This window comes from Tamlana sedimenti (assembly GCF_038148895.1).
Taxonomy (GTDB): domain Bacteria; phylum Bacteroidota; class Bacteroidia; order Flavobacteriales; family Flavobacteriaceae; genus Tamlana.
Genome location: NZ_JBBVGQ010000005.1, coordinates 173,015 through 229,499 on the forward strand (window position 1 = coordinate 173,015; position 56,485 = coordinate 229,499).

Sequence of the window (56,485 nt, forward strand, 5' to 3'; positions counted from 1 at the left end):
ATAAACAAAACATCGATTAAATACAAATAATATCGATGAAATACATTAATTTTTATCAGCCTCTGGAATATTCTTCAAAATCTCCAAAACAAATTTCCAATATTTTTGAACCGATGAAATTTGAGCACGTTCGTCTGGGGAATGCGCTCCTTTAATGTTTGGGCCAAAACTAATCATATCCATATCGGGATAATTTTGCCCCAAAATACCACATTCCAAACCGGCATGGCAGGCTGCAACGTGTGGTTTTTTACCATTTAAATCGAGGTATATTTTTTCCATGACCTTTAAAATGGCTGAATTCATATTGGGCTCCCAGCCTGGATAATCTCCAGAGAATTCTATATCGCAACCTATCAATTCAAAAGTAGCCAATATTGAATTTGATAAATCTATTTTAGAGCTTTCAATGGACGAACGTGTAAGGCACTCAACCCTAAGATTTCCCTCTTTAACAAGTACCTTGGCAATGTTGTTTGATGTTTCAACCAAATCTGGTATATCGGCGCTCATTCGGTACACACCATTGTGCGCAGCGTACATCGCTCGTGTAAATGCTTCCTGAACATCTAAATCCATAACCAATTTTGGTCTTCTGGTTTTAGAAAGTAAGATTTCTAAATTAGGCTCGGTAGTTTTCAACTCAGATTTAATGGTTTGTATATGCAAGCTCATTTCCAACAAAAAGGTTTCTTCTTGAGCCGCATCAATGGCCACAATGGCATTGCTCTCTCTTGGTATGGCATTGCGCAAACCACCACCTTCAATTTCAGAAATTCGTAAACCAAAAAACTCGTAACTATCAAATAATAAGCGGTTCATTATTTTATTGGCATTACCCAATCCTTCATGAATCTGCATACCAGAATGCCCACCTTGCAGCCCTTTTACAGTTATTTTAAAACCTATTTTACCTTCTGGTATTTCCTCTTGGTTATAATCTCGTGTCGCCAAAACATCAATGCCTCCAGCACAGCCTACACCAATTTCATCGTCTTCCTCAGTATCTAAATTCAAAAGTATTTTACCTGTAAGCAAACCTGCTTCCAAGCCCATGGCCCCTGTCATACCAGTTTCCTCATCAACAGTAAACAAGGCTTCAATTGCTGGGTGCGGAATATCTGTGCTTTCCAGAATGGCCATAATCGTAGCCACGCCCAACCCATTGTCTGCGCCCAAGGTGGTGCCTTTGGCCCTAACCCAATCACCATCAACATACATTTCAATGCCTTGGGAATCAAAATCAAACTTGGTATCACTATTCTTTTGGTGCACCATATCGAGATGTGATTGCAAAACAATGGTAGCTCTACTTTCCATGCCAGCAGTCGCCGGCTTTTTTATGATGACATTTCCCACTTCATCTACAATGGTCACCAATCCTAAGTTTTCAGCAAAGTTTTCCATAAATTCGATAACGCGCTCTTCCTTTTTTGAAGGTCGTGGTACGGCGTTTAAATCGGCAAATTTATTCCAGAGTTGCTGGGGTTCAAGTTGTCTTATTTCTGAGCTCATAGTGTTTAAAATTGTGTTTCACAAAGGTACAAACCGAGACTAAAAATACTCAATTTATTATGATTTCTTTAATAGAAATGGATTTGAATCAAACGTGGAATAACAGGTTTTTTACTTATTTTTGAACATGCTGAAAAAGAAAAAAACCATACTTGCCCTGTCGTTAATCCCACAGTTCTTATTTATAAAATTACTGCAGAATTCCCCAGATTTTGTGGAGCGTTTTTACAGCAACGGCTTATACATTTTTATATCGAAAGTTTCTAGATACATTTTGGGCTGGTTGCCATTTTCGTTTGGTGATTTGGTTTATACCTTTGGTTCTATTTACATGATACGATGGTTTTATAAAAACCGAAAACGATTACTGACAGACACTAAAAATTGGCTAGCAGATGTGGGAGCTGCTGTGGCTGTGATTTACTTTGCCTTTCATTTATTTTGGGGCTATAATTACTACCGCCCACCCTTGCACAAAAACTTGAATTTGAATGCAGACTACACCACCGAACAGCTTATTTACATTACCGAAAAATTAATCGATAAATCGAATGAGTTTCATTCAGAAATCATGAACAACGACACGCTTAAAGTTGATATTCCTTATAGCAAAACGGACATTTTAAATATGGCCAGCTCAGGTAATGATAACCTAAAAACCATTTTTCCAGATTTGGAATACCACCCAAAAAGCATAAAAAAATCTATTTATAGTTACCCATTGACCTACATGGGCTTTAGTGGTTATTTAAACCCTTTGACGAATGAAGCACAAGTTGATGGCATTATTCCTGTATTTAAATTCCCAACCACGGCATCCCACGAAATTGCCCATCAATTAGGCTATGCCGCAGAAAACGAAGCTAATTTTATTGGGTGTTTGGCATCCATAAAACATGATGATGTTTACTTTAAATACGCCGGATATACTTTTGCACTTCGCTTTTGTTTGAATGAAATATACAACCGCGATGAATGTCTTTTTGAAGACCTAAAAGCCGATGTTAACCAAGGTATTTTAAAAAATTACCAAGAAACCCGCGAATTTTGGGAGGCGCATGAAAATCCTTTAGAGCCTTTTTTTAAGCTATTTTACAACAACTTTTTAAAGGCCAACAACCAAAGCAAAGGCATGGAAAGCTATAGTTATGTTGTGGCACTTTTGGTCAATTATTTTGGAAAAAACGCATTGTAAATAAAGTATATTTGCAAATCATGATAAAACAAATTTCCAGCGCACAAAACCCCTTTATCAAAGAACTTGTTCAATTAAAGGACAAATCGCGTGAACGTAAAAAATCGGGCACATTTTTAATTGAGGGTGTTCGTGAAATTGAACTTGCCATAAAAGGTGGTTTTCAATTGGAAACTGTTTTATTTTGCCCTGAATTATTTACTGAAGAACAACTAAACAACTTAACGACGCAGCAACTAAACACCATTGAAGTTTCAAAAGAGGTTTACGAAAAACTGGCTTATCGCACCACAACCGAAGGTGTTTTAGCCATTGCAAAAAGCAAAAGCCATTTGGTTGAAGATTTGGTATTTAAAACCAAAAACCCCTTAATTTTAGTTGCCGAGGCCCCTGAAAAACCGGGTAACATCGGCGCACTTTTACGCACTGCGGATGCAGCCCATGTTGATGCCGTAATTATCGCCAACCCTAAAACCGATTTATACAACCCAAACATTATTCGCTCAAGTGTGGGTTGCCTTTTTACCAATCAAATTGCCACGGGAACGACAGAAGAAATCATCACTTTTTTAAAGTCTAAGAACATAAACATTTATTGTGCCGCTTTGCAGGCTTCCGTACAGTATCACACACAAGATTTCACAAAACCCACCGCCATTGTTGTAGGTACAGAAGCTACAGGTTTAAGTGATGTTTGGTTAGAAAATACAACCCAAAACATCATTATTCCCATGCAGGGTGAAATTGATTCCATGAATGTTTCGGTTGCAGCAGGAATTCTTATTTTTGAGGCGAAAAGACAACGAAATTTTGAATAACTCGTCATTACGAAGAAGGAACGACTAAAGTAATCTTTCAAATTAAAAACAAAATGAAACAGATTGCCACGCCGTCCAGATAGTAATCGGGACTCCTCGCAATGACAACACCAAACCAATATGACCGCCACTACTCTATTTTACATCATCATCGCCATAATCGTTTTAAACTTCATTATCGATAAAATTTTGGATGCCTTGAATGCCAAACATTTTAATGATGAACTCTCAAAAGAGCTTAAAGATGTTTACGACCATGAAGAATACAAAAAATCACAAGAATACAAAGCAACCAAATATAGATTCGGTCTTTTAACCTCATCGTTTTCAATAGTATTGACCCTTGCATTTCTCATCTTTGATGGATTTGAATTCGTTGATAATATCGCTAGAAGTTATAGCAATAACCCAATAATTGTGGCTTTACTATTTTTCGGAATCATCATGATTGCGAGTGATATTCTAACGACTCCTTTTTCATATTACAGCACTTTTGTTATTGAAGACAAATTTGGTTTTAACAAAACCACTTTAAAAACTTTTATACTCGACAAAATAAAAGGTTGGTTGATGATGGCCATAATTGGCGGTGGTATTTTGGCCCTCATCATTTGGTTTAATCAAGAAACTGGCACTAGTTTTTGGGTTTATGCATGGGGGTTAGTTGCCTTATTCACGTTGTTTATGAACATGTTTTATTCAAAACTCATTGTGCCTTTGTTCAATAAACAAATGCCTTTGGAAGAAGGCACATTGCGCGATAAAATTTCGGCATATGCCAAAACAGTTGGATTTAAACTCGATAAAATTTTTGTGATTGATGGCTCTAAAAGAAGCACCAAGGCCAATGCTTATTTTTCTGGATTTGGCAGTGAAAAAAGGGTAACACTTTACGATACATTAATCAATGATTTAGAAGATGAAGAAATTGTTGCGGTATTGGCGCATGAAGTTGGGCATTATAAAAAGAAACATATAATTTTCAATCTGATAGCCTCAATTTTAATGACGGGGTTTATGCTTTTTGTATTATCACTTTTTATTTCAAACCCCTTATTGTCGCATGCTTTGGGCGTTGAAATAGCAAGTTTCCATATCGGCTTAATTGCGTTTGCATTACTTTACACGCCAATTTCTGAAATTACGGGATTGATTATGAATCTATTTTCCAGAAAGTTTGAATACCAAGCAGACGATTATGCCAAAAACACTTTTAAAGGCGAGCCTCTTATCTCCTCATTAAAAAAGCTATCAAAAAACAGTTTGAGCAATTTAACGCCACATCCTGCTTATGTTTTTATGCATTATTCGCACCCTACTTTATTGCAACGAATTAAGAATTTACGGAAGTAATTCTTTTAAAACCAACATCATCTATTCCAAATAGTGAAGGAATAACTACTCGTTATTTAATTGATCCTTATAGGTTTCAATATTAGCCTTTGTTTCGTCATCCAATTCAGGCTCTTTTATATCAGCATAGGCCATTAAGGCATCGTGCATTATTTTCGCCACCAAGTAACGGGCTGTTGGCTTATCGTCAGCCGGAATGACGTACCACGGTGCATGTGGTTTGGACGTTCTATTAATGGCATCTTCATAGCAGTCTTGATATTTGTCCCAAAGCTTGCGTTCCTTTAAATCGCCCGCCGAAAACTTCCAGTTCTTTTCCTGTTTTCTTAAACGACGCAATAATCGGTTTTTTTGCTCTTCTTTTGAAAGGTTTAAAAAGAACTTAAAGATAACGGTGCCATTTTCGGCCAAATGCTTTTCGAAGTTATTGATTTGCTCAAAACGTTTATCCCAAAAGGCGTCATCAATATCCTCCACTGAATTGACCGTAGGAATACCTTCACCCAAAATGTAATTAGGATGAACACGTGTTACCAACACATTTTCATAATGCGTTCGGTTGAACACCCCAAATTTGCCCCGTTCGGGCAGGGCAAGGTAATGTCTCCATAAATAATCATGCCCAAGTTCTTTATCGGTTGGCACTTTAAAACTATGCACCTGAACACCGCGCACGTTAAAATCCTTAAAAACTTCACGCACTAAACTATCCTTGCCTGAGGTATCCATACCTTGTAAACACACCAAAACCGAATATTTATCGTGGGCATACATGGTGTTTTGCCAATCGCCCAATTTTTTTCTAACGGATTTCAATTCCTTTTTGGCATCATCTATAACTACCTTGGTTTCAGTATTTTTTAACTGTATTGGAGAGGTGACTTTATACGTGTTCATTTCTTAAAGTTTTATGTAGACTTAAATATAAAAAATGTGATTGATTATAAAATGAAATTAATGGTTTTCATCGATAAACGACACCACCTTTACCTGATTTCGATGAATGGCACGCTGTTTCAGCTAGTTTTTTCTACATTCGTCCTACCTATTTATGTAACTAACCCCAAAACCATGAAAAATTTTAGCCTAATTTTATGCTTAATTACGTCTTCATTTATTAATGCACAAAACAGTTGCGACCAAGCCAGCGCCTATTTGGTGAATGCTTATTCGCACGTTAAAGATGCCTACGATTCAAACAACATTAGCCACTTGCAATATTATGCAAACCGCTCAATGGAGTCTTTTAAACTCTCCAAAGAAAACCTTGTGAACTGTGGCTGCCTGAAGTCATTAGCCTTAGCTAATAAAGGCATAGATTTGTTGGCAAAAGTTGAACATGTTGAAATTTATGAGGATGGGCGTTTTTACGTAAAGCGTGCCAAAGAAATTGCAAAAGAAAGTATTGTTGAACTCGATAAATTCACAGCTTCTTCATATAAAAATGAACCGCTTACTTCATTGGAACTTGAACAAGAGCAGTTAAGGCAACAACAAGTGGCTTTGAAACAAAAAGAAGAAGAAATAAAGCGAAAACTTGCAGACCAAGAATTAAAATCTGCTCAGTTAAAAAGAGAAAAACTTATTAATGATTATAAAACGGCTTTAGTTTCTAACATTAAGTCGTATAACGACGCTTTAGATATTTGCAACTGCAACCACAATCAATTAAGCTATAATGAAGGTGAAAATGAAATATCCTCCAAAAGCATTGAGGAAATTAAAACCCATTATATAGCGAATATAAGGGAAATTACTGCGACTTATTTAAGCACTTTAAGTTCATGCACAAGCAATTAAAAGGTTAAGATTTAATTCGGATAACTGAAAAAGAATAAGCTGGCATTTGATAATCAAAAGTTTCAGAAACCTTTACTTTTGAAACAGATGGCTTTTGGTTTTCGTCATTGGGTTCTCCCTTAAGAACACTCAAAATGGCATCCTGATTATCAACAGCCAAATCTTTTAAATTGATGGTTGAGTTCACGTCAACAGGAAGCACGTTCACCAATTTAATAATCAAATCCCCGCTAGCTGAATCTTTTACAACCGAAGATGCTACACGCTGCTTTACCTTTTTATCATTATTTGACAGCTTCACATGACTTGGAATGTAGGTTTCTCCAGAGTTATTTCCGTAAAGCTGTTGCACATAATAATCAACCGTAAGATTTACATCGGTGTTAGTAAAATAAATCAAATCAGGAGTCCATTGTGTATGCCCCTTTTTCGCTAATAGCGGTGCAAAAGATGTCATGGCAACCACATCGGCATTTCGTTCAATAGATGTTAAATACAAGGCTTCACAAAGTGCTGTTTGTATGTTCATTCTTCTATTAGGAACATGAGTAGCGTATTCCCCTAAATACACTTTGGATTTGCTTCTATCATACGAATCATAAAAATCCTGATTATTGATAAACCAACCCGGTGTTTGGTAATAATGTTCATCAACCATTGGAATTTGCAATCTTTCAGCCAAATCCCAACCTTCCTCATAATCGGTTCCCATGTAAAAAGGGCCAACGGTTCCTATTACTGTTATTTCTGGATGCTTTTCTTTTACTGCATTAAAAATCATCGTGAAACGTTCTTCAAAAACATCAGTAATCAAATCTTCATTACCAATGCCCACATATTCTAAATTGAAGGGTTCTGGGTGCCCAGCTTTAGCACGAACTTTTCCCCATTTGGTGTTTTTATCGCCATTTGCCCATTCAATTAAATCCAAAACATCTTGCACATAATCGTCCATCTCTTCCATGGGAATACCACATTGCTGACCATGGCCGCCCGTTGAAGAATTTTGACAAGGCACACCCGCTGCCAGAACTGGAACGGGTTCTGCATTGATGTCTTCACAAAACTGAAAATACTCGAAATACCCCAAACCAGCCGTTTGATGGTAACGCCAAATATTGGGCTGAGGAACTCGCTCTTCTAAATCGCCAATAGTATTTTTCCATTTGTAAATATTATCAATCCCGTCTCCATGGGCCACACAACCACCCGGAAAACGGACAAATTTTGGGTTTAAATCCGCAATGGTTTGGGCCAAATCGGCACGCAAACCATTTTTCCTGTTTTTGAATGTATTTTGAGGAAAGAGTGAAACCATATCCAAAGCCAGTTTTCCTGTTGTACTTGGAATAACTTCCAATACAGCATTGGCGACTGTAGTTTTAACTTTGATAACGGATTGGTGTTTTTTCCAATTTTTGCCAATATTTTTAATTGAAGTTTCGCTGATAACTTTTCCGCTTACATCTTTTATTTTAATCAACAAATTTTGTTTTGAATCGCCTAAGTTTTTGGCAAATAAAGAAACATCATATTTTTCACCTTGTTTAACAGGAATACCATCATAACCTTCATTCACCAAACCAGTTCCTGATTTTTTAATATCCAAAACAGCATAATGTGGATTGTTTTTATGAATTGGCGATGTTGTTTCAATGGATAATTCTATAGCTTCCGGATTTACCGACCATGCTTTGGTGCTCGTCCAAGTTGTATCTCTAAATTTTGTATCGGAAACCTGATATTCAAAATCACGATTTTGGATTAATTCGGCATACAACCCTCCATCTGCAGCATAATTAATATCTTCAAAAAAAACACCAATTAATAAATCACTTATTTTTTTTCCTTTTTCTGGTTGCAAGGTTATATTGGCATCCAAAGGCTTTAAATCCATAAAGCGTTCAGGGTCGTCGTTTAAATTTTCGTTTCTTTCAATATTATGAAATTGCACCCACTCTTCATGTTTTATCAGTTGGTCAACCAAATCCCAGGTTACTTTATAAACAAGACCCCTTTCCGCTTTTCCGTTTAAAACAATGTCAACCCGCTCATTCATTCTATCAGATGAAGCAATTTTTTTGATTTCTGAATAATTCTTGAAATCGGTAGTTGTGATTTGATATGCTTCTAGATTTGAGTCTTCACCTGAACTGCTCAACCATGAAATCACATAATTTTCTCCAGAAGCATCGAAACAAACCTCAGGCTCCTGAAAATTTCCAACATCCTTAACTTGCGGATAAGATTGTCGTTTCCACTCATACAAATTTTTGGATTTAGCATGTGCAAAAACATTAACCTCATCATTTAAGCTCCAAATGCAGTGCCACACACCTTCATTGTCCTGAAACAAATATGGGTTGTACATCCGTTTTTGTGAGCCCCAACTTCCAAAATCTGAAAACAAAAATGTATGGTTTGGGCCAATTTCGTGCCAGTTTTCCTTATCTACGCTCCATGCTAGATTTAACCCACTTCTACCATCATTGGTTGAATAGGCAAAAAGATATACTTCGCCTGGGTCTTCATTTAAATTATTGGCTGAAACGAAGGTTGCCTGAATCAGAAAAAGCAATAGGTGAATTTGGCTTTTAATTTTCATAATATTATTAGTTACGGAATATAAGGTTTGATAACAACCAGTTTGTCGCCAGACAAATCTACTTCAAAGAAATGCGGAATTCTAATGGTTCTGCCATCAACTTTTTTATGGCTATGCACACCCATCAACTGTTTACCATCAAAGGCTTTAAACAACATACCATGACCAAAATTTGGTGGTGTTATGGGTTCATTTTCTTGAATCCACGGACCATCCAAAGTACCACTTTCAGAATATGCTACACCCTGGGTGTAAATATCATATACCCAACTTGTCCATAACATCCCCAATCTCCCTGTACCCGTTTTAAACAAAAATGGCCCATCAGTAACTTTATTAGGTTTAACATTTCCATCTGCATCCTTTTCTTTACTCCAAGGCGAGTCACTGGCTTTAAAAAGTAGCTCCCCTTCACCAATGGAGCCACTTAAATCGAGTTTCAACTCAATTTTTTCAATAGTACCATTTCCATTTTGCAACCACTCATAACAGTAAACCATATAAGGTTTTCCGTCAGAATCGACCCAAAATGTACCATCAAGCGTTGGCATATCAGCAGGCAAATAAGTTTCATCTTTCATGGGCACATAAGGTCCATCTGGGTTATCGGAAACCAAGACGTGGCTTGCCCGTCTCTCAATAATATTCCCTGCAACAGTATCAATTTTTACCTTTCGGTTTGTGAATGTGGCGAAATAGTAGTATTTGTTTTTGAACTGATGAAGTTCTGCCGCCCAAATCATAGGCTTTGGTCCCATCCAAGAATTTGGGTCGGTTTCGGCAATCATGTAAGGTCCTCCCCAAAGTTTTAAATCTTTGCTTTTCCAAAGTTTTCCGCCCGTACCCGTCATATAGTATGTTTGTGTTGCCTCATCAGCTAAAACATAAGGATCGCTAAGGCGAACGGAATTTAGAGGAATCTCTTTTTTAACCCGGCTCTTAACTTGGGATTTACAAGACACAAAACAAAACACAGAAACAAGTATGAATAAGGTTCTCATAACTTTTGGTTTAATTTGATAGAAGAAAGGGATTTCCTCTATTTATTCCTATTTAGTTAGTTTATTGATATTTTTAATACTTAAAACCTTCACATCTGAAGATTCATTTTCTGCCAAACCTTCTCCATCAATTTGGGTAACCTTTTGAAGAAAAATGTTTAATTCCTTTTTGGAATTCCATAGCGAAACATCATAATTTGGTTCCCATTGGCCAACAGAATCGTAAGTTAAATCTACCACTTTCCACAACTTATTCTTTAATGGTGCATACGCTAAAGACAACCTGTTTTGGCGCTCTTCATCTCTAAACATGATTGAAACTATTCTATCATTGTTCTCGTCTTCAACCAAAACGGAAGGGCGTGAAATAGGGATTCTTTTAGTACCACCACCACCCAAAACAAAAGGTGTTTTTCTGAAACCCGTGTTTAATTTTTTCCAAACGCCTTGCTCCAAATAAACTATTTGAAATTGTGGAATCTTGTTTTCATCATTCCAATAATTCACAATATAAGGATTTCCAAAATCATCGGTAGTCATTGAGGTTTGATTGATGAGATTGGAGTTTTGCGGAATTTTCCATGCATATTCTGCCGAAGCTAAATTAATGGGCAGATTGTATTTTTCACCTGTTGATTTTTCCCAAGTTACACCACCATCTTTAGACCGTGCATAGGCCAAATCATGGTTTGTTTCCACACCCCAAGTTTCTCGCCAAACCCACGACAAATGGATTACACCCGTTTTATCTACACAAACCTGCCAATAGGCGCTTCGTTTATCTTCACCATCAATTAAATTATTTTGAAGCTGTGTCCACTTTTTTGATGAAACATCATACGAATTAATGACCAAATTACCCCTGCCCGATTCACCAGAGCGATAAAAAAACAACAGATTGCCATTGGGTAAATTATAAAACTCTGGATAGGTTACTCTATCTTCTTGTTCACCTGTCATGGCCAATTCATCACCCAGCTCCAAACTTAAAGGCTTCTTGCTTTTGGTATAACGTAATTTGGTGTTGTGATGGTCCCAACTTAAATGTAAAAATCCATCACCATCAATGGCTATGCTGATACTATTGTGTGCATCTTTAGTATTACCCTTGTATTGTGTTTTATGGGTTTCCCAGTTGCTTGAATGAAGCTTTCTCTTTGCTAAAATCACATAACTATCGGCATCATAATATGCAATAAATTGATGGTTTTTAAAAGTGGTAATGGCATTTTTCCGAAACTTAACCGTATTTACCGAATTACTGCTCCAACCCCCACCAACTTCTGAAATAGTTACATTGCTTTTACAAGAGCTCAGGCTCATGCAAACAAAAACAAACATTAAAGCGTTTTTGAGAAAGCTTATTAATTGAAGTTTTGAATGGGTTTTTAATTTCACAGAGAACTTTAGATTTACCTTATTTTGAAGCAAAAAGTTTTACATCTTGCTCACTTACTTCTGCACCACCCAAAATAATTAAGCGTTCAACCACGTTTCGGAGTTCTCTAATATTTCCCGTCCAGTCATACTCCTGAAGCAATTTTATGGCCTTCTCAGAAAATGCTTTTTTTGAATTTCCTTGTTCTGAAGCTATTTTTTCAGCAAAATGGTCGACCAACAACGGAATATCATCACGTCTTTCATTCAATGAAGGTACCTGCACCAAAATAACCGCAAGCCTGTGGTATAAATCTTCACGGAACTTACCGTCTTCTATTTCCTTTTTTAAATTTTTGTTGGTGGCAGCAATTACCCGAACATCAACCTTAATATCTTTATCGCTACCAACACGCTGAATTTTGTTTTCCTGCAACGCACGGAGTACTTTGGCTTGGGCTGAAAGACTCATATCTCCAATTTCATCGAGAAAAATAGTACCACCGTTGGCCGCTTCAAATTTTCCTGCTCTATCTTTTGCCGCACTGGTAAACGCCCCTTTTACGTGACCAAACAATTCACTTTCAATCAATTCTGATGGAATGGCTGCACAATTTACCTCAATTAAATTGGCTTTGGCACGCTCGCTCTTTTCATGCAACCAATGCGCTACCAATTCTTTTCCTGTTCCGTTTGGGCCTGTAATTAAAACTCGAGCATCGGTTGGGGCTACCTTGTCAATGATATCCTTGATTTGTGAAATGGCATCACTTTCGCCAATCATTTCATATTTCTTACTGACCTTCTTTTTAAGAATTTTATTTTCAACAACCAATTCCTTTCTATCCAAAGCATTGCGAACCGTGTTTAAAAGTCGGTTTAAATCTGGGGGTTTTGAAATGTAGTCAAAAGCCCCTAAACGCATGGTATTAACTGCAGTATCTAAATCGCCATGACCAGAAATCATAACAATTGGGATTTCGGGTTTCAGTTTTTTAACGGCTTCCAATACCTCAACACCATCCATTTTTGGCATTTTTATATCGCAAAGCACCAAGTCGTAGTCTTCATTTTTTATTTTTTCTAAACCCTGCAAGCCATCTTCAGCTTCTTCAACTTGGTAGGCATCATTTTCTTCTGAAAGGATTTTCACAAGTACTCTTCTAATGGCTGCCTCGTCTTCTATTACTAGTATTTTTGACATAGTTATATTTTAAATTTAAGTCCCGTTCTTAAATAAAACGCATTCACGTCGTCTAATTTAAAAATTTCATTACGATCTTTATTTCTTAAAACGTTGTTTAGCCTAAACGTATAACCAGAATATAAATAGGCTACTAAATGTTTGGTAAAGCAATATTCATACCCAAATCCTGCGACCGCTACAGAAAGTGAAATATGGTCTACATTTTGACCATTTATTATTATAGGTTCTTGCAGATGGGCCAAATAACCATCTAACGCTATAAAGGTCTGAACATTATTTTTTTCATTAAAGGTATATTTTAAATTCGATTTTGGTACACCGGCATTAAAACTCCAGTTTTCATTTATCTTTCTAAAATAGCTCACAAAAGGCAATGGGAACGGCACGCCCGTTGTGGCATTATATGTTAGACCCAATACTAAACGGTGTGGCTTATTCACATGTTCATCTTCAGTTCTGTCTGTAATAAAGAACATTCCGCCATTCATAAAATAATCATCTGAATTTAACTGAGACGTGAGTGTGGATGCTATTCTTGGATTAAATTTTACACCAAATCTCCATTTTTCATTCCATTTAAACGTATAACCCAAGCTTAAATCTATAACATGAATCTTATCCAAACTAGAAGTATCAAAAGGATATTGATCTTCTAAATTCAGCAAAATACGGTTGTACTCGCCACCAACAACAAGGTAAGCATCCTTTTTAACCTTAATGGGATAATTTAAAATGGCACGAAGTCGTGTGTATTGGTCTTCAGAGTTGCTTTTTGGAATAAAGGAATACTCCAATCGGGCCAAATCGGTGAGTTGCGCTTGAGCAAATTGGCACATGAAAACAATGCATACCCATAGGCCAAAAAACCTCTTTTTCTTTATGACACAACGTTCTTTGATAAGCTTTTTAAAGTTTATTTTTGAATAATATGAATATCTCTCTGTGGGAATGGAATGGTTACATTGTTCTCCCTAAATAACCTGTCAATTTCAAACCTAATATCGCTTTTAGGAAATTGAGCTTTAAAACTGTCATTTAAAGTAAAGGCAATTTTAAAATTTAGTGAACTATCACCAAAATCCATAAAAACCACGGTTGGTTCCGGCTCACTTAGTACATTGGGGTGTGTGCTCGCCGCTTGAATCAATAACCTTTTAACCAATTGAACGTCGCTTCCGTAGGCAACACCAACCTCAACGCTTTCTCGAGTTGTTGTGCCGTTTTGAGTCCAGTTGTACAAACTATTTTCCAAGTATAAATGATTTGGTATAACAAGCACTTTATTATCAATAGTCACCGCCCTTGTGGTTCTCAACTTAATTTCCTCAACGCGTCCAACTTTACCATCTATTTCAATAATATCGCCCACGTGAACTGTTTGGTCTATCAATATAAAAATACCGGATATTATATCTTGAAATAAGGTTTGAAGTGCCAAACCAATACCAATCAATAAGGCCGCTGATGCTGCAAAAATAGCCGTAACATTAAACCCAATGGCATCGAGAACAATGAGCATAACGACTAAGTAAATGATCCACCGCGCAAAAGAAAAAACAGTATTGAATTTTACCTTATCGTCTTTGGGCATATTTTTGGTAATCAGCTTCTTTATCCAGCGCAAAAGATAGGTAGTGACAATCATCACCAGAGCGACCAGTAAAATATATTTTACCTTGAGCACAATATGGTGTGCATCATCACTTGTTCCGTATGTAAAGTCAATAATTTTGAATTCTAAAAACTCACCCAATTTTTCCCAAATGGAACTTTCTTTGATGGTATCTTCTATTTTTTCCAAATCCTGAATCATATTAATACTTTATCCATTTAATAATTTCTTTGTAGCTCGGCTTTTTTCCATACATTAAAATACCAACTCTATAAATTTTTGCAGCAAACCAAACCGTGAACATGAACGAAGCAATCAAAATCAACAACGATAACAATTGCTGCCACAACGGCACGCCAAAAGGAATGCGCATTAGCATAACTACTGGCGATGTTAATGGTATAAACGAAAAAATGGTTGATATCGTACCATGGGGATCTTCAATAACTGTAAAGATACCGATATAAACAGCTAAAATTAACGGCATTATTATGGGCATCATAAATTGTTGCGTATCGGTTTCGCTATCTACTGCAGCTCCAATGGCCACATATAGTGAACTATATAGAAGATAACCACTAATAAAAAACAATATAAACGCAAAAATAATATTCATCAGCGGTAAATTGGTAAGTGCCTTTTTAAACGATTCGAAATAAAAAGTAAAATCTGGATTTTGAGCAGCCATTTCCATAATCTCTTGCTGTGGCATTGGGGATTCGGCAAAACTTATTCCTAAAACCAGGGATACTATGGTCATCAACAGACCACCAAAAACCAACCAAATGGCAAATTGGGTAATACCCGCCAAAGAGGTGCCAATAATTTTGCCAAGCATTAATTGCACAGGCTTTACAGACGAAATTATAACTTCTATGATACGACTGGTTTTTTCCTCAATAACGCTACGCATAATCATATTGCCATAAATTATAATGAACATGAAAAGCAAATAACCAATCGCTATACCAAAAATGAGCTTGACCAAACTATCTGTCTTTGATGTTTTTTCCCCCTCAAAACTCTCCTGAAAAACTTCTACGTGTGCTCTAGAGGCTTCAATCATATCGACATTAACCCCATTGTTTTGCATATTTAAATGGGTAAGTTCATTTTCTATTTTACGCTCTATATCTGATATTACGGTTAATGAAGGCACATCTTCTGAATAGAACATGATATGTTTTGAAACGTCTTCAACCGAATCAAAACCTTCAACATACAATAAGCCATATGCTTCTGACTCTTTTGATAAGGTCTTGGCGTCTTGTAAATCCATACTTGGCAGTATATTATAGGTTGTATGGTCCGTGCTTTTAAAAATTTCGCCGACCAACCCAGATTCATCCAATATATTGATTGTACGAACTTTTTCGTTATTCAATTGCGACAAATAAGCAACAATAGAGATTAGGGCTATCATTATAATCGGACTCAAAATAGTCATGACTATAAACGATTTGTTTCTAACCTTTGTTAAATATTCCCGTTTTATGATAAGTGGTAAGTGGTTCATAAAAATTAATTATTCTTAACTGTTTGAATAAAAATATCGTTTACACTTGGGATAAGTTCAATAAAATGGGAAACCTCTCCTTTTGAAGTTAGGTAGCTCAACAAATCGTTTGGCGTTTCATTTTGTTGAAGTTTGATATTCAACTTTAATTCATCCTCCAAAGTTTTGAATTTTGCCTCTGAAACCGTGAATTTTTGTTCCAATTCCTTTTTTAATGAAACTTTGTCATTAGCCCTGATACCCACCTCAAAGGTGTTTATTTTGTATTGCCTTTTTACATCGGCTAATTTACCATCCAATATTTTATTCGATTTATTGATTAGGGCGATATCATCACATAATTCTTCAACCGATTCCATTCTATGTGTTGAAAAAATAACTGTGGCACCTTCATCCCGTAATCGTAAAATTTCATCTTTAATTAGGTTGGCATTTATGGGGTCAAACCCTGAAAAAGGCTCGTCAAAAATCAATAATTTGGGTTGGTGCAGCACGGTAACCACAAATTGTATTTTTTGCGCCATTCCTTTTGATAGCTCTTGGATTTTCTTGTTCCACCAATCGCCAATCTCCAATCGTTCAAACCAATATTTGAGCCTTGTTTTGGCTTCAGCTTTACTCAATCCTTTTAATTGTGCCAAATATAAAGCCTGCTCCCCAACCTTCATGGATTTGTATAAGCCGCGTTCTTCTGGTAAGTAACCAATATCTTTAATATGGTGTTCCTTTAATGGTTCACCATCTAAATGCACATATCCAGAATCTGGAATTGTAATTTGGTTAATAATACGTATCAGCGTTGTTTTTCCCGCCCCATTAGGTCCCAATAAACCAAAAATACTTCCTTTAGGAACCGAAATTGAAACGTTGTTTAGTGCTGTAAAATCTCCAAATTTCTTTGAAACTTTATTAACTTCCAGTAAGTTACTCATTTATACTTTTTTATTGACAAGTGGCTGGTAAAGATATTAAATGTAAGATGAGAAGTTCAAAGGAATTTAGCTAAATAACCCTTAAAATTTAAAAATGGACTTCCCTAAAAACAAAACCCACCCTTAATAAAATTAAGGATGGGAAAAAAATTGCTATGAAAAAGAAAAATTACCACTAAAGTTAATTAGTGATAGTCAAATATAGTTTTTTTTTCAATACCAAGAGCAAAACTATCGGATATCTTGCAATTTTAAACAAAAAAAATCCGCTATTATAGCAGATTTTTCTTGTTAATTAACATATGTTATGAAAACATATCTTTCACCTTTTCGAAGAAAGATTTGTCAGTACTTTCAGGTTTTGGCGAAAAATGGTCATCTTCTTGCATTGCCTCAAAAAACTCTTTTTGTTGCTTACTCAATGTTTTTGGTGTCCATACATTTACGTGCACCAAAAGATCTCCTTTTCCGTAGCCATTAATACTTGGAATTCCTTTTCCGCGCAAGCGTAAAATTTTTCCTGATTGCACGCCAGCTTCAACTTTTATGCGCACTTTGCCAGAAACGGTATCTATTTCCTTTGAGGTTCCTAAAACAGCTTCCGGAAAACTTACATACAAATCATAATGTAAGTTATCGCCTTCTCGCTGTAATTTTTCGTGTTGCTCTTCTTCAATAAGCACGATTAAATCACCCGAAATACCATTACCTGGCGCTTCATTTCCTTTGCCGGAAACTTTTAGCTGCATACCATCAACAACCCCAGCAGGTATTTTTATGGAAACCGTTTCTTCAGAAACTTTAAGTCCTTGGGCATCTGCACCGCTACCAACCTTATTTATAACTTCTCCTGCCCCACCGCATACATTACATGGTGCTGAAGTTTGCATTCTTCCTAAAATGGTGTTAGCAATTCGGGTAACCTGACCCGTACCATTACATGTAGAACAGGTTTTATAGGTTGTACCTGGTGCTTGAACTTTGCGCTTTACTTTTATTTTTTTCTCAACGCCATTGGCTATTTCCTCTAAGGTGAGTTTTACACGGATTCGTAAATTACTTCCTTTAACACGGCGTTGGCCTCCGCCACCACCAAAACCAGAGAAACCTCCACCGCCAAAAGCACCACCAAAAATATCACCGAACTGGCTGAATATATCATCCATATTCATACCACCGCCGCCAAAGCCTCCGCCATTTTCAAAGGCTTGGTGACCAAACTGATCATAACGGGCTTTTTTATCTGCATTGCTGAGTACCTCGTAGGCCTCGGCTGCTTCCTTAAATTTTGTTTCGGCTTCTTTATCGTCAGGATTCTTATCAGGATGAAACTCTATAGCCTTCTTGCGGTATGCTTTTTTAATTTCTGCAGCGCTCGCACCTTTGCTAATACCCAATACTTCGTAATAATCTCTTTTAGCCATATTCCTATTTTAGCTTCTTTTCTTGTTAAAGAATTCTTTCTTTATTCCTATTGTCCGATGACCACTTTTGGAAAACGAATTATTTTTTCCCCCAAAGTATATCCCTTTTCAACAATGTCAATAATCTTACCTTTTAAATCATTGCTAGGTGCAGGTATTTGCGTTATGGCCTCGTGGTTATCGGCATTAAAAGCATCGCCCTTTTTAACCTTCATAGCTTTTAGGCCTTTTTGCTCTAGGGTATTCACCAATTTTTGATAAATTAAAAGCACACCTTTGCGTAATTCTTCGGCTTCTTTATCTTCCTCGATGTGCGTTAATGCACGTTCAAAATCATCCAAAACCGGCAATAAGGTTTTCATCACATCTTCACTCGCGGTTGAAAACAATTCAATACGCTCTTTTGCCGTACGTCTTTTATAGTTTTCAAATTCGGCAAACAAACGTAAAAACTTATCTTTTTCTTGTTTTAATTCAACTTGAAGTTTTTCTTCAACAGCTTGTTCCTCAACAACTTGTTCTTCTACGCCAACAGCTTCGCTTTGTACATCGGCATTAGGTTGGCTATTTTCTATATCGTTAGCTTTATCTTTTTTGCTCATTGCTTATCTTATTTTAAACAAATACTAAAATGAGTTGGCAAAAGTACTGCCATTATTGTAAAAATGCCATAATGTCACTAAAATAATTTTAGTTTTTTCTTAACATTTGTTTATGTAGTTTTATGAAAATAACATAAAAACCATTTACTATGAAAACGAAATTTGCAACACTATTATTTATTACCGTCTTTGCAACGTTATTTATTAGCTGCAAGGACAAGGCTAAGGAGGCCAAAACTACCGCCGCTGAAACACCCGAAATCACAGAAGAAATTACCGAAAGCTATAAAGCTAATTTAGAGGCTTCAACTATTGACTGGAAAGGCTTTAAACCAACTGGAGAACATTTTGGGACCATTGATTTGGAGCGTGGTTCATTTGAAGTAGCCGATGGAAAAATTGTTGGCGGCTCTTTTGTTATCGACATGCATTCCATTACTGTGAAGGATTTGCCAGCAGATGACAACAAAAACGCGAAGCTTGCCGGACACTTAAAAAGTCCAGACTTTTTTGATGTAGACACCCACCCGAACGCTGCTTTTACTATTACCGGATTAGAAGAAGTTGATGGCAAGACGATGCTTTCTGGAAATTTATCATTAAAAGATACTAAAAACAACGTAACATTCCCTGTTTCAATTTCACATGAAGGTGAACAATTGGTACTTGAAAGTGAAACTTTTACGATTGATCGCTCTAAATGGAATGTAAAATATGGCTCTAAATCGTTTTTTGATAATCTTGGCGATAAATTTATAAATGATGATATTGAGTTGAAAATTATGGTTAAAGCTGCGAAGTCTTAATCGATGAACTTCAAAAATCTAAAACTCACCTTGATTATTTAGGGTGAGTTTTTTATTTCTTATTGTTACGATGAATTCCATTTGCAATTGAAAAAGTTCACTTAACCCAAAAATTATTTCAACATTAAAAAACAATGCTACCTTTGTCTTGACAACAACTAAAAAGACGATAAAAAAAATAAGTTTAGTGATTTTCGTGTCACTACTTAACGTTAACCTCTTTGGACAAAAACTAAAGAATGATTCTCTTCCTGCTACGAAAATCAACAAGTTTAATTATAAAGCTCTAATCATTCCATCTGCATTAATTACCTATGGATTAATTGGAATAGAAAGTGACGGCTTAAAATTATTGAACGCTGAAATCAAAGAAGAAATTAATGAGCACATTGATGAAAAATTCACCATAGATGATATTTCTCAATACACTCCATTTTTGTCTGTTTATGCCCTAAATGCATTCGGTGTTAAAGGCAAACACAATTTTAAAGACCGAACCATTATTTTAGGAACAGCCTATTTAATTATGGCAACCTCAGTTCATTTTGCAAAGAGCTCAGGTAACGTGCTTAGGCCAGATGCATCTACCAATAATTCATTCCCCTCTGGCCACACGGCTACAGCATTTATGGGCGCTGAATTTTTACTACAGGAATATAAAGACACCTCAGTTTGGTACGGCATTTCTGGGTATTTGGTTGCCTCAGGAACTGGCTTTTTTAGAATGTATAATAACAGGCATTGGCTTACCGATATTGCAGCAGGTGCGGGCATTGGAATATTGAGCACCAAAATTGCTTATTGGACATATCCGTTTTTGAAGCGAACTATTTTTAAAGACAGAAAAAACACAAACGGAATAGTTATGCCGTTTTATGATGGAAAAGACTATGGTCTGGGTATATCTATGAGCTTTTAAAAAATATTTTCTTTAGTCAATTTCTACTCAGTTTTGTCTCTGAAAATTATACTTCAAAAGCATTTAACTCTAATGCCTATAGACCTTCGTAAATCTTAAATTTAACAAATCCCTTAAAGCTGGTTCCAAATAATTAAACTTAAAGTCAAAACCTTTGTCCTGTATTTTTTTGGAGCTTACTCGTTGACTTTCAAACAACAAAATATGCATCTCTCCCAAAATAAGCTTCATAAATAACTTAGGGATGTTGGGCAAAACCAATGGTTTTTTTAAAACTCCCGCAACTGTTTTGGTCAACTCTGTATTGCTCACTGGGTTTGGTGCCACACCATTATAAACACCGGTTAATTGATGCTGTAAAACATACAAAAAGATATTGGCCAAATCAGTTATGTGTATCCATGATTGCCACTGTTTGCCACTACCAAAAGCCGCCCCAAGACCATATTTAATTGGTTTTACCAACTCCACCAAAGCACCTCCTTTATTTGAAAGCACCAAACCAATTCTAATTTTGGCAACACTAACGCCAACTTCGGCAAACCCGTCAACAACGGCTTCCCATACCTTAACAACCTGTCCCAAAAAAGAATCACTAATTTGGTTGAACGATTGGTCGTAATAATTGGTCAAGGAATCAGGATAAATACCAATGGCACTAGCTGAAACAACCTGTTTTATCTGGTGATTTTCCCCTTTTAAATTGTCAATTAAAAGTTGTGTGGATTCTGTTCTACTGTTTAAAATTTCCTTTTTATATGATGGCGTCCATCGTTTTGAAACGGAAGCTCCCGCCAAATGAATTATGGCATCTACGCCTTTAAAACAGGCCGTGTCAATTTCCTTTTTACCAGGATTCCAGTAAAACCCTTGGTAGTTTTCGGTGTTTTCAATTTTGGATTTGCTTGTGGTGAGATAGTTTACCTTAATCTCATTTTCGTGGCAAAGCTTTACAATTTCCTTTCCAATCAATCCCGTAGCCCCTGTAATTAAAACGCGCATGCTCTTTTTTTATAAAGTTACAAAACACAAAGGCTCGCTTTTAAGATTTATGCTAGGTTTAACAATTCTGTCTCACGTAACATTTAACTCATTACTTTCGTTGAATGCTTTGTTGCCCTCAGCATTTCCCTTTTTCCAGGAGGGCCAGGTAGTTTTTCAACTAAAAAGCCAACGCTTTGCATGGCACGTCGCACACTGCCTTTAGCCGAATAGGTTACCAAAATGCCATTTGGTTTTAATGCCTTAAACATTATTTGAAAAATATCCTCCGTCCATAATTCGGGTTGAACACGAGCGCCAAAAGCATCAAAATAGATTAAATTAAAAGCTTGCTCGTCTTTTATTTTAGAAAAAAGCTGCTTCCGCTTTGTCAACTTAAAATTATCAGTAATGGCATAGCTTTCTTCCCAACTTACATTATGAAGTTTTTTAAAAATTGAATTCCTGTTAGCCTCATCCAATGCCATAGCATAATTCAATTGTTTAATTTCTTCTAGAGAGACCGGGTACGCTTCAACGCCAACATAATTGACTTTTTGATTTATTTTTTCAGCTTCCAAAAGGGTGATAAAAGCATTTAAACCTGTGCCAAAACCTATTTCTAGAATTGATATTTTTGAGCCATCTGTGTTTCGAATGTCTTCAACATGACACGAATGATGCAAACCATGCTTTATGAACACATGGTAAGCCTCTTGAATGGCACCATGTTTTGAATGGTATTGCTCGTTCCATTCTGGTATGTGAATTGTGGCCGAACCATCGGCGGTAATTATGATTTCTCTTTTCAATTCAATTTATCCTGTTAATATTTGAATTTTAAACGATTTAATGTAAATATACCGCTTTTTTAAAAACGTTTTTCTTTAAATTTGTTGCTTAAAATATCCGGACTATGAATACGATAATCAATGATATAGAAGTTATAAAAACAAAAGCTTCTAAAATCAAGGAGGTAGATTTTGACAATTTAAAATTTGGAAGCGTTTTTTCCGATCACATGCTGGTATGTGATTATAAAGATGGCAAATGGCAGGCACCAAAAGTTGAGCCTTATCAACCCATTACGCTAGACCCATCGGCCAAGATTTTCCACTACGGACAATCTGTTTTTGAAGGAATGAAAGCTTATAAGGATGCTGATGAAAACGTCTGGTTATTTCGTCCGTTGGAAAACTTTAAACGTTTGAATATTTCATCAAAACGATTGGCTATTCCGGAATTGCCCGAAAGCTATTTTATGGATGGGCTGAAAACCCTTTTGGAAGTTGATAAAGATTGGATTCCTAAAAAAGAAGGCAGCTCTTTATATATTCGTCCGTTTGTTTTTGCCTCTGGAAAAGGATTTCATGCCTCACCAGCTGATGAATATAAATTCATTATTTGTACGGCGCCGTCTGGAGCTTATTTTGCGGGTGAAGTTCGCGTTTTAATTGAAGAAAAATATTCCCGTTCTGCCAATGGTGGCGTAGGTTTCGCTAAAGCTGGAGGTAATTACGCTGGGCAGTTTTACCCAACGCAATTGGCAGTTGAAAAAGGTTACCAACAAGTTATTTGGACGGATGACACCAATCATGAATTTATTGAAGAAGCAGGTGCCATGAACATTTTTGTTCGTATTAACGACACGTTAATTACAGCGCCAACCAGTGATAGAATCCTTGATGGTATTACTAGAAAAAGTATTATTGAACTGGCCACAACAGAGAACATTCCTGTTGAGGTTAGAAAGATTTCTGTTAGTGAGGTTGTTGAAGCTGCTGAAAATGGTACACTTAAAGAAATGTTTGGAGCAGGCACTGCTGCAGTTATTTCACCAATTTCTGGTTTTGGCTACAAAGACAAAGATTACGAGTTACCAAAACTTAACGACACCTATGCTAGTTATTTAAAAAAGCGCATAACAGACATACAAACTAATAAAGTTCAAGATCCATTTGGTTGGCGAATGGAAGTGAAATAGAAATCCCATCCTAACCTTCCCAAAGGGAAGGAAAATGAACATACAGAAAAAGCAACCTAGCTTAGGTTGCTTTTTAATTTTTTAAGCTTTAAAATATCACACAGGGTAGAGCTGGAATGCAGGCCAGTTATTAGTACCAAATAAGATGCTATGCTGAAGGAAGTTCCGACTAACGTCATTACGAGGAAAGAATGACCAAAGCAATCTCATGATTAAAGCTAAAATTAAACAGATTGCCACGTCATTCGTACCTCATTCCTAGCAATGACAACTTCTTATTTTTCCAAAACAGATTGGATATTGGGTTTAAAATAGTTTGGGCCCTTCAGCACTTTGCCATCTTCGCGGTAAATGGGCTGGCCATTCTCACCTAATTTGCTCATGTTGCTCCGTTGAATTTCTTCAAACACTTCTTCAATTTTGTGCTGCAAACCATGTTCAATGATTGTACCACACAATATGTAAAGCATATCGCCAAGCGCATCGGCCACTTCAACCAAATCGTTGTTATTGGCCGCTTCAAGATACTCTTCATTTTCCTCGCGCATAAGTTTATAACGCAATAAATTTTTGGCCAAACCAAGATCAGCTTGTGGTGTTTCCTTATGCCCTAATTTAAATGCTTTATGAAATGCCTTAACGGCCTCTATTTTATTTTGCATAAATAATCTATATTTGTTTGCGCATAAAATTAACCATATGTTCAGTAAAGGTCAAATCATTTTTGGGGTTTTATTTTTTATAGTGTTCGCTATTATTATTGCTTATACGTACCGCAAAGATTTAAAACTTCACAAACGATTTTATGCCGGAAGCATATGGATACTTATAGCCTTTATAGCCTTTATTTTGTTTATTTCGGCTATTAAATATTTCTTTAAGTAAGCTAATTGCTTTCCAAAAGATTAAAACTTATCGGTAATTATTTTCTAATTTCATGGTTTAGGTATTTTGTCGATACCCATTAACAGTTAGGCGAAAGACAGAATAAAAACTCAGGTAAATATTTTTTTACAAACTTCTTTGTTGTATGTTTAAAAAAACTATTAACAAACAATTCAAAACCAATTTTATGAAGATTTTAAAAATCACTTTATCTCTTGCCTTAATCTCTTTTTTAACCTTTTCGTGCAGCAAAAGTGACAACGACAATGGAGGCCCGGAACCAGATGACCAATTGGCCCAGGAGCAAAATGCCACCGAAGATAGGAATATACCAATCGCCGAACTTAGTGCGGGTGTTTCAATTTCTGGAGCCACTGTAAAGGCAGGGTTGCCACCAGCACCAAACGGAAATGTAAATTTACAAATTAGCACTAAAAACCAAGAGGCTTTCCAAGACGCTGGTTTTACAGCAAATTTTTCATCTACAGATGTTATAGCTGGTGCTTATGTTGTATTTAAAGATGTTGATGGCGTAAAAGCCGATAGTTATTTTGACGTACCAGTTTCTGAACTATACGCTGCGAAACCATCAAAACAAAGCTCAAAAAAAGGATCCCAAGCAATTAGCTCAAATAAATCTGCCAAGGCTTTAACTGGTGATGAATACGAACTGGATGTTGACCTTAGCAATATAGAACCCGGCAACTTCTGCTACGAAATTTGTCTTTATGATGCCAATAGCAACATAAGTGTCATCCAAACCATTTGTGTAACTATTGAGGCATGGGGCGGAAATGCATCAATTGTTGGTGAATGGGTTTTTGATAGAGCCGTGCCAGCAGATTTTGATGACTACCAAGAAACTATCCAGTGCACAAATGGGCAAAGTATTACGGTGGATTATGATAATAACATTAGTGAAGACTGGGTATTTGTTTTAAGTGCTGATGGCAGCTATTATGAAATATACAATGAAGAATATCAATACTTAGATTATACTGCCACGGTAGAAACATGTTCTGCAGTTTACGGAGATACCGAAATAAGCAATGATAAGTATAGCGGAAAATGGGCATATAATGAAGATGATGAAACCTTAACTGTTATTGATTTTAAATATGAAGACCTTTTAGACCCAACAATCGTTGAAGTATATGAAGATGGTGAATTGTATTTTGAAGGTGTTAGTGCTGAGGTCGTTTCAAATGAATTGGTTTTATCTGAGACTTATTCAGAAAACGGTCAACAGTTTTCAATAACAATTTATTTCAAAAGGAAATAAATACTATTCAACTAAGCACAAAAAACCTCCCTTGCAGGAGGTTTTTTGTGTTTTTATTCATCGACTTTATCTATAGAGGCTTAAAATTTCCTTCCCTAAAAGTCCAAGTCTGATAAAAAAAGAAAGCCATTGTTTAATAATTTAAAATTAGTATTTTGCTCTCGAAAAAATTGCTTTTAGATACTAAAAAAATAAATTCTATTTTTTTACGCAACCTTTTAAAAAAGTTTGCATCTATTTAGTACTAAACCAAACTAAAGATGAAAATACTATTAATTCTCAGCGTTCTTATTGTTATTAATATTATACTTTTAGTTTTTAGTGTAAACAAAAAAACAGAACCTTAATCAAGATTCTGTCTTCTTAAATTTCATTTATTTAAATTATCAATTCACATCGGGCAAAAAGTTATATTGCTCACTGTAATTCAGCATCTGTCCTGCAAACGTTTTTGGCTGTGTTACTTTAATTGAAACAATCTCGCCAGAATCGTCTTTCTCAGCCACTAAAACAGGGTTAACATAACCTGTATAAGGTGCCGATTTATATTGCTTGTTGCGCTCCAGAACCTCAGCATGAATAGTCTGATCTACTTTAACACCATAACCTTCAACCAAAGCTTCAACAGCCGCATAATCGCCTTCAGATTTTATACGTTGGGCTTCGCGTAAAAGCTGTCCAAATAAATCTCTTAACTTGGCGTAGTCATTAATATTATAATAGGTTTTACCATCTTTGGTCACTTTTTCGATTACATTGTCCTTTTGTCCTTTTTCAAATACCCAAGCCGAAATCCATTGTCTGTTGCGCATATGTGCTTCTTCAACATCATCACCTAAATTGAGACGAACCAATTGAACCAATAGCCCGTTACGGATATAAGCATCATACGAAGCTCGCCCAACGGCCTCCCAATCATCAACCAAACCTAATTCTTGTAACTTAGGATGGTACATATAATAAAGCGCCACCAAATCCGCACGGCCTTCTTCTAAAGTTGAAGCATAGTTTTTAAGTGTTTCTTTGGTTTCTGGTACACCAGGATTTAATTGACCCGAAGCATGCCCAATGACCTCGTGCAAGGCTGTTTCCAATTTATCAGCCAACTCACCGTACTGTTTATGGTTTTTCAATTCTTCCTCATCGTGAACAAATTCTTTTGTGCGTCCAGCACTACTGGCTTTGTTTGAAGCATTAATAATGTTTCCAAGCGACACAGATTTGCTACCCACAGCAGCACGAATCCAACTGGAATTTGGCAAGTTCACCCCAATAGGTGTACTTGGTGAGGCATCTCCAACTTCACCTGCTACATTTACCACTTTATAGGTAACTCCAACTACATTAGCTTTTTTATGTGCCTCCATTAGGGTAGAATTATCTTCAAACCATTGAGCGTTATCTGATAGCACCTTCATTTTTTGCGACATATCAAAATCGTTGATTTGCACAATCATTTCATAAGACCCTGTATAACCAAGAGGGTCATTGTACACCTCAACAAATCCATTTATATAATCCACATTTCCTTCAGTGGCATTTGTCCAAGCCACGTTGTAATCATCCCAAGTTTGCAAATCGCCAGTTTTGTAATAATCAATCAATAAACCTAATGCATTGGCTTGCGCTTCATTTTCAGCAACACCTTTCGCCAGTTCCAACCACTTTATAATCTCATCAATAGCCTCTCCGTAAAGGCCACCAGATTTATAAACACGCTCTTTAACTTCGCCATTTTCCTTAACCAATTGAGAGTTTATTCCGAAGGCCAGTGGTTTTTCTGGGTTAGGCGATATTTTGGTTTTATAATAATTTGCCACATCTTCATTGGTAACATCAGGACCATAAAAATTCACGGCAGAAAGTGATGCGTTGTCAATCCCTTTACCTTGATTTACCTTTTTGGCATCAACCTCATTGAAAAGGATTTCAAAAATATCTGAATCCAAATCCGTATTGGTTTCGGTGAGCAACATTTTTAAATAATCGGCAGAAAACTCAGGTTTTAACTTATCATTGGAGTAATGATGATGAATACCATTGCTAAACCATACACGTTTCAAATAGATTTCAAAAGCCTTCCAATCTTCTGAAGATTTATCGCCAGAATAATTAACATACACATGCTCAAGCTCCTTTCTTATTTTGAGATTGTGCTTGTAGTTTTGGTCCCACATAATGTCCCTTCCGGCCAGACCTGCTTGAATTAAATAATACACCAATTTTTGCTCTTTTAAAGTCAGCATGTCCCACCCCGGAACTTCGTACCTTAGCACTTTAACATCAGCAAACTGTTCTACAAAAAAATCAAATTCTGCTGTTTCATTGTCGGCCATGACGTCCTCACTTTTTTTGGAATTTTCATTGCCACATGAAAACAAAATAGTGAAAACCAGTACTAAATTTAAGATTGATTTAAGGTTCATTTTTTGAAATTTTTTATTTTAATATTGTTAAAAAAGTCAACTGAATTTCCATTTTAATTATTGATAAATTTAAAAATCATCCTTTTGACTAAAAAATATTTATTTTTAAGACAACAAATGTAATAATTTATTAAACAAAAATTAAAATTGTCTATCTTTGATTTGTCTAATTTTTCAAAACTTTAACAATGAAGACACTCAAATACATTCTTTTCCTATTACTCATTGTTATTATCGGTTTTTCCATTTATGTGGCCGTTCAACCAAACGAATTTAATTTTTCAAGAAGCAAGGTCATTCAAGCGCCAGCTTCGGTAGTGTTCAGCAAAGTAAATGACTTTAAAAATTGGCCTAGTTTTTCACCTTGGATGGAGCAAGAGCCAAATGCTACTTTAACCTATGGCGAGAAAACCGCAGGGGTTGACGGCACTTATGCTTGGAGCGGGGAAGTTTTGGGCGAAGGCAGTATGAAAACTTTAGATGTGAAAGAAAATGAATTGATTGCCCAGCACATTAACTTTATAAAACCTTTTGAATCGGAATCGGATATCAATTGGATGTTCGAACCAACAGATGAAGGCACAAGGGTAACCTGGCAAATGAAGGGCAAGCAAGATTTTATGACCAAAATGTTCACCACATTTGCAGGATCTATTGAAGAGATGACAGGCCCTGATTTTGAACGCGGCTTGTTTAAATTAGACAGTATAGTAACCTCAGATATGCAAAAATATAGTGTAACCATTGATAGCATTACCGAGCACGGTGGTGGGTTTTACATATACAATACCGCATCATGTAAGATAACCGACATTGAAAGCAAAATGAATGAAATGATGCCTAAAGTAATCAACTACGCCATGAGCAACAATATTAAAATGGCGGGCGCACCTTTTACCTATTACCATAAATGGGACCTTGAAAACAACGCCGCCATGTTTTCGTCCTGTGTTCCCACTACAGCAAAAGTTATTTCTTCAGTAAGCGATATTTTAACTGGCCAACTACCACCTTTTAAAGCTCTTAAAACCACATTAAAGGGAGAATACTCCAATTTAGAAGAAGCTTGGGAAACCGCCATGAAACATGTAATAGATAACAGTTTGGAGTTTGCTGATGACGGCCCCATGCTAGAAGTTTATGTTAACGACCCCAATACCAATCCAAACCCAGCAGATTGGATTACCGAAATTTACATCGCCATAAAATAAAATGAAGCAAGTTTTATTAGTTTTTATTGGCGGTGGATTTGGCAGTGCATTGCGTTTTTTAATTGGAAAATATTTAAACAAACCCGAAACCTTCATGCCTTACGGCACATTTACAGCCAATGTATTAGGTTGTTTGCTTATAGGTATCGTTTTAGGCCTGGCCGCAAAAAACACGTCACTCTCTCAAAACCATATTTTGTTATTGGCGTCAGGTTTTTGTGGTGGGTTTACCACCTTTTCAACTTTTGCTTATGAAAACCACGTGCTCTTAAAATCAGGTGATTTTATGGGCTTTGTGGTTTATACCATTGCCAGCTTTATTGCTGGGTTTTTAGCGGTATTTTTTGGTATGTTTTTGGTGAAATAACCCCTTGGATTTAAAATATTAATACCCAAAATCTGCAAATTAGCGTTGATTAATTAAATGAAAATATTAAAACGCCTTTTAAAAATTGTAAGTATTCTTTTAGGACTGTTAGTATTAACAGCCCTAATTGCACTTTGGATTGATTCGGCAAAAACCAGCTACCTAAACATCAAAGAAAACGAATTGGCAAACAACGATTCTTTTCTCATAAAAGATGTCAATGTCATACCAATGAACCGAGATACTGTTTTGGTTAACAAAATGGTATACATAAAAGAGGGCGTAATTCAGAAGATTGCCGACACTATTGAAATCAATAATATTGAAATCATTGACGCAAAAAATAAATTTTTAACACCCGGCCTTATTGATATGCATGTTCATGTTTGGGACAGATATGAACTAGGCCTATATCTATCAAATGGAGTTACAACGGTTAGAAATTTATGGGGTATGCCCATGCATTTAAGAATTAAAGAGGATGTTAATAATGACAAAATTTTTTCGCCCACGTTTATTACAACAGGGCCAAAGCTAACTGGTTTGGAATTTATTGGCGACGATAATTTAAATCTTACTAGCCCCGATGAAGGTAGAGAAAAAGTGATTTCATACAAGGAAAGAGGTTACGACTTAATTAAGACTTATTACGGACTGGATAGAGAAATATTTGATGCCATCATTGAACAAGCAGAAATTTCGGAAATTGATATTGTTGCCCATCCCTCTCAAAAAGTGTCTTTTTCATATCATTTAAACCCCAAAATCAAATCCATCGAACATGCTGAAGAAATTGTTCAGCAACCTTTGCAGTTCGATTTAGACACCATAAAACTAGAACCTATTATTGATTCCATATCACGCTCCAACCATACAAGTTATTGCCCAACAATAACGGTATTCAATAATATCTACCAAATGATGATTAATGATTCTATTTTAGATTCTGAAACTTTAGGGTACATGAATCCGCTAATCAAAAAAACAGACAGTAAAAAACAATTTGAGCGCTGGTTTAAAACAAAACAGAATGACGCTTCCTCGACAAATCGAATTAAAAAACAACATGATTTTCATATTACCATCGTTAAAAAACTTCACGAAGTAGGTGTAAATATAATTTGTGGTACAGATGCTGGAATTGGGATTACCCTTCCAGGTTTTTCAATTCACCAAGAACTGGCATTCTACAAAGAAGCTGGTCTTTCTAATTACGAGGCATTGAAAACAGCTACGGCAAACCCTTCCAAAACACACAATTTCATGAACTCTCTTGGAACTATTGAAGAGGGCAAAATGGCTAACTTATTAATTGTTAACAAGAACCCCCTTTTGGAATTATCATCACTTAAAAAACCTTCATTTGTTTTTATCAAAGGAAGAAAATTAGACAGGAAGACACTGGACTATTTTGGCGAAAAAGCTAAAAACAGAAACAATTTAATTGCTACAGCACTTCGATATTTGGAAAATTTAATAGTTGAAAAATAAGCTATTTTAATCGAGAATATCTCCAAGTAATTATACCTAAAACGTTAACCGAATTCTTTCCTAATGCTTCCCAAAAGACTTTACCCCAGCCTCAATTCTGGTTTTTAAATAATTTCTTCGGGGCACAATAGGACAAGAATACCTGTCGTTATAAGCACAATAAGGATTGTATGCCGAATTGAAATCAATTACCAAGGTATCGTTTTCAGGTATTAGGGCATCAATATAACGTCCACCTCCATAGCTTTCTAAACCATTAGTTTCATCCAAAAAAGGCAAAAACAGGTGGTTTTCATAACCTTCCTGCATCATCAGATCTTGGTTTTGGTAAATATCCAAAGTAAAAGTTTCTCCTCTTAAATTAAATGACAACTCAGCGTATTTCATATAAACAGGCAACCTGTCGGTTGTGGTTTTCATCTTAAAGGCTTTTTCATTTGGGGTTCTTGTAAACTTTGCCTTCACCACATAAGTAGAATCGAACTCGAAAAAATCTAAACCTTCAAAATGCTTTCTATCCTCATCTTTTAAAGGTGACCTTGAAGCATCCTTAAATTGTGCATTAATTTCCTTTTGAAACTCGGTTTCACCCTGCACAGGTCTCCTTTTCCGCGCACAATTCGTTAAATATAATACACATACAAAAAGGACTATAATTTTTTTCATCTGATTAAAATTTCATTTCAAAAATACAATTTCAAAATATTTTATATAAGTTTGTAGCTCAATAATAAAATAGAAATGCGTTGTAACGTCACAATTTGTAGAAAGCAATTGACATCTTCTTATACCGGAAGACGTTGGGCTTGTTATATATTGTGGTGATATAAATATAAAATATTACAATATTTAAAAGTCCGACTTCACCGTCGGACTTTTTGTTTTTTGCAAAATCAATAATTTAATTAAGTCCCTGTTTAAAAGGGATAAAAGAGGAATGAAAACTTTATTCAACAATTATTTAAACACTTTTAAAGGCTTATCTGTAGAGGTATGGTGGCTGGCGTTGATATCACTTATTAACAGGGCGGGCACAATGGTTATTCCATTTTTGTCAATTTACTTAACCGAGAGCCTCCATTTTTCATTAAGTGAAGTGGGGTGGATAATGAGCGCCTTTGGGTTGGGTTCTGTGGTTGGCTCATGGCTTGGTGGAAAGTTGACTGATAAAATTGGTTACTATAAAGTTATGACCCTAAGTCTTCTGACTACAGGGTTTTTGTTTATCGCTCTACAGTTTTTAAAAACGTTTGAGACACTTTGCATCGGTATCCTTATTGTCATGCTGGTAGCCGATATGTTTCGTCCAGCCATGTTTGTCGCTTTGAGCGCACACAGCAAACCTGAAAACAAAACACGGTCTGTTACATTGGTACGACTTGCCATAAATTTGGGGTTTTCAGCAGGGCCAGCCATTGGTGGGCTAATCATTACAACATTAAGTTATGGTAGTCTGTTTTGGGTTGATGGCATAACATGTATCATTGCTACTTTGGTATTGATTACAGTTTTAAATCCGAAAAAAGTCAAAGTATTAGATGACGTTACCGTTAAAAACCCAAAATCGGCGTATCAAGACAGAGCATTTTTGATTTTTCTTGTAGCCATGATGCTTTTCGGCATTGTGTTTTTACAGTATTTTTCAACCATGCCATTGTATTATAGGGAAGGACATTTTTTAACGGAGTTGGAGATAGGTCTTTTGCTAGGAATAAATGGTTTTTTAATCTTTGTTTTTGAAATGCCTTTAATAAAATGGCTGGAAAATACTAGTTTTTCCAAAATAGGTTTAATGCTTTTTGGTGGTATTTTAACTGGTGCAAGCTTTATTATTCTAAACTTCACCTCTTGGTCTGGAATATTGATTTTGGGTATGTTACTCATGACCTTTGGTGAAATGATTGCATTCCCATTCTCCAACGCTTTTGCTTTAGAAAGAGCAAAAAAAGGCAATCAGGGCGAGTACATGGCTCTCTATTCCATAGCATTCTCATTTGCCCATATTTTTGGGCACAATGCCGGCATGCGCTTGGTTGACCAACTAGGGTTTGATAACACTTGGTATATCATTACCCTACTGGCTGCGATTTGTGTATTTTTGTTATTTGGTTTGAGGCAGTATTTAAATGTAAAAAAGGCAAATAGAGAAAAAGCGAAGCTGCCCATTTGATTTGAAAAATATCTAGTGCAATTAAAATAGATGAAAGAAAAAGCAAAAAAAGAGGTCATAATTATTGGCGGAGGCCCCATTGGTATTGCCTGTGCTTTAGAATACAAAAAAAGAAATTGGGACTATTTAATAATTGAAAAGGGAGCGCTTACCAACTCCCTTTTCAACTACCCCAAAAACATGACTTTTTTTTCAACCTCAGAAAAGTTGGAAATCGATGAGATTCCGTTTATTAGCAACAATCCCAAACCCAACAGGGATGAAGCTCTGGAATATTACAGACGTGTTACCACCTCCAACCAGTTGAACATAAACCTATATGAAACTGTGGTTTCCATTGAAAAACTGGCGAAACATTTTAAAATTTCTACCAACAAATCAAGTTACACGTCAAATTATGTCATCATCTGTACTGGCTTTTACGACATCCCAAAATTATTGAACGTACCTGGTGAAAGCTTGCCAAAAGTTACCCACTATTACAAAGAAGCCCATAACTACAGCATGCAAGATATTGTTGTTGTTGGCGCGAGTAATTCCGCCGTTGATGCCGCTTTGGAAATTTGGCGCAAAGGCGGGCGGGTCACTATGGTTGTTCGTGGCAAAACCATTGGCGAACGCGTTAAATATTGGGTTCGGCCAGATATTATTAATCGTATTGAGGAGGGCAGCATAAAAGCCTACTACAATTCGGAAATAACAGAAATAAAAGAAGAAGAGGTCGTCATTAAAACTCCAAATGGGACGATAAATATTCCTAATGATTATGTTGTGGCACTCACGGGTTATCTGCCTAATTTCGAATTATTGATTGATAGCGGAATTAAGTTATCGGATGACGAAAAACATATTCCCCAATACAACAAAGAAACCATGGAAACCAATGTTGAAGGACTTTATTTAGCCGGGGTAATTTGTGGCGGTAAAGAAACCCATAAGTGGTTTATTGAAAATTCAAGAATTCATGCAAAACTAATTGCCGAAAATTTAGAGACTAAAATAAAAGAATGAATTTAAACCAAATAACCATACCGTCATTAAATGTTGAACGCGCGACTGAATTTTATAAAGTTTTGGGGTTAAAACTTATCGTTGATGCCACTCCCAAATATGTTAGGTTTGAATGTCCTGATGGCGATACCACCTTTTCAATACATAAAGTTGATGAATTACCAAAAGGCGACGGTATTACCATTTATTTTGAAGATGAACAATTAGACGATTTGGTTGCTAACCTTAAAAAAAAAGGTGTAGTTTTTAATCAATTACCTGAAGACAAACCTTGGCTTTGGCGGGAAGCCCATTTGCAAGACCCCGATGGCAACAAAATCATTCTTTACCATGCAGGTAAAAACAGAAAGAATCCACCATGGCGGATTAATCTGCAAGAGTAATTACTTAATGGGAATTACCTCTTTTTGTTTCACCACTCGCGATAAAACAATTTGGGTTTTCGATTCTCCGTATGTTATGAGCTGATCAATGAATGACTCCAAATGTTTATTATTTTTTAAGACCACTTCCATCACAATATTTTCATCACCCGTAATCCGGTAACAATTAATGACCTCCTCATAGGTTTTTACTTTTTCTAAAAAGGGTTTTAATTTCCCCATAAAAGCCCTTAAGGTGATAATGGCCTTTAATTGATATCCTATTTCAAAAGGCGAAACAATGGTCTTATAGCCTTCAATAATTCCCAAGTCTTCCATCTTTTTAATGCGCTCTGAAACTGCGGGAGAACTTATGCCCACTTGGCGCCCAATTTCAGCATTAGAAAGCCTAGCATTTTGCTGTAAACATCTTAAAATCTTACTGTTAATCGAATCAATGCTCATTCAAAAGAAAATTAAACCTAAATAATTAAAATCTAAAGCAAATATACACTTTTACTTTAAAAACTAAAGATGAATCTCATTTCTTGTGACTAATTTTGATGAAATTGCTTGAAAGTTTAGAATATGTTACACAATACCCCATCAAACCTATCGGAATTACCGGTTTATCAAAAAGCCTTAGAGATTTTTGCTCTGTCGCAAAATATATCGACCTACTTAAATCACGACTTATCTAGCTTACAACCAGACGGTTCAGAGGATAATAATATTTATTTCTCTGGTGATATCGTACAACAATCTGTTTCGTTGGCTCCTGAAATTTTAAATGTGGAGTTACAACGCCATTCAGACAAAAAGCACAAACATTTGGCATCATTAAGACGCCTTACCAACAAACTTTACAAAAATTCTTATAGATTGGAGCGCTCCAACAGTAATGGAAAAGATTTCTTGCCAATTTTGAGAAGCGAACTTAAGAAGTTTAAAAAACTTCAGCGTTCGTGGATGCTAAGTTTATAGGCAATGGACTAATCTAGATTTTCTTGAATTTCTGGCCACATCCTTCTATACATTGATACCATAATATCAGGTTCGGTCCGTCAATTTTATAGTATACCTTGATACCCTCAAAGCTATAATCGGGCGGTGTTATTTCACTATCATTCCATTTACTTTCTTCAGTTTCCATATAGCTTCCAGTGGTTTTGTCACCAACTTCGGTAGATATATAACACATGTCACCATTAACCGTTACTGAACCGTCGGTAAAAAATTCAAAAATCCTGTTGCTTACTATGGACTGAAAAGTGCCGCTACCATCACCGGGATCTATCAATTGCTCAATAATTTTCCATCTTCCCAAAAGCATTTCATCATCTTTTGGCTTTTCACTGTTAGTTGTACAACTGAAAGTCAATAAAGAGAATACAAAAGGTATAAAATATTTCATGGTAGTATTGAGACTTTCATTACAGATGTTAAAATCCCTTTATGGTTGCGTTATATTAAAAACAAAAAACCTCGAAATTTAAAATCTCGAGGTTTTTATATCATTATGATTTATTTTAAAACTTATCTTGTGAATATTCCATTTTTCACATCTACTATAGTAGCTTCCAACTGATAGTACTTTTCAGATTTAACGATATTTATCAACCAATCTAAATGGTTTTTTGACCGCCTTTTAAACTTGTATTTCAGTGTTGTTTCCATAGGTAAAAATTTTTAATTCTTGGGTTAATCAATAATTTTCAATAACATATATGTGACCAAATTACGTCTGGGGCCATCAATCAGGAAATAACTGAAAACAAATTAGTTTAACGGCTTACATACAGCCCCAACAGGATAAATTTTGTAAAAAAAAGCGATGAAATAAAGGGATAAACAATAAAGATTTGTTTGTTTTTGTAAGAATAATAATTAATAAAAACTTCAAACTCTAAAGTATTAGGGAACTTTAGACATTTTTGGAATTCACTTTAAGACAGAAATATCGCTTACATGTTTCTGCGATATTGTCCTCCTACTTCAAAAAGCGCCTGGGATATCTGCCCCAAAGAACACACTTTACAAACTTCCATTAAAGCCTCAAATATATTTTCATTTTTAATGGCTGTTTCCTGTAGGTCTTTTAGCGCTGAATCTGTATCGTTATTTTCGTGAAAATTTTGCAGCGTTTTTATTTGAAATTGTTTTTCTTCCTCAGTAGCCCTGATAACTTCAGCTGGCAAAATGGTTGGTGAGCCTTTACTGCTTAAAAATGTGTTGACACCAATAATCGGGAATTTTCCACTGTGTTTCAATGTTTCATAATACAAGCTTTCTTCTTGTATTTTACTGCGTTGGTACATGGTTTCCATGGCGCCCAAAACACCTCCGCGCTCGGTAATTCTATCAAACTCCAAAAGCACGGCTTCCTCAACCAAATCGGTCAATTCTTCAATAATGAAAGACCCTTGAATGGGGTTTTCATTTTTTGCAAGACCCAATTCCTTGTTTATAATCAGCTGAATAGCCATGGCTCTTCGCACAGATTCCTCGGTTGGCGTAGTTATGGCCTCATCATAAGCATTAGTGTGTAGTGAATTGCAATTATCATAAATGGCATACAAGGCTTGAAGCGTTGTACGGATATCATTAAAATCGATTTCTTGAGCATGTAAACTTCTTCCAGAAGTTTGAATATGATATTTAAGCATTTGTGCCCTTGGGTTTGCACCATACTTATGTTTCATGGCTTTCGCCCAAATCTTTCGCGCCACGCGGCCTATAACAGCATATTCAGGATCAATGCCATTGGAGAAAAAGAACGAAAGGTTTGGCCCAAATTTGTTGATGTCCATTCCTCGACTCAAATAATACTCCACATAGGTGAATCCATTGGAAAGGGTCAATGCCAATTGCGTGATTGGGTTTGCCCCAGCTTCGGCAATATGGTAACCAGAAATGGAAACTGAATAGAAGTTCCTTACATTATTTTCAATAAAATACTCTTGGATATCGCCCATCAACCTCAGTGCAAATTCCGTTGAAAAAATACAGGTATTTTGCGCTTGGTCTTCCTTTAAAATATCGGCCTGAACCGTACCCCGCACTTGGGCAATGGTTTTTTTCTTTAATTCCTCGTAAACTAACTTTGGTAAAACTTGGTCTCCGGTTACCCCTAAAAGCATTAGTCCTAAACCATTGTTTCCTTCAGGCAATTGTCCATTATACTCGGGACGCTCCTTACCTTTATAAAGTTTGGCTATTTTTAATTCAACCTCTTTTTCCAGTCCATGTTCCTTGATGTAAATTTCACATTGCTGGTCTATAGCTGCATTCATAAAAAAGCCTAAAAGCATAGGTGCAGGTCCGTTAATAGTCATGCTTACCGAAGTCAATTCATCAGCCAAATTAAATCCTGAATATAATTTTTTGGCATCGTCCAAACAACATATTGAAACGCCAGCATTACCAATTTTTCCGTAAATATCAGGGCGATAATCTGGGTCATTTCCATACAGGGTAACGCTATCAAAAGCTGTAGACAAGCGTTTGGCCGGTAAACCTGCACTCACATAATGAAACCGTTTGTTAGTACGCTCGGGGCCGCCCTCTCCAGCAAACATCCTAGCGGGGTCTTCGCCCATTCTTTTGAACGGGTACAACCCGGAAGTATATGGAAATTCTCCGGGCACATTTTCTTGAAGACACCATCTTAATATATCACCCCAGGCTGTATATTTTGGCAACGCCACTTTAGGGATTTTGAGGTGTGAAAGTGACTCGGTATGCGTTTCAACTTTTATTTCTTTACCGCGAACCTTAAATGCATAAATTGGTTCTTTATACATATTCACTTGTTCATTCCAACCCAAAATTAGTTCCCAATTACGGGAATCAAGGTTTAATTTAATACGATCAAACTCTTTAAAAAGGAACCCTAAAAACTCTTTGGAACTGTCATTCTGAACTTGATTCAGAATTTCATTCTGCTCTAATCCTGACTTACTCAAATATGATTTTTCACTTTCTTTTAAAATAACAGCAACAGAGCAAATGGTTTTGAAAATACCATAAAGCTTTTGGGCAATTTCAACTTTTTCTGAAACCTTATTATCATAATTGCGATTGTTCTCAGCTATTTCAGATAAATAGCGGGTTCTTGATGGCGGAATGATGTAAATCTTCTCACTCATTTCATTTGTAATGGTGAACGTTGATTTTAAATTGACATTTGTTTTTTCATTTAATTTTGAAATAACGGCTTGATAGAGTGCATTCATTCCTGGGTCGTTAAACTGGGAAGCAATGGTTCCGAAAACAGGCAAATCGTCTTGTGAAACATCCCAAAGATTATGGTTGCGCATGTACTGTTTTTTAACGTCACGCAACGCATCCTGCGCACCACGTTTATCAAATTTGTTGATGGCTACCAAATCAGCAAAATCAAGCATATCAATCTTTTCCAATTGGGTTGCGGCACCGAACTCGGGCGTCATAACATAAAGCGAAACATTTGAATGCTCAATAATTTCGGTATCAGATTGACCAATACCAGAAGTTTCCAAAATAATCAGATCAAATTCGGCAGCCTTTAAAACCTTAATGGCCTCGCCAACATATTTAGACAATGCCAAATTAGACTGGCGCGTAGCCAAACTACGCATATAAACCCGTGGATTGTTTATGGCGTTCATTCTGATTCTGTCCCCTAAAAGAGCGCCCCCAGTCTTACGTTTTGAAGGATCCACGGAAACAATTCCTACTGTTTTTTCTGGGAAATCTTTTAAGAATCGTCTAACCAATTCATCAACCAAACTCGACTTACCAGCACCGCCTGTTCCTGTTATGCCCAAAACAGAAGCCTGCCTTAACCCCTCTAAAGAAGGGGAACACTCACTCAAACCTGAAAATGAGGCCTCAAAATCTTTACGATTGTTTTCCGCTAAAGTTATTAATCTGGCTATAGTAATTACATCTTTATCTTTTAAAGATGCTTTAATTCCCTTCCCTTTGGGAAGGGTTAAGGGTGGGCTTTGGTTATCCGATTGCTCAACCAAATCATTAATCATGCCCTGCAAACCCATTTCCCGACCATCGTCTGGAGAATAAATACGGGAGATGCCATAATCCATCAACCCCTTAATTTCTGACGGCAAAATAACACCGCCACCACCACCAAAAATTTTAATGTGCCCTGCCCCCTTTTCCTGCAAAAGATCGAACATATACTTAAAATATTCGTTATGCCCACCTTGATAGCTAGTCAAACAAATGGCATTAACATCTTCTTGTATCGCGGTATTTACAACTTCCTCCACACTTCTGTCATGCCCCAAATGGATTACCTCAACGCCCGTAGCCTGAATAATGCGCCGCATGATATTAATGGAGGCATCATGCCCATCAAAGAGCGAAGCTGCGGTAACTATCCTGATATGGTTTTTTGGTTTGTAGGGAGATTGTTGGTTCATTCGTAAAAAAAATTGATTTTCTTTAATGCAATTTAATAAATATTCAAAAAAATAAGGCGTTAACGTAAAATTATCTAAAATCTTTATGCCAATTCTATGGTAAATTATTTTTATGCTATTTTTAGCCTCTAAATACCAGGAGTTTCATGAATAAAATCACCATTTTAATACATTGTAAAGACCGACCAAACATCATTGCTTCCGTCACTAATTTTATTGCCCATAATGGTGGAAATATTGTTTACATTGACCAACATGTGGACCGCGAGCAAAACATTTTCTTTATGAGGCTAGAAAGCGAATTTGGTTCTGACTCTTTTGATACGGTTGAATTTAAATCTGCTTTCAAAAATGATATAGCAGAAAAATTTAAAATGAAATGGCGAATTTATTCATCTGAAAAAAAGCCAAAAATGGCTCTATTCATATCAAAATACGACCATTGCCTATATGATTTATTGGGTCGATATAATTCGGGCGAACTTAATTTAGAAATCCCTTTTATAATCAGTAACCATATGGACTTGAAGCCAATTGCCGATAGCTTCAAAATTCCTTTTTACCATATCCCAGTAACCAAGGATACCAAGGAAAAAGCTGAAAACGCCCAGCTAGAACTTCTGGAAAAATACAATATCGATTTTATTGTGCTTGCAAGATATATGCAGATTGTTTCTGAAAAGTTAATCAGTAGATATCCCAACAAAATCATTAACATCCATCATTCATTTTTACCTGCCTTTGTTGGTGCCAAGCCTTACCACTCTGCCTATAAACGTGGTGTTAAAATCATTGGCGCAACAAGCCATTACGTAACCGAAGAATTGGATGCAGGTCCCATTATTGAGCAAGATGTTACCCGTGTAACGCACGCACATTCTATTTCAGATTTAATTACCAAGGGTCGCGATTTAGAGAAAATAGTGCTTGCAAATGCCGTTAAACTGCATGCCAACCGGAAAGTTATGGTTTATAACAACAAGACGGTTATTTTTTCATAAAATATTACCTATTTTACATCCATAAAAACCCAAAATCATGAACCGTAAATTATTAGCTGTATTTTTCATTCTTAGCCTAACCGCCTGTGTAGAACTACAACAAGTTGTTAATCAGTTGCCCCAGGGCGAAACTATTGGAAACGACCAAATAGCATCTGGTTTACGCCAAGCTTTAGATTTTGGCATTGACAAACAGGTGACCAAACTTACTCAAACCGATGGATTTTACAAAAATGAATTGGTTAAAATCCTACTTCCCGAGGAACTTCAAAAAGTTGACAAAGGCTTAAGAGACATTGGTTTGAGCAATTTGGCAGACGAAGGACTAAAATTACTGAACAGAGCAGCAGAGGATGCCGTTAAGGAAGCTACGCCTATTTTTGTTGATGCCGTAAATGGCATAACCTTTGCAGATGCGAAAAACATTCTTTTAGGAAACGATGATGCAGCAACACAATATTTAACATCCAAAACCGAAGCGGCATTGTACGCCAAGTTTAATCCGGTGATTAAAAACTCGTTTAGCAAAGTTGGTGCGGATGAAATTTGGAACAACTTAATCAATAAATACAACAGCATTCCATTTACAAATGATGTAAATCCAGACCTGACAGACTATGTTACGGGTGAAGCATTAAAAGGTGTTTACACCATGATAGCGGTTGAGGAAAAGGAAATAAGGACAAAACTATCTTCAAGAACCACAGATTTGCTAAGGAAGGTTTTTGCTCTTCAAGATTAAACTTTCAGGCACAATCAATATGAAAAAACCGAATAGTTTCTATTCGGTTTTTTTTTCAGCCTTTCAAAAGCTACAACAATGTCATTTTCATTTGCGATGGTTTCCCTATAACAGCAACCACATCCTTGGTTTTTGTTGAAGAAAAATAAGCCATCAACCATTTTGTTTTTAAGAAAAAAAATGTATCTTTAAATACTTGCTATTCAACCACTAATGAAAAGATTGGACCAAATAAAATCTCATCAGGCCAAATTGTACGCGCAGTACAGATCATTGGTTGAACAGGCTTATAACTTTAGGCAAACAGATTCGGCCTTAAGTGACATTTCCGAATATAAGGCCATAAAGTTACTCAACAAGATTAACAGGTTAAAATATCTGTACAGAGACCAGCAGGAGCCTGTTATTTAATTTTTCACAATTACTTAACATTGTAATAACGTCTAAACCAAGAGTTTAAACGTATTTTATTTATATAAAAAAGAACGTTATGAATACACATTTTTGCAAAGTGGGTAAAATAAAGCCCAACCACAACAAGTTGACTAGTTTAAAAGAATTCGAAAGAAGAATCGCAAACTTTGTAGATGATACTACAATAGTTGATTATTCAAAAGATTTGCACGGAAGACTTAAAATTGTTTAGTGCGTGAATCAATCGTTGATTGCATCATATTCGAAAAAAACACAAAAAAATCTAAATTTTCTTTTAGAGTGATTGGTTACACCTTATTTTAACGCACCAACTCGAAAGCCATTTCTTTTTGAAGTTCTTCAGCTTTTTTAGCCGCAGCCTTTGCAAAATCCGAATCATCAGATGCGTAAATTATGCCTCTTGATGAGTTTATAAGCAACCCAATATTTTTACTCATTCCATATTTACAGACATCTTGTAAATTACCCCCTTGGGCACCAACACCCGGAACTAATAAAAAGCTATCTGGTATAATTTTCCGAATTTCAGCCAGGTATTCTGCTTTTGTTGCTCCCACAACATACATCAAATTTTCAGCATTTTGCCATGTTTTTGAGGTCTCTAAAACGTGCTTGTAAAGTTCTTTCCCCTCTAATGTTTTGGTCTGAAAATTAAAAGCGCCTTGATTGGATGTCAAGGCCAAAAGAATGGTATGCTTGTTTTTGAAAGCCAAAAATGGTTCCACGGAATCCTTGCCCATATAAGGTGCCACTGTAACAGAATCAAACCCCAAATCTTCAAAAAAAGCCTTGGCATACATACTGCTTGTATTACCAATATCACCTCTTTTAGCATCTGCTATAGTAAATATTTCGGGGTGATTTTCGTTTAAATAATTAATGGTTTTCTCCAGTGACTTCCAGCCTTTTAAACCATAAGCTTCATAAAATGCGGTATTGGGTTTATAAGCTACGCACAGATGATGTGTGGCATCAATAATGGCTTTATTGAATGCAAAAATAGGGTCTTCTTCTTTTAGAAGATGTTTTGGAATTTTGGTCAAATCGACATCCAATCCGATACAAAGAAAAGATTTCTTTTTTTTGATTTGATCTATTAATTGGCTTGTGGTCATTTATAAAGATTAAATCAAATCACCGTCAGCCTTCAACTTCTCGGTATTTTCAGCTAGTTGCAATTCGTCAATTATTTTTTGGATATCACCGTTTACAATGTTTTGTAAATCATAGAGTGTTAGACCAATTCTATGGTCAGTAACACGTCCTTGCGGATAATTGTAAGTTCTAATTTTTGCACTTCTATCACCGGTAGAAACCATGCTTTTACGCTTTGCTGAATCTGCTGCTTCCTTTTTAGCCAACTCCATTTCATACAATCTTGATCGCAATACCTTTAGCGCTTTTTCTAGATTTTTGTGCGACGATTTTTGGTCTTGGCAGCTTACAATCATTCCCGTTGGTTCATGGTGCAGCTTAATGGCCGAATAGGTTGTATTTACCGACTGCCCTCCTGGACCTGTAGAAGTGGTTCTTTCAATCCTAACTTCACTCATATCCAGTTCCACATCAAATTCTTCGGCTTCTGGAAGCACAATTACCGATGCGGCACTAGTATGCACACGGCCTTGTGTTTCTGTTTGTGGCACACGTTGTACACGATGCACACCAGCTTCAAATTTCAGGGTTCCGTAAACATCTTCACCGGAAACTTCAAAAATAATTTCTTTAAAACCACCCGATGTACCTTCGTTAAAGTCCATAACTTCAACTTTCCAACCTTTGCCTTCACAATATTTGGTGTACATTCTATATAAATCACCCGCAAAAATACTAGCCTCATCACCACCTGTTCCGGCTCGTACTTCTACAACCGCATTTTTGGAATCTTCAGGATCTTTGGGAATCAAAAGAAAACGGATTTCATCTTCAAGCTCAGGAATTTTTTCTTTGGCTTCCTCATACTGCATTTTAGCCATTTCAACCATTTCCGCATCACTTCCTTCATCAATAATTTCCTCCGCCTCAGCCAAATTATTGGTAAGCTCAATATATTGCTCACGCTTGTCCATCAACACACGCAAGTCTTTATATTCTTTATTTAGCGCAATATATCGTTGTTGATCTGAAATAATAGCAGGCTGAATGATTAAATCGCTAACCTCATCAAAACGCTGTTTTACTATTTGTAATTTCTCTAACATCTGCCTTTTTATTGGGATTCAAAAATACGATAATTTATGAATTTTCAATGCTTGAATAAAGGGTTATGAAGTATTGATTAAAAATATTCTTGATGGCTCATCGTTATTATAATTACCTATGCAGCAACTGTTTTCCATATTCGGTTTTTACAGGCCGCTTATCATTTGGTCATTTGTAATTAATATGCTCTTATGTTTTTTAAACTTGAATGCCATCACTATTCTATCTATAAAATTTCTTTTACTGATTACATTGTGGCACTTATTGGATGAAACACCTGTAAAACAAAAATTTGAATTCCTTGCAAAATCAGAAATCCCATCTTTAAAACTATTTGGCTTGATGTTTATTATAGATACTTGTTTAAGTATACCTTTTGTTCTATTGCTTTTAGAGTTTGTATAAAAAAGGGAAGCATGTAGCTTCCCTTTTTTATTTTATGTTAGTATTTCTAACCACATTTAGAAGACCCACAATCTTTACAGGTTAAACAACCTTCTTGATAAATTAAATTTTGGGATTTACAGTTATCACACTTCTGGCCTTTTGCTTGCGTGCCATCGGCCACGTAACGCTTTAATGCCCGCACTACACCATTTTTCCAAGTGTTTATTGACTCGCTATCCAACTGCAAACTGTTAATCAAATCTACAATTTTATCAATTGGCATACCATGTCGCAATGTACTGGAAATCAGCTTGGCATAATTCCAAAACTCCGGATTGAACTTATGTGAAAGCCCCTCTATCGTGGTTTTATAACCTCTTTTGTTTTTGTATTGAAAATCGTAACGTGAGGTTCCGTCTTCATTTCTGTTTTTAATGATTAATCCCGTATTCGCCCATCTTGGAATGAGGATACCATCCTCATCATCAGCCAGCCCCGTAAACACTTCGTATGGTTTTCCTTCAATTAAACCAATAAAAGCAATCCATTTTTCTTTGTTGTTTTGAAAGCGAACTACATCAGCCTCTAAAATCTGTGGACGTTTAATCGGGAATGTGGTCAATTTATCATCACCGGCTTCATCCTTTTTTTCATCGTTTGAAATAAGCACGCCCGAACGCGAGCCATCTCTATAAACCGTAACCCCTTTGCAGCCAACTTCCCAGGCTTTTAAATACAGTTCACCTACCAATTCCTCGGAAACATCATTTGGCAAATTAATGGTAACACTTATGGAATGGTCCACCCATTTTTGAATAGCCCCTTGCATGCTTACTTTGCTCAACCAATCCACATCATTGGATGTAGCCTTATAATATGGCGATTTTTTAATGAGCTTATCAATTTCTTCCTGTGTATAGTTGATTGAAGTATCTATATTATTCACCTCCATCCATTGTTTAAAACGGTGGTGGAACACCACATATTCTTCCCAAGAATCGCCAACTTCATCAACAAAATCTATACGAACATCTTTATCGTTTGGATTCACCTTTCTTCTTCGTTTATAGACAGGCATAAACACGGGTTCAATACCCGATGTGGTTTGCGTCATTAAACTAGTGGTACCTGTTGGGGCGATAGTCAATAGCGCAATATTACGTCTGCCATATTCCAACATTTCATAGTACAACTTGCTATCAGCTTCTTTTAATCTGTTGATAAACGGATTATTTTTTTCGCGCTCAGCTTCATAAATTGAAAACGAACCTCGTTCTTTGGCCAAATACACAGAAGAACGGTAGGCTTCAATGGCAATAGTTTTATGAACTTCTAACGAAAATTCATTTCCTTTCTTACTACCATACTGAATACCCAAAGCAGCCAACATATCGCCTTCTCCTGTAATACCAACACCTGTTCTACGCCCTTCTTGGGCTTTTCTTTGGATATTGAGCCATAAATTTTTCTCCGTTGATTTAACTTCATCCAACTCAGGATCTTCATCAATTTTTTTCAGGATTTTATCAATTTTTTCTAACTCCAAATCAATAATATCATCCATGAAACGCTGCGCAGCAGCCACATGTTTTTTGAACAAATCAAAGCTGAAAGAAGCCTTTTTCGTAAACGGATTCTCTACATAAGAAAATAAATTGATTGCCAGTAATCTGCAGGAGTCGTATGGACATAAAGGAATTTCACCACATGGGTTTGTAGATACCGTTTTATACCCCAAATCGGCATAGCAATCTGGAATAGATTCATTTATAATAGTATCCCAAAATAAAATCCCAGGTTCTGCGGATTTCCATGCGTTGTGCACAATTTTTTTCCATAGTGCCGTAGCTTCAATAGATTTTGAAACTTTGGTATTATCACTAAAAATGGGATATTTTTGAACATACTCACCGCCATTTTTAACGGCTTTCATAAATTCATCATCAATACGAACCGAAACATTTGCCCCAGTTACTTTACCCTGTTCCAGTTTTGCATTAATAAAATCCTCAGAATCGGGATGATTAATGGAAACCGACAGCATTAAAGCTCCGCGACGCCCATCTTGAGCTACCTCTCTGGTTGAATTTGAATAGCGCTCCATAAAAGGCACAATACCTGTTGATGTTAATGCTGAATTTTTAACCGGAGAACCTTTGGGACGTATATGAGACAAATCATGTCCAACACCACCACGACGTTTCATAAGTTGTACTTGCTCTTGGTCAATTTTCATGATGCCACCATAAGAATCCGATTCACCAGAATTACCAATAACAAAACAGTTTGAGAGCGATGCAATTTGAAAAGGATTGCCAATTCCAGCCATGGGGCTACCTTGTGGAACGATGTATTTGAAATCTTTAATCAAATCAAAAATTTCATCCTCAGTAAACGGATTTGCATATTTAGTTTCTATTCGAGCAATTTCCTTTGCGATACGCCTATGCATATCGTTTGGGGTAAGTTCATAAATATTTCCGTTGGAATCTTTAAGGGCATATTTATTTAACCATACACGAGCTGCTAAGTCGTCATTTTTAAAGTATTTCAGGGTAGCTTCAAAAGCTTGTTCTTGGGTGAAGGTCTTGAGGGAAGTTTGGGCTAGTTCTGCATTCATGAGATAGTTAGTATATTTTTAGTTAATTATGGATATAAATAAACCATAAATATACAATTTAAAACATGACAAAAGTCATAAAGTTTGCAGGGTTAATAAATTAAATATTTGATTTTCAAATATTTAAAAATTTATCAACATTAAAAAGTTAACAAATTTTTATAACAGTAGTAACCAGGGATTTGCTTCTAAAAATCTACCGCAACACCAACACCTAGCATTTGTTTCCACTGTAATTTGGCTCCAGCTTCATCAAACTCACCCTCTATTTCAGAAGGTTTTTTGGTCTTGATATCGTCATCATATCTTATATGAGAACCAAAGCTAGCTCTTACAAATTGGTTCACTTTAAAATCGAAATCCAATCTCCAATCCACATCAACATTTCCAAAATTATTTATATAATCCGAATACAGGCTTAATTGATTTTTTACATTGATATTTTCAGCTACCTCCATTTCATAACTATTGGTAAGCAAAATACCCACTTCCCTTCTTACGCGCTCGCCCGGTATAATTATATTTCCAGCCAGATCTAAAACTGCAGGCTTAACCCCAAAAGAGCCTGCATTTGCTAAATCTTTGTCCAAAACAAAAGTGGCCTTTAAAGTTAAGGGTGAAAAATACAATGACACCTTCTCTATTTCTTTACCGTATTCCATTCCACCACCAAAAAACAAATAACCCGGAGCCATAAATCGCGATATTGGCTCATCTGTATTTGGATACTTATAACCATTTGTTAATTGCGTTCTAAAATTAAGACGTGTTGAATAAAACCAATTGGACTTGGCCTCTGGTTTGTACCCTAGGTTAGAGTTTATTTCTAATAAATCATCTGTTTTTCTGATTTCCCGATCTTCCTGTTTGTTCACCCCATATTGTATGGTTGCATTATTTCTCCATGCAAAAAACTTATCGGCATAATTCGCAGATGTTTCAAAACCTAGAAGCCCAGAAATTGAATTTGCGCCACCAGAGTTCCAATTGACAAAGGCAACTTCACTTAAATCAAAAGAAGCTTTGTTTTTTTGAATCCATTGTGGACCTTCATATTTTTCTTGAACCTTCTTTATGAAGAGCGAATCGGGTTGTGCAAATGTGACATTGAAAACAAAGCAAGCTAAGAACAAAATAAGAAATCTCATAACGTGTTGGTTTGTATAAAAAATTACATTTTTATCAATAATCGTTCCACTTTATCGAAAAACATAAATAATTAGTAAATAAACTCACCAAACTCCGATTTTATTGTAAGCTTTTTGGTTTTTGATGCTTCAACCCTACCAATTATTTTTGCCTCTACCTTATAGAACTTCGATATTTCAATGATTTTCTCAGCAATTTCTGGTTTCACATAAAGTTCCATTCTGTGCCCGCAATTAAACACTTGGTACATTTCTTTCCAATTGGTTTTGCTTTGTTTTTGTATTAATTTGAACAGTGGCGGAATTGTAAACATATTGTCTTTTACAATATGAAATTGATCTATAAAATGAAGTATTTTAGTTTGTGCTCCGCCTGAACAATGCACCATTCCATGAACGGTTTCACTGTTAAATTCTGATAAAATTTTCTTGATAATCGGGGCATAGGTCCTTGTTGGAGATAACACCAATTTTCCCGCATCTATTGGCGAACCTTCAACACCATCAGTCAATTTAACACCTCCAGAATACACCAATTCATCTGGCACAGAGGCATCAAAACTTTCTGGATATTTTTCGGCCAAATATTTACTGAATACATCGTGGCGAGCCGAAGTCAATCCATTACTGCCCATACCTCCGTTATATTCCTTTTCATAAATAGCTTGCCCAAAACTTTCAAGTCCAACTATAACATCGCCTGCTTGAATATTGGCATTGTCAATTACATCGCTGCGTTTCATTCTGGCTGTTACCGTGGAATCAACAATAATTGTTCTTACCAAATCACCAACATCAGCTGTTTCGCCACCCGTGGAATGAATGGTTACACCAAAACTTTTTAACTCTGAAATCAACTCTTCAGTTCCGTTGATAATCGCCGAAATAACTTCACCCGGAATTAAATTTTTGTTTCTACCAATTGTTGACGACAGCATAATATTATCGGTTGCACCAACACAAAGCAAATCATCTATATTCATTATCAAAGCATCTTGTGCAATGCCTTTCCAAACCGAAACATCTCCAGTTTCTTTCCAATACATGTATGCCAAGGAAGACTTTGTTCCAGCACCGTCGGCATGCATCACTAAACAATAATCGTCATCATTTGTCAAATAATCTGGTACAATTTTACAGAATGCCTTTGGAAACAATCCTTTATCAATATTCTTAATGGCATTGTGAACGTCCTCTTTTGATGCCGAAACCCCGCGCTGGGCATATCTCTTAGAAACTTCTTGACTCATAATATTTTATTCTGCCGCAAATTTACTCCTTTGAAACAAAAAATCCCGCATTTTTTAAAGCAGGATTTTTAGAAGTTTTAAACACTATCGTGTAAATAACAATTCTCTATATTTTGTTAAAGGCCAAAGCTCATCGTCTACCAACAGTTCAAGCTTGTCGCAATGATATCGGATATCACCAAACAAGGTTTTCACTTTATTGCAATAAGCAACCGCCCTTTTCTCTATATCTTCCATAGTGTTTGCTTTTCGCCTTTCGTCAATCATTTTGGTAACATTGGCATTAATGCCCTCTATGTGGTTTGATATTTCCTCAATCAATTTCACCTGTTCTTTAGAAACAGCATCGAATTTTTTATCGAATATTTCCTTTAACCCTCTAACGTTTTCAATTAACACATTTTGATATTTAACGGCCGTTGGTACAATGTGATTTCTTGCAATATCGCCCAACACCCTACTTTCTATTTGAATATGCATGCTGTAGGCTTCAATCTCAATTTCATAACGCGCCTTGGTTTCAATTTTGCTCATAACGTTCATTTCCTCGAACAGCTTTATGGTTTGTTCTGAAACCCGAGCTTTTAGCGCTTCGGGCGTGGTTTTATTGTTGCTCAAACCTCTCCTTTTAGCTTCATCTTCCCATTCTTTTCCATAGCCATTGCCCTCAAATAAAATATCTTTAGTAGATTTAATGTATTCGCGCAAAACGTTAAATACAGCTTCATCCTTTTTAAGACCTTTTTTATCAATTAAGATATCAACTTCAACCTTAAAATCTTTTAATTGTTTGGCCACGATGGTGTTTAAAACCGTCATTGGATTTCCACAATTAGCCATGGACCCCACAGCCCTAAATTCAAATTTATTGCCCGTAAATGCAAATGGTGAAGTTCTATTTCTATCCGTGTTATCCAACAACACGTCTGGAATTTTACCCACTACATTAAGCTTTAATTCTGTCTTTTCTTGAGGTGACAATTTACCTTTTGTAACCCCTTCCAACTCCTCAAGAACTTTGGTAAGCTGCTCGCCTATAAAAACCGAAATAATGGCTGGCGGCGCTTCATTAGCACCCAATCTGTGGTCGTTACTCGCCGATGCAATGGCCGCCCTTAAAAGCGCTTCATGCTGGTGAACTGCCTTTATGGTATTTATGAAAAAGGTTAAAAACTGAAGGTTGCTCATTGGTGTTTTTCCCGGCGCTAAAAGGTTGACACCAGTGTCTGTTGAAAGCGACCAGTTGTTGTGTTTGCCAGAACCATTTATACCGGCAAAAGGTTTTTCGTGAAGCAGCACCTTAAAATTATGACGTGATGCCACACGTCCCATAATGTCCATCAGTAAAGAGTTATGGTCTACAGCTAAATTGGCCTCTTCAAAAATTGGAGCCACTTCAAACTGGTTTGGAGCCACCTCATTATGCCTAGTCTTAACAGGAATACCCAAAAGCATGCATTCGGTTTCCAAATCACGCATAAAATTTAATGCCCTATTTGGAATAGAACCAAAGTAATGATCGTCTAATTGTTGGCCTTTTGCTGCTGAGTGTCCCAGCAAGGTTCTTCCTGTTAATGCAATATCTGGACGACTGACTGCGAGTGCTTTATCAATCAAGAAGTATTCCTGCTCCCAACCCAAAGAGGAAGTTACTTTTTTTACATTTTTATCAAAATACCTACAAACTTCAGTTGCAGCATCGTCAACGGCATGCAACGCTCTTAATAATGGTGTTTTATAATCTAAAGCTTCACCTGTATAAGCAACAAATATGGTTGGAATACAAAGCGTTGTACCATAAATAAATGCAGGAGATGTTGGGTCCCAAGCCGTGTAGCCTCTAGCTTCAAAAGTATTACGAATACCCCCACTTGGAAAACTTGAAGCATCGGGCTCTTGCTGCACCAATTGACTTCCTCCAAATTTCTCAATAGCCATACCCTCTGATACTGTCTCAAAAAAGGCATCATGCTTTTCTGCTGTGGCACCAGTTAGGGGCTGAAACCAGTGCGTGTAATGGGTTACACCCTTTGAAAGCGCCCAATCCTTCATGGAAGACGCTACTTGATCGGCAATTACCCTATCAATCTTTTTTCCATATTGAACAGCACTCATCACACCTATGAAAGCATCTTTAGTTAAATACTGGCGCATAGCGTTTTCATTGAAAACATTTTTACCGAATAAATCGGAGCGTCTTTCCTTTTCCTCAATAACAACGGGTTTGTAAGCAAGCGATTCTTTTATGGCGTGAAATCTTAATGTGGACATTCTTAAAATCTTGTTAAAACGTTTGAAAATGAATTACTAGGCAAAAATAATTAGCAAAATCAAAAAAAACATCATGAGTCTAAATTTGTTGTTAACATTTTTTCAGTTTTTATATAAAATAATCATCTTTTTTTAAAATAATCCTTAAAAAAATAGGGTATAAATAAAAATAACTTAGACATTTATCAAAACACCCCCATAAAATTCATAGGTCATTCGAGAAATTATATATTTGTTACGCAAAAATTATTATTCAATTAAAATTAAATATTCATTATGGCAAAAATTAAATTAGAATATCTTTGGTTAGATGGTTATTACCCAACGCAAAACCTTAGAAGTAAAACTAAAGTAGAGGAGCACGAAAACTTTAAAGGCACTTTAGAAGAAATCGGAAACTGGTCTTTTGATGGATCTTCAACTAGACAAGCTGAAGGTGGTTCTTCTGATTGTTTGTTAGTTCCTGTTGCAATTTATCCTGATCCAGAGCGTATCAATGGATACTTGGTAATGACCGAAGTTATGAATGCAGATGGAACTCCGCACGTTTCTAACGGAAGAGCAACTATTGATGATGAGGATGATGATTTCTGGTTTGGTTTTGAGCAAGAATATTTCATCATGGATACTGCTACTCAATTACCTTTAGGCTTCCCTGTTGGAGGATATCCTGCTCCACAAGGTATGTACTACTGTTCTGTTGGTGGAAAAAATACTCACGGTCGTGATTTAGTTGAGGAGCACGCTGATTTATGTATCCAAGCTGGTTTAAACTTTGAAGGTATTAACCAAGAAGTTGCTTGTGGACAGTGGGAATTCCAATTATTTGCAAAAGGTGCAAAATTAGCTGGTGACGAATTATGGGTTGCTAGATATTTATTGGATAGATTAACCGAAAAATACGGATACTACATTGAGTATCACCCAAAACCACTTGGCAAAGATATGGACTGGAACGGTTCTGGTATGCATGCTAACTTCTCTAACTCTACTTTAAGAACTTGTGGCTCAAAAGAAGTTTACGAGAAGATATGTGAAGCTTTCCGTCCAGTTGTAGATGAGCATATCGCAGTATACGGCGAGTTCAACGATCAACGTTTAACCGGATTACACGAAACTGCCGCTATTACTGATTTCTCATACGGAGTGTCAGACCGTGGTGCCTCTATCCGTATTCCTTTAATCACTGTTAAGAAAGGATGGAAAGGATGGTTAGAAGACAGACGTCCAGCTTCAAACGGTGACCCATACAAAATCGCTGCAAGGATTATTAAAACGGTTAAATCTGCTAAGATTTAATTATTAAAAAATAAAGTTTTGTTCATACAAAAGGCTAACATTTAAAAGTGTTGGCCTTTTGTTTTTTTTTGATAATCTCAGAAAAAAAACAACTTACAAAATTGAAACAACATTTTTTCGGAAGCAGAAAAACGTAAACTATTTAGCCGTAAAAACAATAAACATAAAAACGGCATAGCCCAATACCAAAAAGAACCCTTTTAGCCTACTAATCTGTAATCTATTCGGTAAAAATATCAATGGAATTAAAACGGCCGCAAAACCAAGCATCCAAAATATATCATTGGAAAGTATTTGGGGCTCTGTTACCGGAATCGGTTTAATAATAGCGGTTAGACCCAAAACAGAACCTATATTAAAAATATTAGACCCAATTAAGTTCCCCAAAGAAATGGCCTTTTCCTGTTTTGCGGCTGCAATGACAGATGCCGCCAATTCTGGCACACTGGTACCAATGGCAATTAAAGACACACCTATTACGGCTTCACTAACCCCTATAGACCTTGCAATATCTTTAGAGCCATCAACCAACCATTCACTACCAAAATAAAGGGCTGAGGCACCAATAAGTAGCCACAATACAATTTTAAAATTGGAAACTATGGCGAGTGCTTCATTGACCTCCTCTGGAATAGCATCTTTTTTGGCACTTTTTATAAGCAAAACCAAAAATGCCACAAGCCCTAGAAATAAAATTCCACCCTCAAGTGCCGAAAGTATGTTGTTGTTTTTCAAAAAGTAATATAGCATAATTGAGAACACCATCATTACTGGCCAATTCAACCTATAAAATGACCTATCAACACCTATAGAACCTACAATTGCCGTGAGCCCCAAAACCAAGCCAATATTGGCAATGTTTGAGCCTACAACATTATTTATAGCAATGGCTGGTGAACCCGATAAAGCAGCTTGCAAACTAACCAATAATTCTGGAGCAGATGTGGCAAAAGAAACAACCGTCATACCTATTACCATCTTGGATATTTTAAATTTAAATGACAATGCAACGGAAGACCTAACCAAAAACTCTCCGCCAACTACCAACAAAATAAATCCCAGAACTACCCAAACTATACTCATAAATGTTTTTTATGCGAAGATAAATTAAAGTAAAAAAGTTACAGGTTAAAAGTCATAATATTTATTTCACGCAAAACCTATAGATATTTTCAAAAATCAATTTTTCCATTTTTAAAAAGACGAATCTGTAAAAATCCTCTGTTTTGAGAATGAAAGTCCCCTTGAATTTTAAAATAGAGACCAAAAACAGTCTATAATTATTTCATTTATAAATAAAAATAATCATATATATTACAATTAATAACTTATTTAAAGACATATTTATAATTATAGAAATCAATTACATTTTTTTACTTACATTTTAGTATTTAAATTCATCGATTTTCATAAAATTCCTTGGCGGTCATATTAGTAAATATATATCTTGAAAAAACATTAGCACAACTAGTCCATTTACTAACCTTTAAAACCTTAAAATTATGATTACGCTTGCAAAACTTATAATTGGTGTAATTCTCTTTATTATTTCAATTATTTAAACCTACAAAATGTAAAACTTAGTCTAGAATAAGTTTTACTATTTTTGCATCATGAAAAAGCAAGCTTTCAAATTTATAGCTAAGGTTAATAAAATCATTTTCCCAAGCTTATCAAGACAGAAAGTTGATTTGGCAAAAGCCAGTAAATTACAAATGGTCATAATTGCCTGGCGATGGTATATTACCAAAAATGCATTAGATTGATTAAATTCGCATACTTAAAAAAGATTAACTGACAAAAAGTAACGTCAACTAGCCCGCCCTAACCCTACTATTATTACTTGTTTATGAACAAAGTTTTTCTCCTTTTCATGTTAACTTTAATTTTTGCGCTTAAGTTGCATGCCCAGAAATCTGTAATCCGTACAACGTTTTTCCAAAATGGTGTTTTGCACAAAGACCAGAATATCTTCTCTGAATCCATTGAAGAATTTAAAGAAAATGACCAATGCACAGTAATCGAATATGTCGGTAAGGATGTTTATAAGATTAAATATAAAGGTATTGTAGGTTTTGCGGCCTTTGACGACTTAGAAGTTACTGAAGAAATGATGGACCTCTATTATGACTTTCAGGAGAGAGAACGAATTAAGGCCATTGAGGAGCGAGAAAACAAGGAAAAAGAACTTGAGCAGGTATCAAATGAAAAGGAATACCTAGAAATAAAACGCAAAGACTCCATAGCAAAAGCACAAGAAGAAAAACGTTTGGCACTCATTGCTCAAAGGGAAAAGGATTCCATTGCTAAAGTTATGGAGATAGAAAGGCTCAAAATTGCCGAGCAAAAAAGACTGGATTCCATTGCTAAAGCTAAGGAGCTGCAACGGCTCGCCTTTCTGGAGAAAAAACGCAAAGACTCCATAGCAAAAGTACAGGAAGAAAATAGACTGGCACTCATTGCTCAAAGGGAAAAGGATTCCATTGCTAAAGTTATGGAGATAGAAAGGCTCAAAATTGCCGAGCAAAAAAGACTGGATTCCATTACTAAAGCTAAGGAGCTGCAACGGCTCGCCTTTCTGGAGAAAAAACGTAAAGACTCCATAGCAAAAGTACAGGAAGAAAATAGACTGGCACTCATTGCTCAAAGGGAAAAGGATTCCATTGCTAAAGTTATGGAAATAGAAAGGCTCAAAATTGCCGAGCAAAAAAGACTGGATTCCATTACTAAAGCTAAGGAGCTACAACGGCTCGCCTTTCTGGAGAAAAAACGTAAAGACTCCATAGCAAAAGTACAGGAAGAAAATAGACTGGCACTCATTGCTCAAAGGGAAAAGGATTCCATTGCTAAAG

The 56,485-nt window shown here is 36.2% G+C and carries 49 protein-coding genes; 21 read left to right on the forward strand and 28 right to left on the reverse strand.

Annotated features, from left to right (window positions below):
• Nucleotides 1-45: 45 nt before the first annotated feature.
• Nucleotides 46-1,515, reverse strand: coding sequence for an aminoacyl-histidine dipeptidase (locus WJN01_RS13200; RefSeq protein WP_445197630.1), 1,470 nt, complete (start codon nt 1,513-1,515; stop codon nt 46-48).
• A 127-nt stretch (nt 1,516-1,642) separates the two neighbouring features.
• Between WJN01_RS13200 and WJN01_RS13205 the strand changes: the two genes are divergently transcribed.
• From WJN01_RS13205 to WJN01_RS13215, 3 genes are all read left to right on the forward strand, one after another.
• On the forward strand, nt 1,643-2,710 hold the full coding sequence (locus WJN01_RS13205) for a DUF3810 domain-containing protein (protein WP_445197631.1): 1,068 nt from the start codon (nt 1,643-1,645) through the stop codon (nt 2,708-2,710).
• Between the two features lie 23 nt (nt 2,711-2,733).
• Nucleotides 2,734-3,528: a TrmH family RNA methyltransferase gene (locus tag WJN01_RS13210; RefSeq protein ID WP_445197723.1), complete on the forward strand. Its 795-nt coding sequence runs from the start codon at nt 2,734-2,736 to the stop codon at nt 3,526-3,528.
• A 120-nt stretch (nt 3,529-3,648) separates the two neighbouring features.
• On the forward strand, nt 3,649-4,881 hold the full coding sequence (locus WJN01_RS13215; protein ID WP_445197632.1) for a M48 family metallopeptidase: 1,233 nt from the start codon (nt 3,649-3,651) through the stop codon (nt 4,879-4,881).
• 45 nt (nt 4,882-4,926) lie between these two features.
• Here WJN01_RS13215 and WJN01_RS13220 read toward each other — a convergent pair whose 3' ends face one another.
• Nucleotides 4,927-5,778 (reverse strand): PPK2 family polyphosphate kinase, encoded by an 852-nt coding sequence (locus tag WJN01_RS13220; protein WP_445197633.1) that lies wholly within the window; start codon nt 5,776-5,778, stop codon nt 4,927-4,929.
• A gap of 174 nt (nt 5,779-5,952) precedes the next feature.
• Between WJN01_RS13220 and WJN01_RS13225 the strand changes: the two genes are divergently transcribed.
• Nucleotides 5,953-6,681: a hypothetical protein gene (locus tag WJN01_RS13225; protein ID WP_445197634.1), complete on the forward strand. Its 729-nt coding sequence runs from the start codon at nt 5,953-5,955 to the stop codon at nt 6,679-6,681.
• Nucleotides 6,682-6,685: 4 nt separating this feature from the next.
• Here WJN01_RS13225 and WJN01_RS13230 read toward each other — a convergent pair whose 3' ends face one another.
• The 10 genes from WJN01_RS13230 to WJN01_RS13275 form a co-directional block, all read right to left on the reverse strand.
• Nucleotides 6,686-9,286, reverse strand: coding sequence for an alpha-L-arabinofuranosidase family protein (locus tag WJN01_RS13230; RefSeq protein ID WP_445197635.1), 2,601 nt, complete (start codon nt 9,284-9,286; stop codon nt 6,686-6,688).
• 11 nt (nt 9,287-9,297) lie between these two features.
• Complete coding sequence (locus tag WJN01_RS13235) at nt 9,298-10,287, reverse strand: glycoside hydrolase family 43 protein (RefSeq protein ID WP_445197636.1); 990 nt, start codon at nt 10,285-10,287, stop codon at nt 9,298-9,300.
• A gap of 48 nt (nt 10,288-10,335) precedes the next feature.
• Nucleotides 10,336-11,628, reverse strand: a complete 1,293-nt coding sequence (locus WJN01_RS13240) for a BNR repeat-containing protein (RefSeq protein ID WP_445197637.1) — start codon at nt 11,626-11,628, stop codon at nt 10,336-10,338.
• Nucleotides 11,629-11,704: 76 nt separating this feature from the next.
• Nucleotides 11,705-12,868, reverse strand: coding sequence for a sigma-54-dependent transcriptional regulator (locus WJN01_RS13245; protein WP_445197638.1), 1,164 nt, complete (start codon nt 12,866-12,868; stop codon nt 11,705-11,707).
• A 2-nt stretch (nt 12,869-12,870) separates the two neighbouring features.
• Nucleotides 12,871-13,707, reverse strand: coding sequence for a DUF6268 family outer membrane beta-barrel protein (locus WJN01_RS13250; protein WP_445197639.1), 837 nt, complete (start codon nt 13,705-13,707; stop codon nt 12,871-12,873).
• A gap of 77 nt (nt 13,708-13,784) precedes the next feature.
• Nucleotides 13,785-14,684, reverse strand: coding sequence for a mechanosensitive ion channel family protein (locus tag WJN01_RS13255; protein WP_445197640.1), 900 nt, complete (start codon nt 14,682-14,684; stop codon nt 13,785-13,787).
• A gap of 1 nt (nt 14,685) precedes the next feature.
• On the reverse strand, nt 14,686-15,999 hold the full coding sequence (locus tag WJN01_RS13260; protein ID WP_445197641.1) for an ABC transporter permease: 1,314 nt from the start codon (nt 15,997-15,999) through the stop codon (nt 14,686-14,688).
• A 5-nt stretch (nt 16,000-16,004) separates the two neighbouring features.
• A complete protein-coding gene (locus WJN01_RS13265) occupies nt 16,005-16,931 on the reverse strand; it encodes an ABC transporter ATP-binding protein (protein ID WP_445197642.1) in 927 nt (308 codons plus the stop codon).
• Nucleotides 16,932-17,236: 305 nt separating this feature from the next.
• Nucleotides 17,237-18,355, reverse strand: coding sequence for a molecular chaperone DnaJ (gene dnaJ / locus WJN01_RS13270; RefSeq protein ID WP_445197643.1), 1,119 nt, complete (start codon nt 18,353-18,355; stop codon nt 17,237-17,239).
• Nucleotides 18,356-18,402: 47 nt separating this feature from the next.
• Nucleotides 18,403-18,957, reverse strand: a complete 555-nt coding sequence (locus tag WJN01_RS13275; RefSeq protein ID WP_445197644.1) for a nucleotide exchange factor GrpE — start codon at nt 18,955-18,957, stop codon at nt 18,403-18,405.
• Nucleotides 18,958-19,106: 149 nt separating this feature from the next.
• Between WJN01_RS13275 and WJN01_RS13280 the strand changes: the two genes are divergently transcribed.
• Nucleotides 19,107-19,763, forward strand: coding sequence for a YceI family protein (locus WJN01_RS13280; protein WP_445197645.1), 657 nt, complete (start codon nt 19,107-19,109; stop codon nt 19,761-19,763).
• A gap of 187 nt (nt 19,764-19,950) precedes the next feature.
• Nucleotides 19,951-20,682 (forward strand): phosphatase PAP2 family protein, encoded by a 732-nt coding sequence (locus tag WJN01_RS13285; RefSeq protein WP_445197646.1) that lies wholly within the window; start codon nt 19,951-19,953, stop codon nt 20,680-20,682.
• A gap of 69 nt (nt 20,683-20,751) precedes the next feature.
• Here WJN01_RS13285 and WJN01_RS13290 read toward each other — a convergent pair whose 3' ends face one another.
• A complete protein-coding gene (locus tag WJN01_RS13290) occupies nt 20,752-21,684 on the reverse strand; it encodes a TIGR01777 family oxidoreductase (RefSeq protein ID WP_445197647.1) in 933 nt (310 codons plus the stop codon).
• An 83-nt stretch (nt 21,685-21,767) separates the two neighbouring features.
• Complete coding sequence (gene mnmC2, locus WJN01_RS13295) at nt 21,768-22,475, reverse strand: tRNA (5-methylaminomethyl-2-thiouridine)(34)-methyltransferase MnmC2 (RefSeq protein ID WP_445197648.1); 708 nt, start codon at nt 22,473-22,475, stop codon at nt 21,768-21,770.
• Nucleotides 22,476-22,579: 104 nt separating this feature from the next.
• Between mnmC2 and WJN01_RS13300 the strand changes: the two genes are divergently transcribed.
• Nucleotides 22,580-23,647, forward strand: a complete 1,068-nt coding sequence (locus WJN01_RS13300) for a branched-chain amino acid aminotransferase (protein ID WP_445197649.1) — start codon at nt 22,580-22,582, stop codon at nt 23,645-23,647.
• A 275-nt stretch (nt 23,648-23,922) separates the two neighbouring features.
• Here the strand turns inward: WJN01_RS13300 and WJN01_RS13305 are convergent, their stop codons facing one another.
• A complete protein-coding gene (locus WJN01_RS13305) occupies nt 23,923-24,309 on the reverse strand; it encodes a pyrophosphohydrolase domain-containing protein (protein ID WP_445197650.1) in 387 nt (128 codons plus the stop codon).
• Nucleotides 24,310-24,719: 410 nt separating this feature from the next.
• On the opposite strand from WJN01_RS13305, the gene WJN01_RS13310 reads away from it, so the two are divergent.
• A complete protein-coding gene (locus tag WJN01_RS13310) occupies nt 24,720-25,814 on the forward strand; it encodes a hypothetical protein (RefSeq protein WP_445197651.1) in 1,095 nt (364 codons plus the stop codon).
• Between the two features lie 386 nt (nt 25,815-26,200).
• Here WJN01_RS13310 and WJN01_RS13315 read toward each other — a convergent pair whose 3' ends face one another.
• Complete coding sequence (locus WJN01_RS13315; protein WP_445197652.1) at nt 26,201-28,240, reverse strand: dipeptidyl-peptidase 3 family protein; 2,040 nt, start codon at nt 28,238-28,240, stop codon at nt 26,201-26,203.
• A gap of 188 nt (nt 28,241-28,428) precedes the next feature.
• On the opposite strand from WJN01_RS13315, the gene WJN01_RS13320 reads away from it, so the two are divergent.
• Genes WJN01_RS13320 through WJN01_RS13330 form a run of 3 tightly spaced genes read left to right on the forward strand, consistent with a single transcriptional unit; the run spans nt 28,429 to nt 31,309 of the window.
• A complete protein-coding gene (locus WJN01_RS13320) occupies nt 28,429-29,451 on the forward strand; it encodes an SRPBCC family protein (RefSeq protein WP_445197653.1) in 1,023 nt (340 codons plus the stop codon).
• A 1-nt stretch (nt 29,452) separates the two neighbouring features.
• Complete coding sequence (crcB, locus tag WJN01_RS13325) at nt 29,453-29,818, forward strand: fluoride efflux transporter CrcB (protein WP_445197654.1); 366 nt, start codon at nt 29,453-29,455, stop codon at nt 29,816-29,818.
• 57 nt (nt 29,819-29,875) lie between these two features.
• Nucleotides 29,876-31,309, forward strand: coding sequence for an amidohydrolase family protein (locus WJN01_RS13330; protein ID WP_445197655.1), 1,434 nt, complete (start codon nt 29,876-29,878; stop codon nt 31,307-31,309).
• A gap of 60 nt (nt 31,310-31,369) precedes the next feature.
• Here WJN01_RS13330 and WJN01_RS13335 read toward each other — a convergent pair whose 3' ends face one another.
• Nucleotides 31,370-31,975 carry a DUF1684 domain-containing protein gene (locus WJN01_RS13335; RefSeq protein WP_445197656.1) on the reverse strand — a complete coding sequence of 202 codons (606 nt, stop codon included), beginning with the start codon at nt 31,973-31,975 and terminating at the stop codon, nt 31,370-31,372.
• Nucleotides 31,976-32,246: 271 nt separating this feature from the next.
• On the opposite strand from WJN01_RS13335, the gene WJN01_RS13340 reads away from it, so the two are divergent.
• The 3 genes from WJN01_RS13340 to WJN01_RS13350 are packed head-to-tail and all read left to right on the forward strand — an operon-like array spanning nt 32,247 to nt 34,873.
• Nucleotides 32,247-33,479: an MDR family MFS transporter gene (locus WJN01_RS13340; RefSeq protein WP_445197657.1), complete on the forward strand. Its 1,233-nt coding sequence runs from the start codon at nt 32,247-32,249 to the stop codon at nt 33,477-33,479.
• A gap of 30 nt (nt 33,480-33,509) precedes the next feature.
• On the forward strand, nt 33,510-34,490 hold the full coding sequence (locus WJN01_RS13345; RefSeq protein WP_445197658.1) for a YpdA family putative bacillithiol disulfide reductase: 981 nt from the start codon (nt 33,510-33,512) through the stop codon (nt 34,488-34,490).
• Entirely contained in the window at nt 34,487-34,873 is a 387-nt protein-coding gene (locus WJN01_RS13350) for a VOC family protein (RefSeq protein ID WP_445197659.1), read from the forward strand. The genes WJN01_RS13345 and WJN01_RS13350 overlap by 4 nt, the downstream gene beginning before the upstream one ends.
• Here the strand turns inward: WJN01_RS13350 and WJN01_RS13355 are convergent, their stop codons facing one another.
• The gene (locus WJN01_RS13355) at nt 34,874-35,317 is read right to left on the reverse strand and encodes an Lrp/AsnC family transcriptional regulator (protein ID WP_370478382.1); all 444 of its coding nucleotides are present in this window, start codon (nt 35,315-35,317) and stop codon (nt 34,874-34,876) included.
• Between the two features lie 123 nt (nt 35,318-35,440).
• Here WJN01_RS13355 and WJN01_RS13360 point away from each other — a divergent pair, with 123 nt between their 5' ends.
• A complete protein-coding gene (locus tag WJN01_RS13360; RefSeq protein ID WP_445197660.1) occupies nt 35,441-35,836 on the forward strand; it encodes a hypothetical protein in 396 nt (131 codons plus the stop codon).
• A 13-nt stretch (nt 35,837-35,849) separates the two neighbouring features.
• On the opposite strand, the gene WJN01_RS13365 is transcribed toward WJN01_RS13360, so the two are convergent.
• The 3 genes from WJN01_RS13365 to WJN01_RS13375 form a co-directional block, all read right to left on the reverse strand.
• Nucleotides 35,850-36,266: a hypothetical protein gene (locus WJN01_RS13365; RefSeq protein ID WP_445197661.1), complete on the reverse strand. Its 417-nt coding sequence runs from the start codon at nt 36,264-36,266 to the stop codon at nt 35,850-35,852.
• A gap of 122 nt (nt 36,267-36,388) precedes the next feature.
• Entirely contained in the window at nt 36,389-36,529 is a 141-nt protein-coding gene (locus WJN01_RS13370; protein WP_445197662.1) for a hypothetical protein, read from the reverse strand.
• A gap of 287 nt (nt 36,530-36,816) precedes the next feature.
• On the reverse strand, nt 36,817-40,278 hold the full coding sequence (locus WJN01_RS13375) for a methylmalonyl-CoA mutase family protein (RefSeq protein ID WP_445197663.1): 3,462 nt from the start codon (nt 40,276-40,278) through the stop codon (nt 36,817-36,819).
• A 146-nt stretch (nt 40,279-40,424) separates the two neighbouring features.
• On the opposite strand from WJN01_RS13375, the gene purU reads away from it, so the two are divergent.
• The 4 genes from purU to WJN01_RS13395 all read left to right on the forward strand — a co-directional run bounded on the left by purU (nt 40,425) and on the right by WJN01_RS13395 (nt 42,667).
• Nucleotides 40,425-41,279 carry a formyltetrahydrofolate deformylase gene (gene purU / locus WJN01_RS13380; RefSeq protein ID WP_445197664.1) on the forward strand — a complete coding sequence of 285 codons (855 nt, stop codon included), beginning with the start codon at nt 40,425-40,427 and terminating at the stop codon, nt 41,277-41,279.
• Nucleotides 41,280-41,316: 37 nt separating this feature from the next.
• Nucleotides 41,317-42,021 (forward strand): DUF4197 domain-containing protein, encoded by a 705-nt coding sequence (locus WJN01_RS13385; RefSeq protein WP_445197665.1) that lies wholly within the window; start codon nt 41,317-41,319, stop codon nt 42,019-42,021.
• A gap of 213 nt (nt 42,022-42,234) precedes the next feature.
• Nucleotides 42,235-42,432: a Lacal_2735 family protein gene (locus WJN01_RS13390; protein WP_445197666.1), complete on the forward strand. Its 198-nt coding sequence runs from the start codon at nt 42,235-42,237 to the stop codon at nt 42,430-42,432.
• Nucleotides 42,433-42,511: 79 nt separating this feature from the next.
• Entirely contained in the window at nt 42,512-42,667 is a 156-nt protein-coding gene (locus tag WJN01_RS13395; RefSeq protein ID WP_445197667.1) for a hypothetical protein, read from the forward strand.
• A gap of 88 nt (nt 42,668-42,755) precedes the next feature.
• Here WJN01_RS13395 and pyrF read toward each other — a convergent pair whose 3' ends face one another.
• From pyrF to WJN01_RS13425, 6 genes are all read right to left on the reverse strand, one after another.
• Nucleotides 42,756-43,571, reverse strand: a complete 816-nt coding sequence (gene pyrF, locus WJN01_RS13400; RefSeq protein WP_445197668.1) for an orotidine-5'-phosphate decarboxylase — start codon at nt 43,569-43,571, stop codon at nt 42,756-42,758.
• A 9-nt stretch (nt 43,572-43,580) separates the two neighbouring features.
• The gene (gene prfA / locus WJN01_RS13405) at nt 43,581-44,657 is read right to left on the reverse strand and encodes a peptide chain release factor 1 (RefSeq protein WP_445197669.1); all 1,077 of its coding nucleotides are present in this window, start codon (nt 44,655-44,657) and stop codon (nt 43,581-43,583) included.
• A gap of 452 nt (nt 44,658-45,109) precedes the next feature.
• Nucleotides 45,110-47,665 (reverse strand): adenosylcobalamin-dependent ribonucleoside-diphosphate reductase, encoded by a 2,556-nt coding sequence (locus tag WJN01_RS13410; RefSeq protein ID WP_445197670.1) that lies wholly within the window; start codon nt 47,663-47,665, stop codon nt 45,110-45,112.
• Nucleotides 47,666-47,853: 188 nt separating this feature from the next.
• The gene (locus tag WJN01_RS13415) at nt 47,854-48,813 is read right to left on the reverse strand and encodes a DUF3078 domain-containing protein (protein WP_445197671.1); all 960 of its coding nucleotides are present in this window, start codon (nt 48,811-48,813) and stop codon (nt 47,854-47,856) included.
• A 71-nt stretch (nt 48,814-48,884) separates the two neighbouring features.
• The gene (locus WJN01_RS13420; protein ID WP_445197672.1) at nt 48,885-50,063 is read right to left on the reverse strand and encodes an AIR synthase related protein; all 1,179 of its coding nucleotides are present in this window, start codon (nt 50,061-50,063) and stop codon (nt 48,885-48,887) included.
• 84 nt (nt 50,064-50,147) lie between these two features.
• Nucleotides 50,148-52,334: a glutamine synthetase III family protein gene (locus WJN01_RS13425; protein WP_445197673.1), complete on the reverse strand. Its 2,187-nt coding sequence runs from the start codon at nt 52,332-52,334 to the stop codon at nt 50,148-50,150.
• A 276-nt stretch (nt 52,335-52,610) separates the two neighbouring features.
• Here WJN01_RS13425 and WJN01_RS13430 point away from each other — a divergent pair, with 276 nt between their 5' ends.
• Entirely contained in the window at nt 52,611-53,633 is a 1,023-nt protein-coding gene (locus tag WJN01_RS13430; RefSeq protein WP_445197674.1) for a glutamine synthetase beta-grasp domain-containing protein, read from the forward strand.
• A 138-nt stretch (nt 53,634-53,771) separates the two neighbouring features.
• On the opposite strand, the gene WJN01_RS13435 is transcribed toward WJN01_RS13430, so the two are convergent.
• Complete coding sequence (locus WJN01_RS13435) at nt 53,772-54,716, reverse strand: calcium/sodium antiporter (RefSeq protein ID WP_445197675.1); 945 nt, start codon at nt 54,714-54,716, stop codon at nt 53,772-53,774.
• Between the two features lie 766 nt (nt 54,717-55,482).
• On the opposite strand from WJN01_RS13435, the gene WJN01_RS13440 reads away from it, so the two are divergent.
• On the forward strand, nt 55,483-56,485 hold a 1,003-nt coding region (locus WJN01_RS13440), incomplete at its 3' end, for a hypothetical protein (RefSeq protein WP_445197676.1).

What these genes read in the sequence shown, in the direction of transcription:
- WJN01_RS13205 (WP_445197631.1), top strand. Translation starts at nt 1,643, where the DNA reads ATGCTGAAAAAGAAAAAAACCATACTTGCCCTGTCGTTAATCCCACAG.
- WJN01_RS13250 (WP_445197639.1), bottom strand. Translation starts at nt 13,707, where the DNA reads ATGTGCCAATTTGCTCAAGCGCAACTCACCGATTTGGCCCGATTGGAG.
- WJN01_RS13240 (WP_445197637.1), bottom strand. Translation starts at nt 11,628, where the DNA reads ATGTTTGTTTTTGTTTGCATGAGCCTGAGCTCTTGTAAAAGCAATGTA.
- purU (WP_445197664.1), top strand. Translation starts at nt 40,425, where the DNA reads ATGAATAAAATCACCATTTTAATACATTGTAAAGACCGACCAAACATC.
- WJN01_RS13340 (WP_445197657.1), top strand. Translation starts at nt 32,247, where the DNA reads ATGAAAACTTTATTCAACAATTATTTAAACACTTTTAAAGGCTTATCT.
- WJN01_RS13305 (WP_445197650.1), bottom strand. Translation starts at nt 24,309, where the DNA reads ATGCAAAATAAAATAGAGGCCGTTAAGGCATTTCATAAAGCATTTAAA.
- WJN01_RS13220 (WP_445197633.1), bottom strand. Translation starts at nt 5,778, where the DNA reads ATGAACACGTATAAAGTCACCTCTCCAATACAGTTAAAAAATACTGAA.
- WJN01_RS13215 (WP_445197632.1), top strand. Translation starts at nt 3,649, where the DNA reads ATGACCGCCACTACTCTATTTTACATCATCATCGCCATAATCGTTTTA.
- WJN01_RS13290 (WP_445197647.1), bottom strand. Translation starts at nt 21,684, where the DNA reads ATGCGCGTTTTAATTACAGGGGCTACGGGATTGATTGGAAAGGAAATT.
- WJN01_RS13350 (WP_445197659.1), top strand. Translation starts at nt 34,487, where the DNA reads ATGAATTTAAACCAAATAACCATACCGTCATTAAATGTTGAACGCGCG.
- WJN01_RS13395 (WP_445197667.1), top strand. Translation starts at nt 42,512, where the DNA reads ATGAATACACATTTTTGCAAAGTGGGTAAAATAAAGCCCAACCACAAC.
- WJN01_RS13345 (WP_445197658.1), top strand. Translation starts at nt 33,510, where the DNA reads ATGAAAGAAAAAGCAAAAAAAGAGGTCATAATTATTGGCGGAGGCCCC.
- WJN01_RS13375 (WP_445197663.1), bottom strand. Translation starts at nt 40,278, where the DNA reads ATGAACCAACAATCTCCCTACAAACCAAAAAACCATATCAGGATAGTT.
- WJN01_RS13425 (WP_445197673.1), bottom strand. Translation starts at nt 52,334, where the DNA reads ATGTCCACATTAAGATTTCACGCCATAAAAGAATCGCTTGCTTACAAA.
- WJN01_RS13320 (WP_445197653.1), top strand. Translation starts at nt 28,429, where the DNA reads ATGAAGACACTCAAATACATTCTTTTCCTATTACTCATTGTTATTATC.
- WJN01_RS13415 (WP_445197671.1), bottom strand. Translation starts at nt 48,813, where the DNA reads ATGAGATTTCTTATTTTGTTCTTAGCTTGCTTTGTTTTCAATGTCACA.
- WJN01_RS13230 (WP_445197635.1), bottom strand. Translation starts at nt 9,286, where the DNA reads ATGAAAATTAAAAGCCAAATTCACCTATTGCTTTTTCTGATTCAGGCA.
- crcB (WP_445197654.1), top strand. Translation starts at nt 29,453, where the DNA reads ATGAAGCAAGTTTTATTAGTTTTTATTGGCGGTGGATTTGGCAGTGCA.
- WJN01_RS13255 (WP_445197640.1), bottom strand. Translation starts at nt 14,684, where the DNA reads ATGATTCAGGATTTGGAAAAAATAGAAGATACCATCAAAGAAAGTTCC.
- WJN01_RS13275 (WP_445197644.1), bottom strand. Translation starts at nt 18,957, where the DNA reads ATGAGCAAAAAAGATAAAGCTAACGATATAGAAAATAGCCAACCTAAT.
- pyrF (WP_445197668.1), bottom strand. Translation starts at nt 43,571, where the DNA reads ATGACCACAAGCCAATTAATAGATCAAATCAAAAAAAAGAAATCTTTT.
- WJN01_RS13265 (WP_445197642.1), bottom strand. Translation starts at nt 16,931, where the DNA reads ATGAGTAACTTACTGGAAGTTAATAAAGTTTCAAAGAAATTTGGAGAT.
- WJN01_RS13430 (WP_445197674.1), top strand. Translation starts at nt 52,611, where the DNA reads ATGGCAAAAATTAAATTAGAATATCTTTGGTTAGATGGTTATTACCCA.
- WJN01_RS13280 (WP_445197645.1), top strand. Translation starts at nt 19,107, where the DNA reads ATGAAAACGAAATTTGCAACACTATTATTTATTACCGTCTTTGCAACG.
- WJN01_RS13245 (WP_445197638.1), bottom strand. Translation starts at nt 12,868, where the DNA reads ATGTCAAAAATACTAGTAATAGAAGACGAGGCAGCCATTAGAAGAGTA.
- WJN01_RS13410 (WP_445197670.1), bottom strand. Translation starts at nt 47,665, where the DNA reads ATGAATGCAGAACTAGCCCAAACTTCCCTCAAGACCTTCACCCAAGAA.
- dnaJ (WP_445197643.1), bottom strand. Translation starts at nt 18,355, where the DNA reads ATGGCTAAAAGAGATTATTACGAAGTATTGGGTATTAGCAAAGGTGCG.
- WJN01_RS13355 (WP_370478382.1), bottom strand. Translation starts at nt 35,317, where the DNA reads ATGAGCATTGATTCGATTAACAGTAAGATTTTAAGATGTTTACAGCAA.
- WJN01_RS13360 (WP_445197660.1), top strand. Translation starts at nt 35,441, where the DNA reads ATGTTACACAATACCCCATCAAACCTATCGGAATTACCGGTTTATCAA.
- WJN01_RS13315 (WP_445197652.1), bottom strand. Translation starts at nt 28,240, where the DNA reads ATGAACCTTAAATCAATCTTAAATTTAGTACTGGTTTTCACTATTTTG.
- WJN01_RS13385 (WP_445197665.1), top strand. Translation starts at nt 41,317, where the DNA reads ATGAACCGTAAATTATTAGCTGTATTTTTCATTCTTAGCCTAACCGCC.
- WJN01_RS13420 (WP_445197672.1), bottom strand. Translation starts at nt 50,063, where the DNA reads ATGAGTCAAGAAGTTTCTAAGAGATATGCCCAGCGCGGGGTTTCGGCA.
- WJN01_RS13260 (WP_445197641.1), bottom strand. Translation starts at nt 15,999, where the DNA reads ATGAACCACTTACCACTTATCATAAAACGGGAATATTTAACAAAGGTT.
- WJN01_RS13370 (WP_445197662.1), bottom strand. Translation starts at nt 36,529, where the DNA reads ATGGAAACAACACTGAAATACAAGTTTAAAAGGCGGTCAAAAAACCAT.
- WJN01_RS13335 (WP_445197656.1), bottom strand. Translation starts at nt 31,975, where the DNA reads ATGAAAAAAATTATAGTCCTTTTTGTATGTGTATTATATTTAACGAAT.
- WJN01_RS13390 (WP_445197666.1), top strand. Translation starts at nt 42,235, where the DNA reads ATGAAAAGATTGGACCAAATAAAATCTCATCAGGCCAAATTGTACGCG.
- WJN01_RS13200 (WP_445197630.1), bottom strand. Translation starts at nt 1,515, where the DNA reads ATGAGCTCAGAAATAAGACAACTTGAACCCCAGCAACTCTGGAATAAA.
- prfA (WP_445197669.1), bottom strand. Translation starts at nt 44,657, where the DNA reads ATGTTAGAGAAATTACAAATAGTAAAACAGCGTTTTGATGAGGTTAGC.
- WJN01_RS13365 (WP_445197661.1), bottom strand. Translation starts at nt 36,266, where the DNA reads ATGAAATATTTTATACCTTTTGTATTCTCTTTATTGACTTTCAGTTGT.
- WJN01_RS13310 (WP_445197651.1), top strand. Translation starts at nt 24,720, where the DNA reads ATGAAGATTTTAAAAATCACTTTATCTCTTGCCTTAATCTCTTTTTTA.
- WJN01_RS13330 (WP_445197655.1), top strand. Translation starts at nt 29,876, where the DNA reads ATGAAAATATTAAAACGCCTTTTAAAAATTGTAAGTATTCTTTTAGGA.
- WJN01_RS13300 (WP_445197649.1), top strand. Translation starts at nt 22,580, where the DNA reads ATGAATACGATAATCAATGATATAGAAGTTATAAAAACAAAAGCTTCT.
- WJN01_RS13235 (WP_445197636.1), bottom strand. Translation starts at nt 10,287, where the DNA reads ATGAGAACCTTATTCATACTTGTTTCTGTGTTTTGTTTTGTGTCTTGT.
- WJN01_RS13225 (WP_445197634.1), top strand. Translation starts at nt 5,953, where the DNA reads ATGAAAAATTTTAGCCTAATTTTATGCTTAATTACGTCTTCATTTATT.
- WJN01_RS13435 (WP_445197675.1), bottom strand. Translation starts at nt 54,716, where the DNA reads ATGAGTATAGTTTGGGTAGTTCTGGGATTTATTTTGTTGGTAGTTGGC.